Annotated in this window: 30 protein-coding genes (1 of these 30 running past the window's edge); 10 read left to right on the top strand and 20 right to left on the bottom strand. The window is 59.6% G+C overall.

Translation table 11 applies throughout. The features are described 5' to 3' along the window. Positions 1-1668, top strand: the 3' portion of a protein-coding gene (locus FYK55_RS25730; RefSeq protein WP_150079507.1) for a S8 family serine peptidase. It extends 4827 nt beyond the left edge of the window; 1668 of the gene's 6495 nt are visible here — the last part of the coding sequence; the start codon falls outside the window, past its left edge; the stop codon is at positions 1666-1668. Between the two features lie 111 nt (positions 1669-1779). On the opposite strand, the gene FYK55_RS25725 is transcribed toward FYK55_RS25730, so the two are convergent. From FYK55_RS25725 to FYK55_RS25675, 11 genes are all read right to left on the bottom strand, one after another. Then, positions 1780-5049: a DUF1583 domain-containing protein gene (locus FYK55_RS25725; protein WP_235908984.1), complete on the bottom strand. Its 3270-nt coding sequence runs from the start codon at positions 5047-5049 to the stop codon at positions 1780-1782. Positions 5050-5132: 83 nt separating this feature from the next. Beyond that, positions 5133-6326 (bottom strand): prenyltransferase/squalene oxidase repeat-containing protein, encoded by a 1194-nt coding sequence (locus FYK55_RS25720; RefSeq protein WP_235908983.1) that lies wholly within the window; start codon positions 6324-6326, stop codon positions 5133-5135. Beyond that, positions 6323-11275 (bottom strand): hypothetical protein, encoded by a 4953-nt coding sequence (locus FYK55_RS25715; protein ID WP_235908982.1) that lies wholly within the window; start codon positions 11273-11275, stop codon positions 6323-6325. The genes FYK55_RS25720 and FYK55_RS25715 overlap by 4 nt, the downstream gene beginning before the upstream one ends. A gap of 2 nt (positions 11276-11277) precedes the next feature. Continuing rightward, positions 11278-14151 carry a hypothetical protein gene (locus FYK55_RS25710; protein WP_150079505.1) on the bottom strand — a complete coding sequence of 958 codons (2874 nt, stop codon included), beginning with the start codon at positions 14149-14151 and terminating at the stop codon, positions 11278-11280. A gap of 3 nt (positions 14152-14154) precedes the next feature. Beyond that, on the bottom strand, positions 14155-16554 hold the full coding sequence (locus tag FYK55_RS25705; protein WP_150079504.1) for a BatA domain-containing protein: 2400 nt from the start codon (positions 16552-16554) through the stop codon (positions 14155-14157). Then, positions 16551-17522, bottom strand: coding sequence for a DUF58 domain-containing protein (locus FYK55_RS25700; protein ID WP_150079503.1), 972 nt, complete (start codon positions 17520-17522; stop codon positions 16551-16553). Before FYK55_RS25700 ends, FYK55_RS25705 begins: the two co-directional genes overlap by 4 nt. A 63-nt stretch (positions 17523-17585) precedes the next feature. After that, complete coding sequence (locus FYK55_RS25695; RefSeq protein ID WP_390621779.1) at positions 17586-18638, bottom strand: AAA family ATPase; 1053 nt, start codon at positions 18636-18638, stop codon at positions 17586-17588. A gap of 23 nt (positions 18639-18661) precedes the next feature. Continuing rightward, complete coding sequence (locus FYK55_RS25690; RefSeq protein ID WP_150079501.1) at positions 18662-20479, bottom strand: EF-hand domain-containing protein; 1818 nt, start codon at positions 20477-20479, stop codon at positions 18662-18664. Further along, positions 20476-21807 (bottom strand): DUF1501 domain-containing protein, encoded by a 1332-nt coding sequence (locus FYK55_RS25685; protein ID WP_150079500.1) that lies wholly within the window; start codon positions 21805-21807, stop codon positions 20476-20478. Before FYK55_RS25685 ends, FYK55_RS25690 begins: the two co-directional genes overlap by 4 nt. 109 nt (positions 21808-21916) lie before the next feature. Continuing rightward, positions 21917-24523 (bottom strand): DUF1549 and DUF1553 domain-containing protein, encoded by a 2607-nt coding sequence (locus tag FYK55_RS25680; protein ID WP_150079499.1) that lies wholly within the window; start codon positions 24521-24523, stop codon positions 21917-21919. A 24-nt stretch (positions 24524-24547) separates the two neighbouring features. After that, the gene (locus FYK55_RS25675) at positions 24548-25333 is read right to left on the bottom strand and encodes an RNA polymerase sigma factor (protein ID WP_235908981.1); all 786 of its coding nucleotides are present in this window, start codon (positions 25331-25333) and stop codon (positions 24548-24550) included. Positions 25334-25767: 434 nt separating this feature from the next. Here FYK55_RS25675 and FYK55_RS25670 point away from each other — a divergent pair, with 434 nt between their 5' ends. Genes FYK55_RS25670 through FYK55_RS25660 form a run of 3 tightly spaced genes read left to right on the top strand, consistent with a single transcriptional unit; the run spans position 25768 to position 34665 of the window. Next, on the top strand, positions 25768-29100 hold the full coding sequence (locus FYK55_RS25670) for a DUF1583 domain-containing protein (protein ID WP_161604750.1): 3333 nt from the start codon (positions 25768-25770) through the stop codon (positions 29098-29100). A 31-nt stretch (positions 29101-29131) separates the two neighbouring features. Continuing rightward, positions 29132-32575, top strand: coding sequence for a DUF1583 domain-containing protein (locus FYK55_RS25665; RefSeq protein ID WP_150079497.1), 3444 nt, complete (start codon positions 29132-29134; stop codon positions 32573-32575). A 14-nt stretch (positions 32576-32589) separates the two neighbouring features. Then, the gene (locus tag FYK55_RS25660; protein ID WP_235908980.1) at positions 32590-34665 is read left to right on the top strand and encodes a DUF1583 domain-containing protein; all 2076 of its coding nucleotides are present in this window, start codon (positions 32590-32592) and stop codon (positions 34663-34665) included. A gap of 67 nt (positions 34666-34732) precedes the next feature. On the opposite strand, the gene FYK55_RS25655 is transcribed toward FYK55_RS25660, so the two are convergent. Further along, positions 34733-35692: a hypothetical protein gene (locus FYK55_RS25655; RefSeq protein ID WP_150079495.1), complete on the bottom strand. Its 960-nt coding sequence runs from the start codon at positions 35690-35692 to the stop codon at positions 34733-34735. A 302-nt stretch (positions 35693-35994) separates the two neighbouring features. Between FYK55_RS25655 and FYK55_RS25650 the strand changes: the two genes are divergently transcribed. The 3 genes from FYK55_RS25650 (at position 35995) to FYK55_RS25640 (ending at position 41634) form a co-directional block, all read left to right on the top strand. Continuing rightward, positions 35995-37332, top strand: coding sequence for a hypothetical protein (locus FYK55_RS25650; RefSeq protein ID WP_235908979.1), 1338 nt, complete (start codon positions 35995-35997; stop codon positions 37330-37332). A 118-nt stretch (positions 37333-37450) separates the two neighbouring features. Then, positions 37451-40195 (top strand): PSD1 and planctomycete cytochrome C domain-containing protein, encoded by a 2745-nt coding sequence (locus FYK55_RS25645; protein ID WP_150079493.1) that lies wholly within the window; start codon positions 37451-37453, stop codon positions 40193-40195. Continuing rightward, positions 40192-41634 carry a DUF1501 domain-containing protein gene (locus FYK55_RS25640; RefSeq protein ID WP_150079492.1) on the top strand — a complete coding sequence of 481 codons (1443 nt, stop codon included), beginning with the start codon at positions 40192-40194 and terminating at the stop codon, positions 41632-41634. The genes FYK55_RS25645 and FYK55_RS25640 overlap by 4 nt, the downstream gene beginning before the upstream one ends. Before the next feature lie 124 nt (positions 41635-41758). On the opposite strand, the gene FYK55_RS25635 is transcribed toward FYK55_RS25640, so the two are convergent. The 3 genes from FYK55_RS25635 to FYK55_RS25625 form a co-directional block, all read right to left on the bottom strand. Next, positions 41759-42988 (bottom strand): pyrophosphate--fructose-6-phosphate 1-phosphotransferase, encoded by a 1230-nt coding sequence (locus FYK55_RS25635; protein WP_150079491.1) that lies wholly within the window; start codon positions 42986-42988, stop codon positions 41759-41761. A 280-nt stretch (positions 42989-43268) separates the two neighbouring features. Then, positions 43269-44126: a hypothetical protein gene (locus FYK55_RS25630; protein ID WP_150079490.1), complete on the bottom strand. Its 858-nt coding sequence runs from the start codon at positions 44124-44126 to the stop codon at positions 43269-43271. Positions 44127-44132: 6 nt separating this feature from the next. After that, on the bottom strand, positions 44133-44762 hold the full coding sequence (locus tag FYK55_RS25625) for a YceI family protein (protein WP_150079489.1): 630 nt from the start codon (positions 44760-44762) through the stop codon (positions 44133-44135). Positions 44763-45029: 267 nt separating this feature from the next. Between FYK55_RS25625 and FYK55_RS25620 the strand changes: the two genes are divergently transcribed. Beyond that, positions 45030-45665: a hypothetical protein gene (locus FYK55_RS25620; protein ID WP_150079488.1), complete on the top strand. Its 636-nt coding sequence runs from the start codon at positions 45030-45032 to the stop codon at positions 45663-45665. Between the two features lie 336 nt (positions 45666-46001). Here the strand turns inward: FYK55_RS25620 and FYK55_RS25615 are convergent, their stop codons facing one another. The 3 genes from FYK55_RS25615 to FYK55_RS25605 are packed head-to-tail and all read right to left on the bottom strand — an operon-like array spanning position 46002 to position 52482. After that, the gene (locus FYK55_RS25615) at positions 46002-47864 is read right to left on the bottom strand and encodes a TolC family protein (RefSeq protein WP_235908978.1); all 1863 of its coding nucleotides are present in this window, start codon (positions 47862-47864) and stop codon (positions 46002-46004) included. Next, entirely contained in the window at positions 47839-51276 is a 3438-nt protein-coding gene (locus FYK55_RS25610) for an efflux RND transporter permease subunit (protein WP_150079487.1), read from the bottom strand. Before FYK55_RS25610 ends, FYK55_RS25615 begins: the two co-directional genes overlap by 26 nt. A 12-nt stretch (positions 51277-51288) precedes the next feature. Next, entirely contained in the window at positions 51289-52482 is a 1194-nt protein-coding gene (locus FYK55_RS25605) for an efflux RND transporter periplasmic adaptor subunit (protein WP_150079486.1), read from the bottom strand. Between the two features lie 942 nt (positions 52483-53424). On the opposite strand from FYK55_RS25605, the gene FYK55_RS25600 reads away from it, so the two are divergent. Further along, positions 53425-54456: a hypothetical protein gene (locus FYK55_RS25600; RefSeq protein ID WP_150079485.1), complete on the top strand. Its 1032-nt coding sequence runs from the start codon at positions 53425-53427 to the stop codon at positions 54454-54456. Between the two features lie 112 nt (positions 54457-54568). Here FYK55_RS25600 and FYK55_RS25595 read toward each other — a convergent pair whose 3' ends face one another. Further along, positions 54569-55306: an NAD(P)-dependent oxidoreductase gene (locus tag FYK55_RS25595; protein WP_150079484.1), complete on the bottom strand. Its 738-nt coding sequence runs from the start codon at positions 55304-55306 to the stop codon at positions 54569-54571. Between the two features lie 328 nt (positions 55307-55634). On the opposite strand from FYK55_RS25595, the gene FYK55_RS29280 reads away from it, so the two are divergent. After that, positions 55635-56045: a nuclear transport factor 2 family protein gene (locus FYK55_RS29280; protein WP_161604749.1), complete on the top strand. Its 411-nt coding sequence runs from the start codon at positions 55635-55637 to the stop codon at positions 56043-56045. 237 nt (positions 56046-56282) lie between these two features. Here the strand turns inward: FYK55_RS29280 and FYK55_RS25585 are convergent, their stop codons facing one another. Then, positions 56283-57527, bottom strand: coding sequence for an ankyrin repeat domain-containing protein (locus tag FYK55_RS25585; RefSeq protein ID WP_150079482.1), 1245 nt, complete (start codon positions 57525-57527; stop codon positions 56283-56285). Positions 57528-57671 lie beyond the last annotated feature (144 nt).

Raw genomic sequence — 57671 nt, 5'->3', positions numbered from 1 at the left:
GTTTACGCCGCGCCGGGTGGAGAAACCGGTGTGGTGATTCGGTTCGGGAACGTTTCGTCATTCCGAACCGATGGTCTGTCCCTGGTGACCTCCCGCCCGAATCTTCGTGGACCTTCCAATTTGAATTCTGCGGTATTCAGCCCGGACGGCACGCGACTCTACGTTCGATCCGATGGTGCGAACAATTCAGGCTATGTGGACGTCTGGGGATTCAATCCGTCCACCGGCGGCATGTCGCAATCGCCCCTGTTGACGATCTCCGGAATTGACAACGATCCGGCGGGTCCGCTTCCGAACCGGCTGGGCGTATTCTTTGGGATCGATCAGATCGCACTCTCTGCCGATGGAACGGAGCTTTTCGTCACGCAGAACGACTCGGTCGATATTTTCGATGCAACCATGGGCGAGTTCTTGCGAGCGATCACCGATCCGAGCTTTGCCCTGGCAACCGGCATCAAACTCGCTGACGTGGAAGCCGCGCTGCAGACGCCCATTGACGAGTACACCGTTACCTTCGACCGCGTCGGCGAAACGATCGAGCTTTCCGCGTCGGTGCCGGCGGCGGAGACCGGAGAATTTGTGAACCGACTCAGTCCGGTGTTCACGTTACTCTCTCCCGAGGGGAACGTGGTCGCGACCTCCGACACCAACTTCGGCGGAGTCGGCGCAGCAGTCGCGTACACCGTTCCCGCCGCTGGCACCTACACGGTGGTGGTGAACGCGGCAGATGAGTTCCCGGGCGAGTACGTGTTGCATCTCAATCGTCAACCGCAGCTGACATCGGTGACCAGCAGCGCGACGCTGGAGCAGCTTGCCGGCGAAGGCGATCCCGTCTTGGTCGAGGCGCTCTTCACGGACCTGAATCTGGACGACACGCACACGGCCATCGTCGATTGGGGCGATGGGACGGCGGCCGAACCCGCGGAGGTGGTACAGCAGCGCGGCGGCGGAACCGTTCTCGCCCAGCACGCCTATCCGTTTGGTGGAATTTACTCGGTGACCGTGACGGTCTTCGACCAGGACGGTCTGGCCGACAGCATTCAAACCCAGGCGGTGGTGTCGGGGGCGGGGATCCAGGATGGCCAGTTGCAAGTGATCGGAACGGATCAACGTGACGTCGTCCAATTGAACTTGGTGGGAGGCCGGAACAATCAAAGTGTCCGGCTGAATTCTAAGTTCCTCTCAGGAGATCGGTTCCGCGAATTTGATGTTGCCGACATCGGTAGCATCCTGGTCATGCTGGGTGATGGCGACGATCATTTTGTGACGGCCGGCAACATCGCCATCGATACGGTCGTGATCGGCGGAGCCGGCAACGATCTGATTCGAACCGGCAAAGGCAACGATATTCTGCTGGGCGGTCTAGGCAACGATCAGCTGTTTGGCGGCGGCGGGTTGGATCTGTTGATCGGAGGAGCGGGCCAGGATGAGCTGGCGGGCAACCAGGACGATGATTTGCTCGCCGGAGACATCTTTGACGTCGATGCAGATGACGACGATGATTCGCTGGTCGATCTGCTCAGCGACCTCGAGGTGCTTCGGGACATCGGCGACGCTTGGAGTGCGGGCGATGCCGCCGGAGCGAGCGCTTTGCTGCAAACCAGCCTGCTGGACGATGGGGAAGAAGACACGCTGGACGGTGGTCCCGGCGACGACCTGCTGTTCTGATCAGCGGTCCGTCATCCGATTTGGAGGTCCCGGCGGGTTGCCCGCTGGGACCGTCCACAACGGGCTGTCAGCGTGATGCGAGTGATCAGACTGCTTGAGCTCGGCTGAGCCTTAGATCTCATCCGCGTGAATCGTCAGCTTCTTGATCACCACAATGACTTCGCGCCCTTCACCGCTGGCGTGCAGGATTGCTCGCAGTTTCCCAGCGGCAATCGGCGTCTCCGCGACTTCCAATTGACCGAGCAATCGCGGTGCAGCGTCGGCGGTTTCCTGAAACAGGAAATAAGCGGTGCCACCCCGGCGGGCAATGCGCAGCGTGTGCGCGCGTGGAGAGGGGATGCTGGCAAGTTCCTCGTATTTGCGGGGAACTCCTTCGGGGGTGTGGCCGATTTGAAGCTCTGCCGCCCGAATGCCCTGATCACTGATCGCATACTTCGTTTCGACCGCCGTGGCTTGCGGATCATCGAATTCGGCTTGCAGCAAGACAACGCACTCGCCGGACTGGGCCGGTGATGGAAGTTTCTGGACGTCAATCTCCATCGCGACATCAAAATCGCCCGCGAAGCCGAAATTTGCGATCAGCCCGTGACCTTGCCATTCTTTGAATCCCGGCGCGCGAACTCGCAGTCCCCCCGGCGTGCGTTGAAACTCCGCCTGGTTTCCCCACGTTTGAAAGGATTGCAGGGGTTCGGGATCGGAGAAATCCAATTCCAGTTTCTTGGCCAGCGTGTTTCGCATCCGGTCAAGATCCGTGACCGATACCTGTCGCTGGGCCGCCATGCCGGTCATCCCTTGAGCATGGATCTCCAACGATTTCCAAACCACCGATGCCGACCCCACCTTGATCGCTTCTGTCACCAGGCCTAATCCGAGCGGCTTGGTTGGGCCCGTGGGCACTTTTTCAGTGTGCAACAAACGGTAGTCATCCGAATCGTTAGCGGCAAACAGATAATGCATCTGGTCACCGCGACGGGACAGTCGCAGTTTGCCGGCGGAAACGGCTTCACTGACCATCTTGGGGAACGTGTACTTTCGCTCTCCCTCTCGGCTGTAGAAGTACGCGGCCTGGACAATGTCACGCCCCAGTTCCTTCGCTTCGAATCGACTGAACTTGCGATACAGTCGGCAGTCCGTCGCCTGCTCCTCGAACCCGACATAAAGCTGAACGTTGGCGTCGCCACCCGATTCTGTGGTGGCGTCGAATCCGCGGAACGAAGCAATGACGTCGAAATCTCCTTCCAGCTGCAGGTGTGGCCTGACGGTGTGATCCAAATAGCCTCCGGTTCCCTCACGAACCAATCGAACGCCATCGTCCAACTGCTGAAAGTTTTTCTGCCAGCCTTCGCCGGAAACCAGAAATCGAGTGACGGGAAGTCCGTCCGAGAAGTCATGGAAAAACATTTTTTCCATTCTGGATCCGGCCAACCGTTGTTCGACCGCATCGTCGGCAAGTTCCTGTTCACGCGCCGGCGGCAAGGTTTTCCGCCATTCGCCCTGCCACCGGAGCGTCTTAACGCGTGCCTCGGTTTGGTCAGCGTAGTGAAACAAACCAAATGTTCGGTCGGTGCCGTCGGGCAATTCCGTCTGGGTGACGGGATTCCCATTCAGTGAAATCGCCATTCGGTCACCGGCGATTATGATTTGCACGTCGTTCCAGGCGTCCGGTTTGAGAGCAAACGGACCGGCAAATCCGTCGACATTCTCAACTGGTTTTGCATTGGACGGACGCAAGTCCGTCCGGTCGTATTTTCCATCGGTCATCCGGTGAATGCTCACGCCGGATGGCTCAATCAGAAACGCTTGACGACCGATCACGGGGTGAACGCCGGCTTGTCCCGGCCGGTAAAAGAACTGGTAAGAAAGCGTGCCGTCCTCAAGCAGGGGACGGTGGTATCGCAACCAACGCTCTTGGAAGGTTCCGTCTTGGCCGAAGATTCGTTGTCCCCGCAATTCCCCCGGTACGGATTCGGGATCCGAATCCTTAGACGAAATCTGGGATGAAGCACCCTGTACCAGACGCCAACTCCCATCCTCCCCGCCCACCGATTCACCGAAGTAAGCATTCCAGCCGGCCAACTCTGGACTTGTCGCCAGATCGATGCGATTCGGGATGCTGGGATTCCCTTCGACCCGAAGATTGCGAACCCAGCCGTGGGTGTACCAGTAGCTGAAGATGGACAACCACGGGTCGCCGGCGGACACGCGATCTTCAAACACCTTTCGGCCGTTGATCAATGTGGTGCGCACACCGTCCTGGATGATGATGCGAACTCGCATCGATTCGCCGATCTCGTCAAGCGGTCGGTCAAGCACGATGTTTGGACGGTCCTGCCCGAAGGTGCCATTGAGAATTGAACGGTGATCGAATCCGGGCCCGGCCCAGATTCCCCCAAATCCCAGCCGGGTATCGCCGTATCCGAACGGGCTGACGTCCGCCTGGATGCTGAAATCACCTTCCAGCGGAACGTCAAAGTACAGGTAGTCACGATCGTGCCCCGTCAGGTTCCTGACGACACCCGAGTAGCAGTCCCACATGGCAACCGGCATTCCCTGTCCATTGGTTTCCGCCGTTTGACGGCTGACTGCGTGCCAGTGTGCCAACGAACCGAATTGCGGTGGCGCGTCGCTCGAATCGACTTCGACCAGGTATTGAAGCAGGTAAGTCATCGCGAACAGATGACGCCGCCACCGTTCGCTACGCAAACCATCGCCGTTTCGCACCTGTTCAAAGAAACGAAAGGCGAATTCGGCCGCTTGATCCCGCAATTCAATCTTTGACGCGGACGCCCAAAGCACAACGGTGACGCAGGCGATGTGGTCGTCGCGATCTGTCAGGACGCCTACCTGTTTGTCCAACCGGAGCATCCATTTGTGAGCCGAATCCAAGTCGCGTCGCGCCATTGCGATCAAGGCCCGCATCGCAAGGGTGATGGCTGGATCGGCGTTTTCGCGTGAATCCACCAACGAATCCAATTCATCCAGCCGCCCCAGGTCGTCGGCAGCCGAAACCAGGATCATTGCCGGGGCGACCAGATTCCCACCGCGAGGGACGCCGGAATCATATGTGGTGCGGAACGCGGCCCAGGGATCGGAGATGCCGAATTCCGCGGCCGTCTGATCGTCCACATAGGCTGGTGAGAAATCGAAGTCCAGGCGGATGTGTGCTTGTCCCGGCGGGAAGACCGCATCACGAAGAATGGTGTACCGGTCGGCGTCCTTGATTCCCTGCATTCGCCGCGACAGAGCCAGCGGATTGCTTAGGCAGTCGTCGCCGAACAAAACGCACAACGCGGCCTTGTCACTTGGTTGCGAAACGAGATTGTCGGCCAACGCCGCGGACTGAAATGCGAAACAGCCCAGCCAGAGTGCCAGCCCAACCATGCGGCGTCCAAGATGCCCGCTGGGTTGCGGCCTGCCGGCGCGCGGGCGCGTGACAAAGCGGAAACGCATTTCGAAGTCGACTTCTATCGCTGGTAGATTGGCAGGAGTCCGTAAGCCGGCGTCAAAGCCAGAACGGCAAGCGACGTGCTGTACGCCGATCCGAAACGCTTTTCATTGGCTCCACCCGGGGGCCAACCGCCGGTGTCGGACTGTTCCTCCAGCAAGCCCGCGGCAATCTGCGGAAAGATTTGTTCCCAAGCCTCTCCGCCAACCTGCGCCATCGCCTGGCTGCTGTAGTAGCTGGCCAAATAATAGTAATTGTTTTGCCAGGGGTTGGGGTAATTCCTGCTGCGGAACCAAGTCACCGACGTTGCCACCCCTTCATACCGATGTCGCCCACCGAGAATCAGGGTGAGTGTCGCCGAAGCGGTGTTGGCGAGCGTGATTTGCGGATTCTCCTGAGAAGCATGGGGACGGTATCGGAACACGCCCTTTTCGTGCTGGGACGGATCGGGTTCATAGCAGCGCTGAACAAAATCCAGCCCTTCGTCAAAGTACTGTTTCGGGACATTGAATTCGGCGTTGCGAGCCGATCGCAGGAACATCAACGCCCATCCGGTTACCGACATGTCCGATGCCGCATCGGGACTTTCCGGATACCCGTATCGCCAACCGCCAAAATCGGATTCAGCGGATTTGGTTCGTGATTGGACTTCGCGGTGATAGATCAACGCGCGATGGATCGCCTGTTCGACACGTTGGGATCGTTCGCCGGAACACATGCCGTAGACCTCGCCCAGCATCAGTCCGGCGATCGAATGGTTGTAGACAACCGTTTGTGAAGGCGTCAGGTGCTGTGACGGCGGGATCACGGGGCGCAGGGAAAAGTACCCCCGGCGGCGCTGCGTCGACAGGACGAAGTCGATCGCCCGGGAGATGTTTTCACCATAAGGCCCCTGGTCCGGGAGGTGCCCACGAGAAAGAAATGCCATCACGGCCAGTGACGTGACGGCGGGCTGGGCGATTTCGTCGCTCGGAAAACGGCCGTCCTCCGCCTGTTCGTTGGCCAGCCAGCGGAGACCCCGGTCCACCGCGCTTTCCACTCGACCCCATTCCCCGGCAGGCAACGCCGCGCTCAGATTGGTGTTCGTGGCGATGATCGATTCGGACGCTTCCTGGCCGCACGCAGGTTCGCCGGAGCAAGCCCCAAAGATCAGAAGGAAACTTGCGGCGGTGATCCATCGCATGGTCAAGACGGATTCAAATGCGTGCGTCATCCTTCATCAATCGTCTGCATGAGTTCTCGGATCTGGTCTTGGTACTGTTCGATGGCCTTGCGGTACGCTTCGGGCGGCTGGTTTCCACGAACTTGCCACAGCCCATCGTCCAACGTCGAAAGCAATTTATTCCACTGTTCGTCGGGGAGAGATTCCCCCGCGGCGAGCGCGCGGATCAATTCCTGGGCCTGATCGGATTGAACGACCTGGTCCCATGCCCGGCGGTCGGCATTGTTTCCGTCGGACTGTTCCATCATGCGTTCGATGTTCTTGGCCATTTTGTCCAAACGTTGGCGTTCCCCATCGGGCGTGGTCGGATCATCCCGACGTTGTTCAATCTCTCGCAGTGACTTCTCCAGCATCTCTTGTGCTCGCTTCGCCTGCGCGAACTGCTCGCGCTCCCCGTCGGTCAACTCCCGTTCTTTCGCCTTTTCCTTGTCGTCTTTCTGCTGGGCGGCCCGCTTCATTTTCATTGCTTCCTTGGCCCGATTCGCAGCAGCTTTGCCGGCCTCACCGAGTCCCCCGCCACCCTGTTGTTGCCACAGCATGGATTCGGCAATCACGCGGAGATTGGTTCGCCGAACGGGGATGCCAAGCTGGGCAACGATATTTGGTTCTCGTTCCAGCCGGGCCAGAAATTCATCCAGCGTCGGGTCGCGAAGATCGGCGATGTTGGGGTCTCGCACATCGTATTGGTCGAGTTCTCGCACAACTTCGCGTCGAATCTTGTCAAACAATTCTTCGGCTTCTTCCAGCCGCTGCAGGGCCAGTTCCTGCTGCCGGCTTGCCGATTCGATGGTGTCGCCGGAGGCACGAAACGATGCAGCGGCTTGATTGAAGGTGATCGTTTCCATCAAGCGATGCAGCGAGCGGATCATGTCGACGATTGGCCCTGGCACGCTGGATTCGGCCAACCGCTGGAATTGTCCTTCCAGCTCGCTTTCCATCTCCAGCATTTCCACGCGGAGCAGTTGCGTGGCAACGGCCAGACGGAGCTGCTCGGTGTGCACCACGCCCGCATAATTGCCAGCGACCAGGCTGTTGCAAAGTTCCGACCAGGCATCCGCCAGGTTGGCGACGGCACGGGTTTCCAACATTCGGCGATCCACATAGTCGGCGACGGCCGGTTCCGATTCGTTTTCAAATTGCAGCCGATCAAACAAGGCAAACAGTCGATCGCAACGAGTCACCAAAGTCCCGGCGTTGTGCACCAGCGAATCGGCGTCGGCAACCTGACCCGCCTGCCCGACCAACTTTTCGGCGTCGAACTGGATGCTCCTGGCGTCGCTGGCGAGTTGTTTGGCCATGGCCACGGTGGCAGCCGCGGTCCCAACGGACGAATCGATCTCCAGCGGCATTTGCTTCTCGACCCGTTCTGCCAGCTCGGCGGTGTCCTTTGCGATCTGGCTTGCGGACTGAACGCGCAGGTCGACAATGATCGACCACAGGTCGGGCTTTTGCGATTCGTCGATCTGTAACCAGCTGAGCAGTTCTTCGGTGGCGTCGTATTGACGTTGCGAAATTTCCGACAGTTGGTCGCGAAGTGAATCTCCGCGACGTTTCGTCAGCTCAAGGTAGCGTGACAGCAGGCGGGGATCATCACCGAGCATCTGCGCCAGCTCGTCCAACATCGCACGACGCAATTGCAAGACTTCCGCCAATCGATCCAGGTAAGCCTGGTCGACTTCGACGATTCCCATCTTGCGTTCCAACGGGTTGCGATTCTGCCTCGCTTCACGCATCAGCATTCGCCGCTTCTGCAGATAAACCTCGTACATCGTGGCAGTTTCTTCCATGTCGTCCTTGAGCTCACGCTCCTGCTTGACGCGGTCGTATCGCTTCAGCAGAGCCGCCAACAATTCTCGGGCGCGAACGACGTGTTGCAGCGAGACGGAGGCATCGACGTCGCTGGCGTTCGGCCGCGCGGTCGCGGCGAAAACACGATCCCGGGCCGGCGTCACGTGGGTCCTGGCGATGTCCACCATCTGCAGACCCACAAACGCAAACTGGTTCTCTTTGGTTTCCTCGCGCAGGTCCGCGATGAAGGATTCGATGTTGCCGAGTCCCAGATCCAGACGTTGAAATTGCTCGCCTCGGTCCGAATCCGCAATCGTCCGATCAACCAACTGCCGCAATCCCGTCTCGACTTCGGCCAGCATCTCGTCGATCTCGACGACGCTTTCACGAATCTGGCGGTCTTCTCCGGGACGAGTTTCTGCCGTTGCGATGGAAGCCAGCTTCTCCGTGATCTTCAACCGTCGACGGCCGGTTTGGGTGTCTTGTCCGCTGCGGCTCTGCTGCGTCTTCAAGGCAAACTGATTCGGCGGTCTTGTTTCTCCAGCCGAAGACTTGGCCACCTTGGAGCCGGATGGCTTGGGGGCTGGATCCGACGGCTGCGTGGGGTTTGATGCCGCAGGTTTCGGATCCGAATTCGGCTGTTTCGGATCGGGGCGAGCCGATTGAGTCCCGGCCGATTGAGTCATTGCGACCTGTTTGGAAGCCGACGATTTCGGGGAGGAGCCGCCAGCGTTGGAAGGTGAGTTTTTCGAGCTGGTGTCCGCCGGCTTCGGCGATGGGGAATTGGCCGCCTGCAGGGTCGGCGCCGACTGCTTCCTGGGGGACGGATCGGTGTCGGCGGGTGACGGCGGTGAGGTTGTCGCTTTGGCGATTTGGTCCAACGGGTTGCCGGCGGACGGTTCAGGCTTGGAACCGGGCGTCACTTCGTCCGATTCGGCAGCCGGATCGGAGGCGGGACGACCATTCCCGTCGTCCGGGGATTCGTCTGCGGGCGCGCCATCCGCTGAAGGGTTAGCGTCGGTGCCAGGTTCAGAAGACGAATCTTCGCCGCGCATCCCTTTCTTCGGATCGATGGAAGGCACCCCTTCGGACGTTTGCGGCCCTTGCGATTCGGAACCTCGCGGGTCCTGGTTCGCTTCCGAAGCATCTGCGGGCGAATCGTTCGAGGCATCCCCAGGTTCATCGTCCAAACCATCCCCCGCCGGTTCGGCATCCGGTGCAGACGTCGATGACGGTCGTTTGGGCGCTTCGTCAGCCGGAGGTAAGTCAGCTGAAGATCCGTCGGTCGGGATTTGCGGCGTGGGTTGCTTTGACACTCCTTCGCGATCCTGGGGTGACGCATCGCCGGGCGAATCGGACTCCGGGAAGCGGGGAGGAGCGAGTGCCAACATTTGGCTCAGATCATCCTTGGACGGTGTCGCCGATTCCGATTCTGGCGAAGCGTTCTGATTCGGCCCGCTGGGGTTTTCGGCGACGCCTTCGGCGTCCTTGCTGCGGAGTGCGGAGTCTTCGGCCAACCGGTCCCGGGCGTTCGCGTCGGAGTTCTTGTCGGGAGCCGTCGGGGCCTGGGCCGTTGACGACGGGTCGGAAGTCTGCTGACTCGCTAAGGCGACATCGCGGTTGTCGGTGACCCGGATGGCGTAACTGATCTCGCTGCCTTCGCGCAGATTCATGTCACGCAGATCCAATTCCGTCTTCCCCATCACGTGCTTGCTGTTCTTTTGGTCTGCCAGCGGGATCGGTTTGACCGCGACGACCACCGGGTTTCCCTGTTCATCCTTTCGAGACTCATCGAAGACGACCAGCTCAGCGGTCATGATGCCGTGGTCGTCGTGTGCTTCAAACTCGATTTCGATGGTTTCGTCGACGGCGACCGCCATCTCGTTGTTGGGGCTGACAACGCGGGCAACGGGAGCCTTGTCGGTGATGACGTCGATGCGAGAAAACAGCCGACGCTGGTTCGTCAGATCGTGCGGACTGGTCAACGACGGCGCCAGAATGACGTCGTCCATCAGTTGCATCTGGAAGTGATACCAGCCGGAATCGTCGGCAATCAATTCTTCCCGTTCGGATTCAGCCTGAGTTTCCTCTGAGCTGTTCTCACCCGTGGAACGATCGAGGTGGGTTACGGCGAGGGACAGTTGCTTCAGGGGTTCAAGCGGCTTCAGTGACAATCGCAACGTGCTACCTTGAGCGACTTTGACGCGGCGGGGAAGACGATCGCGTTGGACCGGATCTTGCCGCGTGTACTCGGGGAAGTCGATTGCAAATTTCACCTCCGCCAACTCGGGGAAATCGATCACGCGAAGGTGTTGCCACGCGGTTTGACTGTCGCCGGCGCGGACCCGGTAGGACACCGAATCGTCGACACGTAGCCGATGTCGAAAGAGGTCGGAAGCATTCTCGTCGGCCCCTATTTGGTACTCGCGGCTGGTCCCGTCCGCATCTCGCACCGTCAGCGTGGCCCGCGACCGTTGCACGCCGTCTTGCCGCGTGATCAGGTCGATGGATTCGCTTCGGGGAACGAACTGATCGCCGGTCAAACTTTGCAATTGTGTGGCCGTGATCGGGCTGGTGGGAAACCAGAAACGCTTCATCAATACCGACAATTGCGAGGGATTGATCGCGATCAATCCCGCCAGCAACAAAGCGCTGGCCGCGGCGGCGGCCACCGCCGGCTTGGGCGAAACCGGTGGCGCCACCCGAGACGGCTGGACGATTTGCTCCATCGCCACGGCTTCACTGATGACTTGCGCGGCCATGGCCCGCTGCGTCGGCGTCTGATCGCTCAGTTGACGCGATGACAAGCTGGCGACCGTCGACCATCGTTCCTCCAACTGCGGGATTTCGCCGTCGACGGCATTGGCCGCATCGTTCCATCGCAGAGCCGATCGGATCGGGCGGTAGCCGAAAGCGAAGACGCTTGCTGCCGTCGCCGCCAGAGTTCCCGCGGTCAATAGCGGCCGCATCAGGGCGGGCGCAAAGGGAAACAGCCAATCCAACGCCATCGAGCCGATCATGAGGGTCATCAGCACCGCGGCGCCGACGGCGACGGAGGCGGCCGCGGCCAGCCCGGCACGCCGCCAACGGACGGACCGAAGTTTGCGTTCGATCGCGGAAGGGAATCGATGGGTTGAGATTGAAGCCGACATGATCAAGAAAGCCCTCTCCACTTGCGAACGATCCACTCGACTTGCAGGCATCCAAACACAAGCCACAGATATCGCCAACGTAACCACAGCGGTTGGCGTCCAACGTGATGCGTCACCACCGGTTCCAGGTCGGTGAGCGCCAGCACCTCCTCGATGGCCGTCGGCGGCAACACCTGGCCTCCGGTCAGCTCCGCCAATTGTCCGGCCAGCACGCGATTGCATCGGGTGTCAACCAGTTCGGCGGGCAAATCCGCCTGGACGGTGAATGTCGCGATGGGGTCGTCCGGTTGGGCGGACGGCTCGGCAGATTCGGTCGCACGCAGCGTGTCGATCAGACTTCCTTTCGGTTCAGCCTGGTAGACGCCGGGAGGCAGCGAACGCAGTTCGGCGCGGTAGACCCCCGGTCGTTCCGGATCGGCCGATAGCGGGACCTCACGCTGGGTGTCGGCCGAAGCCACCTGCAAGGACAGTGCGTCATCGTCCAAGTCGTCGCGGACAACGGGTTCACCGTCCGCATCGTTCAGTTCCACTTCGACGTCGATCACGCTGTCCGTTTCATACAGCGATTTGCCGGTGCGGATGCGGACGGTGCGGTCTCCCGCGGATAGATCCGACGCGATCGCCCACCGCATCAATTGTCCCCAAAACCGATAGTGCAGGCGGTCACCGCGCAGGAAACGTAGCCGATAGGTATCCGGGCCGGAAAGGTACACGGCACGTCCCCTGCCAACCGGTTGCCAACACAGGAAGGCGGATTCTCTGATGGCATCCGCATCCTCAATCAAGGCACTTTCACGCGGCACGGCGGCAATCAAACTGCGAGCGGTCGGCAGCGGCGTTCGCCAACGTGACACCTTGTGCAGCGGCGAAAAGCGGTTGACGAAATCCCAGGCGTCCCGCGTCGCTTGTTCGGTTTCCCCGATCATCAATGCGGCGTGCGACCGCCCCGCCTCGGTCACGCGAAAGGCGTAATTGGTCGCGTCGGCGACGCCCGCATCGATCGGTCGGACGGGGACCACGTCCTTCAACGGATAGTCGACAAAATTCTGGGGCATGGATCGATCGCCGGCGATCATGATCAGCGTGCCGCCCCTGGAACGCAGGTACTTGATCAGCGATTCCTGGCTGGCGACGGGCAGGTGTTCGACGGGCAGGTCGCCCAGGATCACCACATCGTATTGATTCCATTGGTCGACCGTGACGGGAAATGTCCCGGATGGTTCGCGGCGGCCCGTGGCGATCTGTCGAGGATGAAACAGCAACTCGTCCAACTCAACCTTCGGGTCCCTCCGAAACAACTGCGCCAGGTAGCGGTATTCCCACCTCGGCATCTCGTCCGCCAACAGAACCTTGATGTCACTGCGAGTGACATTGATCTCAATCTCATCAAAATTGTTCTCGGTCGTCATTTCTCCGTCGACCGGTTGGACCGCGATTTGAAATGTCTCCCGGCCGATCTCCGAGACCCGCTGGTCGAATCGGATGCTTCGACTTTCTGAATCCGAATCCACCAGCACGTTGCGGAAATCAACGACCTCGCCGTCACGCAACAGCTGAATGGTGCAGGTTTCCCCCAGGCACTGATAAATGCCAAGGTGGGCTTCGATCACCACGTCATCGTTCCGCATGGCAACCGTCGGTGCGCTGACGGAGACCAGATCGACATCGCGCAATCGCGACGGATTGCCGATCGGGACCATGTAGACCGGTGTGTCCTTTAGCTGTGCGGCGATTTGGGTCGGACCGGCGGCCTCGGAGTGATTGTGCGCCACGTCCGACAAGACAAACGTGGCCGCGATCGGTTGACGTTGTGCCAACTGCTGCACATGTCGCAACGCAGAACTCAGATCGGTCTGCCGCGGCACGTCCTCGCGGTCTCGTAAACCCTTCAGAAAGCGGGTTGCATCGGAATCTCCCGAGAAATCCTGTGAGCCGGACGCGAACGCGCTCCACCGCAGGTCAGCCGATTGATCGATGGCCTCTCCGGCCGAACGCTGAAAGTGGTCCAGGTAGTTCGCCAGACGTTCACTTCGCGATCGGCCACGGAAGATTGCCAGATCACTTGCCGGAGCGCTGGAGGAAAGGTCGTCCGATGAAACCAGCTGCGTGGCGAGCTCTTGAAAGACACGCCGCGTGGTCACGACGCGCGCCGTCAAATCGGGAAGACCTTCTCGCCAGCCCATTTCCTTCGGGGCACCGCCGCGGTTCAAAGCATCGGCCAAATCCGCCAGCGAATCGAATTCGGGACTTTCCAGCAATCCGTTCAGCCGTCGCAACAGGGACGCGACATCGGTCTCGCGATCGACCGACGGTTCCAGTCCCGGCGACAGATCGGCGAGTTCGGCAAGGTGCCCTCTGGCACGCGTCACCGCTCGGCTGGAACGCGCCAAATGATCATTGACCTCTTGCTGTGTTCCGTGCTGCTGCAGTTCGGCAATCGAATCGGACAATTCTCGGTGTGCGATTCCCATTGCCGCGATTGCCCGGTCCGTCAAGGCAATCGCCCGACCAATCGCCGCATTCGATTGTTCCTCGTTTTCGACCGTGAACCAACGCCGATCATCGGCGGATCCCTGGGGATCGACGATGGTCATGCTGGCACTCGCGTCGGCCACCATCACCACCGCCTTGCGGGTGGTGGTGGATTCCTCCAACACATTGGTCGGTGCCAACAGCATCCAGAAGACGGTCGCCACGGCAACGATTCTCAACGCGGAAAACGCGAGTGTGGTGCGGCGTCCCAGCACGCGACGCTCCCGGTACAGCGTCCCCAGCATGATTGCCAAACATGCCAACCCGACCAGAATCAGTGACGGAAGACTGAAGGGATGACCGAACGCCAGGTATTCGTTTCGGATGGTTTCCGTCGCATTCATCGTTCAAACCACCTCCGCCGGACGGCTGTGGGCGCTCTGCGGCGTCGCTGCGCTGTGGAGGTTGGTGTCGCCCGGATCAGCGGCTGGCGGGACCATCGGCGAATCCATATCGGAGTATTCAGGAATGCCGGCCGAACCAAAACGTTCCCGGGACAGAATCCCCGCCAGCACCAATTCACAGGCGATCAAGCCGATCAATCCGAGCAGCAGGTAGGGCCACACGGGATCCGATTGGGACGAAGCTCTGGCCGACATGCTCTCCGGTGAAGGGTTGGCGGTCGTCGCGGCAGCGATCTGCTGCCAGGCGTCGGAATTCAACCGCTCCAGGTTGGATTCTTCGGCGGACCGTCGCACGTGAAACGGGATCGGGCGATCGGAAAGTCCGATTTCCAATTGGTACTCTCCGGGAAGCCGCGTGCGACTGGATTGAAACACAAACGCGTCGTCCCGACGTTGGGCCGCCAATTCGACCGCATCGCCTTGAGGCGTTCGCAACAGTGCCGTGGGAGCTTCGGTGCCCGTCCCCGCCTCGCTACCGTTTGCCGTTGCGTCGGCCAAACGCATCACAATCGGCTGCCCCGGATCCAGATTGAATTGAGTTGCCCGTGGCTGAGCCAGATAGTCGATCCAGTCCCGGACCATCACCACAAAAGATTGCGTGCGCGCCAGGTCACTCCATTGCAACCGAAGCGGAATCGCTTGGACGAGGACGCGCCCTCGTCCGATGAAGTTTTCCGCGACCAGCGGCTGTCCGTTGTTCAGACGCAACAAAACCGAAACAGCGCTCGGGTCTTCGCCCAGGACAAATTGAAAGTACCGATCGACCATGGCATCGGACAGGTCCAATTGCTGATCATCGGCCAGCTGTCGTGTGGCCGGATGTTCGCTTCGGAACGGATCGATCCGAAGTTGACGCCCGTCCGCCGGGGCTGTGTCCATCTCTTCGGCAAACCCTTGTTCGGCAAACCCTTGTCCGGTCAACTCCACCGGCGCCGAATCCACGATGCGATCGATTCTCAGTGGTGCCAAGCCGCTCGCCTCGGCGAACCATTGCTGATTGAAGCGATCAACGTCCGTTCGCGGTCCCAGGCCGACCCAAAGCCCGCCGCCCTCGGCAACGAACTCGGTCAACTTTTCGATTCCGTCGTCACTCATTCGAGTCAGGTTGGGGATCACCACGACGCGCTGCTCGGTCAAATCCGTGGTCGCCAATTCGTCCGGCGACACCAGCGTGGGCACGTAGATCGACGATTCATCCAGGGGGCGGCCATCGATCCATCCCAGGGCAGCCTGGATGAAATACGAATCCTGTTGCATCTCTGCCAATTCGAAGGCGCTCTCCACGATCACGATCGGAACGCTCTGCACCACCTGGACGACCAGTGTCGATTGATTGTCGGGGGGCAAATCGTCGTCATGCTCGATCTGGCAACGCAACTGATAGGTGCCGGGGGCATCAAAGGTGTGCGTCCAATTGGCCTGGGCGGTTTGCTCCCCTTCGATCGGGTCGATCGCTTGCTCGCGCTTCGATTCACCGTCCACCTGCCAGACAAGCTGCGAAGTCTGAGAGGCGGCGGCGTCGTAATTGTGCAGTGTTGCGATTGCCGTGACGGGCTGTCCGACCCCGACCATCAAACGATCGATTGAAATCTCGTCGACGCCGATGTTCCCCTTCGACGCTGCTTGACTCGCCTGGTCCAATCGCACGATCTCGATTTCGGTGCGAACCGGCGATTCGTTCAGAACGTCATGAAGCCGGTTCCAACCCGCACGGTCTTCCAGACGCCAATCCGCAGATTGGCCGTCGGTCAGCAGCACGATCCGCCGCGACGAAAGACTGGGCTTGTGCTCGGCCTGGACCGCCGTGAACAGCGCGGCCAGCAAGTCGCTGCGTCCCTCGGTGGCATTCAACTGGTCCAACTGCGACGCAATCCATTGACGGTTTCTGGAATCACTTCGCACGGTTCCGGCGCTGGCCCAGACGGGATAGGGGGCCGTCGTCAGAATCCGAACTTCTTCCGTTCGGGACAGATCGGAAAGCATCTCTTGTCCGCGTCGCACCGCCTGTTGGATCATCGTGCCCGAATCGGTTTCTCGCAGCATCGACATCGAATTGTCGACCACGAAAACGGTTTCGCCTTCGCCGCGCGAGCCGAGGTAGCCGGCCGGGATCAGCGGACGGGCCAAGGCAAAGATCAAGGCGGCAATGGCCAGGCAACGCAACAACAGCAGCAGCCATTGTTTCAACCGGCGGGCGCTCGTCTTGCGCGTCGATGCCTCGATCAAGAACTGCATGGCCCCCCAATGAATCACCGCATTGCGACGGCGATCGAAGAAATGCAGCAGCAGCGGTGCGGCGGCCAGGGGAAGGGCCATCAGAAAGGCGATGCTCAGGAAGCTCATCGGTGAACCGCCCCCCGACGCGCTGATCGATTGCGCAAAAACCAGCCCAGTGCGTCAGCCAGATCCGAAGCGGTCGACAGGCGGACATAGTCTCCTCCCAAGCCGACCACCAATTCCTCTAGGTCGGCCAGAAAGCGACCGATCCGTTGCAGGTACTGGGCGCGCACCGCCGGTGGATCCAGTTGGATCCGTTGTCCGGAGACCTCCAGCGATTCGAAAGCCGACCAGCGACGAAAATCGAACGACAATTCTTCGGGCGCCAGAACGTGCATCACGACCACGTCGTGGCCGCGGGCGCGAACGATCTTCAGGGCCGTGGCAAGTTCCTGCAGGTCCCCGAAGCAGTCGGAAAACAGGACGAATAGTCCACGACGCCGTTGACGAGCCGCGCAGTGCTGGATTTGGGCTCCCAAACCGCCGGCTCCGCTGGCACGGGCCGATTGCAGCGTCGCCAGGATCGCCCGCAAATGCGCCGCATGTTGTTTGGCCGGGATGAACATCCCGCGTTCTTCGTGCAGCACGGTCAAGCCCACGGCGTCGCGCTGGTGCAACAACAACCGGGCCAAACAGGCGGCCGCCTGCTTAGCGAACTCCAATTTGCTGGGCGTGGACAATCCGAATTGCATCGAACCGCTGGCGTCGACGGCCAACATCGCATGCAAATTGGTTTCTTCTTCGAACTGACGAATGAAGTACCGATCGTTCCTGGCGTAGACCTGCCAATCGATCTGCCGAATTTCATCGCCCGGTGCGTACTGGCGGTGTTGCGCGAACTCGCAGCAACCGCCCTTGGTGCTGGAACGATGTTTGCCCGCCAACAAACCGTCGACCACGCTCCGCGACAACAGTTCCAGGTGTCCGATCTGATCCATCACTTGCGGGTCGACAAGCTCGGCGTATCCCGGTGACACGGAACGTGTCTCCGGGATGGGCGTCTCGGCTTTGCGACGTTGAAAGAGACGGAACATCGGGATCGGGGGCAAGCGGAGGTGGGGATCTGGTTGGGAAGTTGATGACCGGCGGACGTCGTCTCAAACGGAACTCTTCTTCAGGGACGGGGTTTCGGCAATGATCCTTTCCAAGACGGAGTCGGCGTCGACGCCCGCCGCTTCCGCGTTGAACGTCAGGATGATTCGATGACGCAGCACCGGCGGGGCCACAGCGATCAAGTCTTCACTGGTGGTGTGACAGCGACGGTTGAGCAAGGCCCTCGCTTTGGCCGCCATCAGGAGTGAGATCGTCGCGCGAGGCCCGGCGCCCCACTGGACCATGTTCTTCAATTCGGCCGACATCGTCCCTTCTTCCGGTCGCGTTCCACGCACCAGATCCAGGGCGGCGTTGTAGACGTGATCGGAGACCACCACGCTGCGCACCAGCGATTGCATTTGTTGAATTTGTTGTTCGTCCAACACCTTCTTGGTTTCAAAGTGGTAGTCGGTCGTCTGCCGTCGCGCGATCTCCAGTTCTTCTTCGCGGCTGGGGTATCGCACGTGGATCTTCAGCAGGAAGCGGTCCAGTTGAGCCTCCGGCAGCGGATAGGTGCCTTCGGTTTCAACCGGGTTTTGCGTCGCCAGGACGAAGAACGGGTCGGGAAGTTGATAGGTCTGTCCGCACACCGTCAATTGACGCTCCTGCATCGCTTCCAGCAGAGCGCTCTGAGTCTTCGGCGGCGTGCGGTTGATTTCGTCGGCCAGAATCACATTGCCGAACAGGGGGCCTTCGACGAAGCGAAACACGCGTTTTCCCGTCGTGTGATCCTCTTCCAGAACTTCGGTTCCCGTGATGTCGCCGGGCATCAGATCCGGCGTGAATTGAACCCGCCGGAAGGTCAGGTCGGTCAACGATGCCAAGGTGGACACGAGCATCGTTTTGGCCAGTCCGGGCATCCCCTGAAGGATGCAGTGTCCGCGGCAGAGCAATCCGATCAACAGTTGTTCTGCCACGGCCTCCTGGCCGACGATGATGCCGCTCAATTGCGACCGCAGCGTGGTCATGTGTTCGTGCAGTTGATCAACCGCCTGGGACACGTCGATCGTTTGATCGTTTGTCTTCTTCAGCGGCCCGTTGGAACTGGGCTTGGTCATTTCATCAAGACGGTTGGCCATCGTTATTCTGCGTTTTTGGATTTGGCGTCGAATGTGTTCGCTTCGGCGGCGCTGACCAGAGAGTCACCGTCCGCGTCCAAAGAATCAAATTGCTCCGCGGTTCCGGGGAATTCGCGGCGTGTCAAGTCGTTGTCGTGATTGCGATCCATGCGAACGAACCATTCCGGCCCCGTCACGATCGGCGCGACTTCGCCGGGCGGGGTGGTTCGAATGCCGGCCAGTTCTCGATGGACCGTTCCGCCAAGCCCGAAGCAGACCCGCACCGGCGGTCGGGTCTCGGCTGCCGTCAGCTGGCCGTCCTGGTCGCTGTCGAAACGATTCAAGGATTGGTCCAATTGACGCAATTCGCGGATCGTCAGACGGCCGTCGCCGTTGGGGTCCAAGGCTGGCAACAGGGGATACCCATCGATCACCGCGCCGACGGAAATCTGGTCCGATGCGGCGCCCTGGACTGCCGCGAAATTCAGCGTGGCGCCGGGCCACCGGAGCTCGATTTCGCCAGCCTGCGTCGTCACCTGCAGTGCCGGGCGGAGCTCAGCCGCGACAGCGGTCAAACGCAATTTCGAATGCCCGTTTTCCTGGGTGTCGAAGCGGACCGCAAGTTCGATGTCCGGTCGGCGTGAAGCCAGCGTCTCCAGCTCGTCGGCATCGATGTTCTCGTTGCCGTCCGAATCGAAAGAACGCCAGGGTTCAAACTGCTCGATCTGTCCGTTGATGATGCTCTGCAGTTCGGAGACCAGGATCAGAACCGGTTGCGGGGGCGGCGGGACGTCTTGACCGCTTGTAGCCGCGGGTGAGCGAGAAATCTCCAACACGTCCACGACGTCGTCGCGGTTGGCGTCACATTGCTGAAGCGTTTCCTTGGCCGTTGCCAATTCCTCCTTCGAAACGGTACCGTCGCCGTCGCGATCGAGCACGCGGAATGCCGGGCGTTGGTCGGCGCGAAAACCTTGGAAGTACGGGTGCAATACCAACAGCGACGGGCCGTCGACCCAATGCGTCAGCATCCACTCCGCTTCCGCGGCGGTGACGTCTTCACCAACGGCGGCTCGATAACGCCGCATCGTTTCTTCGGCGGAACTCGCCAGCTGATACGGGGGCTGCGTCGGGGGCTCCGTTGTTGGCGATTCCTCAGGAGGATCGTCGGCGGAAGCATCGTCGGATCCCGCATCTTGCTCGGAAGCATCTTGCTCGGAAGGGGACGCTGCGGCATCGCTCTCGGGCTCCGTTTGCTCCGCCGGGTCGGGCGGTGACGACGCCTCCGGTGGGTCGGCCTCCGGTGTGTCGGAGAGCGGGTTGCTTTCGGGTGCATCAGAATTCTCGGGCGAGCCAGAACCCGAGTCCGTTGCCGGATCGCTGAGCGGGAGGGCAACCAGCGCTTTGCTTTTGTCTTGGAACCTCTCGGTGAACGGTTTTCCGTCAAGGAAGGCGGTCACGGTGATCAGCAAGGGGCGCCCGACCCGTTCGACCAGGGACGGATCGTTCAGCAGGAAGCGGATCTCGCCACTCCGATCGGTGGCGCTGGAGAACCCTTCCGCGCGATGGTAACCGGTTCGGTATTGCGGGAACCGTTCGGCCGGCAGCGTGGCCGGTGCCGCCGGTCTTTGCATCAAATCCGGCATGCCGGCATCTGGTGACGGCCTGGACGCCCGAGCGATCGACTTGACCGACGTCGTCACCGGCAGCGAAACCTCCTCGGGCGACGCGGCGGGCTCGTCGGCGGTCAACGCACGGGCGCACGCCAGATGGATTGCCACCAGTGTTGCCAGGCAAACTGCCAGACCAACGGAAACGGGAATTCGGGACCGAAAGGGAATCATGCCAGGACGTCCTCGATCACGTTGCCTTCGGAAATTGGGATCGGACGTCCGCTGGGCGACATGTTGCTCGGTGCACCACCCAGACCCAAAGCCTTGCACAGGGTGCTCAGCAGATCCTGCACGCCGATCTGCCCGGATTCCACGGCCTGGCCGTCAGCGCTGGTCGCTCCGTAGGCTTGACCGCCCGCGATGCCTCCGCCGGCCAACACGCTGGTCCACGCGTTGGGGAAATGGTCGCGTCCGCCGGTGGAATTGATCGACGGGGTGCGGCCGAATTCACCCATCCACAGGATCGTGGTCGATTCCAACAATCCGTGGTCTTCCAAGTCGCGCATCAGCGTTCCCCAACCGTCGTCCAGCACTTTTGACAGCCGCTCGACGGCGTTGAAGTTGTCGCTGTGCGTGTCCCAGCCGACACCGCCGCTGTTGGTGCCCAGTGAAACCTCAACGAAGGGGACCCCGCGCTGGATCAAACGACGGGCCATCAAACAACCCTGACCGAAAACGTTTGCCCCGTACGCTTCCCGCAGTTTCTTTGGTTCCCCGGACAGATCGAACGCTTTGGCGTCGTCACTGTTCATCAACTGGACGGCACCCTCGTAGACTTCGTTGTGGGTCCCGGCAGCGCCGGCCTGACGCGTCGAAACGAATTGGGATTGCAGGCGCCGCCAGATCTTCAGCCGTTGTTGCATGCGTTGGTCGGTGATTCCGCCGGCTCGCTGCAGTGACTGAACCTGCAGGTTGGGGAACCCTTCGTCGTCGTTGACCACCGCACCGGGAACGTCCGCCGCACCGACGAACAGGGGGCCGAACCGCGGCCCCAGAAAGCCGGGGCTGAACGCGTCCTGGTTGAAAGCCCGGTAGGTTCCAATGCTGACGTTGCTGGGCAGCGTCAGTTCGTCTTCGGCCAGCTGTTTGGCCAGTGAGGAACCGATGCAAGGGTACTGGATCGGTCCCATCGGTTTTTGCCCGGTTCGCATCAGATAGGTCCCGCGACCGTGGTCGCCCTCCTTGGTCGACAGGCCCCGCAGAACCGCCAGCTTGTCAGACATTTGTCCCAGCTTGGGCAGGTGTTCACTGAACCGCAAACCGGGGACGGCGGTCTGGACTTCCTGGAACTCGCCCCCGTTTTCATGGTTCGGCTTCATGTCGAACGTGTCCGTTTGCGTCGGACCGCCGCTCATCCACAGCAAGATGCAGTGTCGGCGTCGGTTCGGGTCCGCCGCGGCGGCCTGGGCGAATGCCGGAAACCAGCCGCTGGCGCTGACGGTGCCCAAGCCGGCAGCCATCGATTCAATCAAGGCTCGTCGGTTCAGAAGGTGCGACATGGATCAGATTCCCAAGGCGGTTGTGTGAGTCGAGGAGGTTGCGGGAGGCGTCCCGCCGGTGGCGTTGGCACAGGCCAAACGTTTTGAAGAGCAGGAGGATCGCTGGGGATTAGTGGTTGAAGGTGAACTCCGAGCTGTTGATCAATGCCCAAAGCAGATCCGACATCGCGGCGGTGCGTTGCTCCGGCGAAGCGTCCGCGGGGGCGAACTCCGCCAACAGGTCGGCTTCCTCCGGACTGGCCGGCCGGGACAGCGTTGCCATGAACAGCACATCGATGCGTTGGCGGTCGGTAAAGAAGGGTGCTTGCAGGGACCGTATCAAGCCGCTGCTCTGTTCCCCGGTCGCGCCGTTGGTCAGCGATCCGTTCATCAACATCAACGCCTGCGGGATGCCCGACAAGTATTCCGATCGGCTTGCCGCCGGCGTTGAAAACTGTTGCAAAAAGGCTTCCCGCTGGGTGTTGCCGAATCTCTGCAGCGTGTAGTCCTCCATCCCGCCGCCGTTGTTCTGGTCCAAAAGCGTTGCCACCGCGATGCAGTCATAAAGCTGTTCCGCCGTCAACGTCTTCACGTTCATCTGGGCAAACAACTCCAACCGCTGCTCGGCATCGTCTTCCGAGGTTGATTGTCCTTCCGAACCGCTGGACAACCGATAGGCCTTGGAGAGCGCGATCGTGCGGATCAGCGTTTTCAAATCGAATCCGCTGTCGATGAACTGGCTGGCCAAAACATCCAGCAGCTCCGGTGAGACCGGCGGGTTGTTTTCACCAAAGTCATCGACCGGATCGACGATGCCGCGGCCCAGCAATTGGCTCCAGACGCGGTTGACGGTTGCCCTAGCGAAATACGGGTTCTGCGGATCGGTCAGCCAACTTGCCAAACGGTCACGACGGGCCGATGCACCGCCATCGGGATCGGACTCAGCCGGCGTGTTTGGTTCTCCCAGGAATCGCGGCGCGACGACGATGTCCGTTTCCGGCAACATCACCTCGCCTCGATTGATGTCTTGGACACGCATGACCGTCGACACCGATTCCAGCTCGCCCTTGGGACGTGAGATGCGAGCGAAGAACGCCGCAAAGCTCCAAAAATCCTTTTGCGTCCAGGACTCGAACGGATGGTCGTGGCATTGGGCGCATTCCAACCGCATACCCAGAAAGACCCGAGACGTGCGGGCGGCCAGTTGGTGGGCGTCCAGCTTGAGCGCCGAGTAAAACAGCAGGGGACCGGATTGCGACAATCGGCCGTCAGCCAACAACAGTTTCTGAACGATCTGGTCGTACGGTTCACCGGCGGCAAAGCGACCCGCCAACCATTTCTCAAACGCTTGGCGACCGCCAAAGGCATCCAGGTCGACGCCTTCGGGAATCAAGAACGAACGCCACACCGCCGCGAGTTGTGAGGCGTGGTCCGGGCTGTCGAGCAGTTGATCCACCAATCGCTCATAGCGATCCTCTTCGGGTGCGTTCAAGAACGACCGAACTTCCGTCACGGTCGGGATTCTGCCGGCAAGATCCAGGTAGGCACGTCGCAACAGCTGCAAGTCGGTTGCCGTGCGGACCGGCTGGACGTCGTTGTCCGCCCACAACTTCTCCAGCGACGCGTCAACCGCAAAGGAGACGTCGGCGTCGCTGCGCGAAACCACCTGCACCGGCAGCCATTGTTTGGCCGCCCCGATCGGCAAGCTGGCGACATTCTGCGACACCTGGGCGGAGGGCTGCGAAGGTGCGACGGCATCGCCAGGCGTCAGGGCGGGATCCGCCTCCGAGCGGCCTTGGTCGTTGCCGTCGGCATCGGAACGCTCCCGGTCGGCCGTGTCGGTCCGATCGGTGGTCCGGCTTTCTGGTTCGGATTCCAGTCGAGCCACCCGGAACGCTTCGGTCGATTCGTTGGGGTACTCGATCGCGACGTTTGCCACGGGGATCTGTTCTTTGGACGTCGTGGATCCGACCGCGACCGGCAACCCGGACTTTGGATTCAGGTGCAAGGCCAACGAGTAACGTTTGTCCGCTTCTGTTTTCAACTGCACACGCAGGTCCACGAACTGCTCGTCGTGTTTCTCGCGACGATCCCAGTTCTGTTTCAGGACCCGAACGCCGCGAAAGCGTTCCACCGTGTCGACCGAAATCGATTCTCCACACAAAAAGGCCGCCAGCAATGATTCATCCTGGGATCCGGTCGCCGTCGCCGGGGGCAGCGACCGAGATTGGATCGAATGCCCCACACGCGTGACCACGGTCCGCTTCTTCAAATCGATCCAGCGAACGTGCTGGCGGTTCTGTTCGCCGGCCACTTGCTTGGAAAGGTCCAGCCACCGTGTGCTGTCGGATTGTTGAATCTGGATCAATCCTTGTTGTCGAATCGCGTCGACCACGGTCGCCCACGCGTAGTTCCCGGAGCCGCCGGTCAAGAAAACTGCGAACAGAATCACCGCGGCCAGCCCGGCGACCAGCGGCCAGACTCGCACGATTGATTGTCGCGTGCTGCCGGCAAGTGCGACCACGCCGCGACGTCGTGGAGCCAGCCCCGGTGAGGCTCCCCACTGTTCCGCGATTCCGTCGTCCAGCCGTTGGGCCAACGTGCTGGGAACCGGCGGCGCATCGTACGCCTCGGACAACATCGCAGCGACCAGCGCGTCGTCGTCGTTGCCGAGTTCGTCCCGATCGATTGCGTCGAAATCGTCAGGCGGCGGATTGGATGTCAATTCCTGAGTCATGGATCGCTCCTGTGCTACCTCAGTTCACGATTCACGTGCGAAACGGGGCGATAAGAACAGGGTCGGGCGTTCTTGCATCGACGTTCGGCGAGGGTCATCGGCGGATGGTTCTTGTTGGTCCGGGATTTTGCCGGGTGGATCCGGAATATTGCCGGGAGGACCCGGTGTATTGCCGGGGGCATTTGACGGTGCGCCGGACGGATTCGAGGCGACGTCCGTCGACGATTGGGAATTCGGTGAGCCAGCCGCTTGCGGTCCCGGCGGCGAGGGTGCTTCGGATTGCAATCGTTTTCGCAACGCGTTGCGGGCCCGAAACAGGATCGATTCGGCACCCTTGTGCGAGGTGTCCAGCCGTTGGGCAATCACTTGAACGGTGAGCTGTTCGATGTACTTCCATTCCAAAGCCATGCGGTAGGTGTCTGGCAATCCGTCCATCGCTTCCCGCACGCACTGTCGCTTCAATTTGGTGTCGTGCATCCGCGCGGGATCCTGATCGTCGGTACGCTCCGCCTGCTGGGCGGCCTGCTCGATCAAGTGCTGGACCCGCGCCGCGGCGCGATAATGGTCTTGGACGCGCCGCGCGGCAACGGTCCGCAACCACGCGCCCGGGTTCTCAATGGCGACTTCGGAAGCCGCCGCCGAAATCAATTGCAAGACCGTTTCGGCGACGATGTCTTCAGCCAGGTGCGCATTCCGGTCGACGCGAAAAAAGACGAATCGCCACACCGACGGAACGAAGCACTCGTTGAGGTGTTTCGCCGCAGCCGGATCCTGGTTCCGCAAACCGTCGATAAAGTCGGCATTGTTCAAAATTGGCCTCGCCAGTCCCCGTGTCCGCGGCTGCCACGTGGTTGTTGCATGCTTGTGCCCTGTCCGTCGGCGTTGTGCCCTGTCAGTCGGCCCCGCGGGTAGAATCACGCGGCGGATGCCCGGAAAAAGTAGAATTATCGCCGGTCGGCCGGGTGGCAGCGGAATTCGCCCAAAAAAAATCGCGTGAAAACCGGCTCTCGGTCCGACTTCGTCTTGTTGGCTGCTGCGATTCTAGGTTGTCGGGAGCCCGCGATCACCCTGCGCCCCTCACGTCCAGCCACCACCGTCGGACGATGCGACTTCTCCGCCCCCCGCGAATCTTCTCCTCCCGACCCACGCGGCAGCATTCGGCGCGGAGCCTAAATCCGACGTCGTTCTTCGTCGTTTGGCTCCTGATACCGTCCTCCCTGCCGGCTGCCGAATTTCCGACGGCGTTGATCGACGACGCGGTGATCGGCAACGTGCTGATCGGCGACGTGCTGATCGGCGACGGGGCGAGCGACACGGTGGCGAGCGACAGATTGACCACCCATGCGACGCATCGCAGTCCTCCGTCCGATTCGGCGGCGCTCGCCCAACTGATCGGCGAATCGGTGTTGGCGGGGAATGCCGCCGCGGTTTGCGACCGGTCGCGGACGATGCCTGCCGAGTCGAAGCTGAAGGCACTGAGTGAATGGGTGTTGCCGGGCAACGGTCACGGGTTTCGGCTCGGCGGAACGTTTCGCCGTGGGGAGGGACGGTCGATCGATCGTGCCGACCCAGCCGTGACGGATCTGCGTGACTTTCCGGAATCGGAGTGGATCGCTTCGCCCGCTCGTCAATTGATTCGCGTCGCCCAGCAACTGGGCCGATTGGATGATCTGCGGAAACGGCTTCAACGATTTCGACCGGTCGACCCGCGGCAGCAGAAGAATCAGGCGACGTTGTTGACCCTGATCGAGATCGTCTCCGGTGATGCATCCGCGGTCGCCAAGCGGTTGGACGATCGGTTTGCTGCTCAACGGAAGCCCGAAGATTCCGATGCGATCCGGCAAGGCTGGTGCGATCTGCTGGTGTTGTGGATGGCCACTGAAGAACCACGCACGTCGCATCTGGTTCGCCGCGATCTTTTCGGCGCGTTTGGCGAGCTTCAGTACTACCAACCCGATCCACAGCTGGATGTGCTCTACGACTACTTGCGTTTGTTGGCCGGCCGCGTTCCCACCGATCCTGGTGACTCCGGTACGGCCGATCGGACACCGCAATCGGAATTCGAAGTGTTCAGCCGGGTCGATGCGGCGACTCACGGACTTGCGCGTCCCTTGCCGCGATTCCGCATCGATTCCCAAGGGGCGACCAAGATTTCCGGTCATGAAGTCGACTACCTCGCTTACCGCGGCGCGGTACCCAGCGCTTTCGAGATCAATTGCGACGTGGCGACGCGACCGGGAGCGTTTTCCGAGTTGATGGTTCACGGCGTGTCCGCCAAACCCATTCGCGGGAATCAGAAAGTCAGCCTCGGCCGCGACGCCAAGGGCGATCGAGAAATCGAACTGTCACCTCCCGCGGCACCAACCGAAACAGAAAGCCACTTGCGGGTCACCGTTCACGATGCCATGACACGGCACGAGTTCAACGGCCGCGTGCTCTTTGAACATTCCGCCGAGGGGTCACCCGTCCCGTGGGCCGCCATTCGCAGCTGGCGTCGCACGGCTTCCGAAATCCGCAACGTGCACTTGATCGGATCGGGGGCGATCCCGGAATCGATTGCCCTGTTGGCCGACCAGTCGCTCAGCGGTTGGGCCAGCTACTATCAATCGGACATCCATGCGGGGCTGGGTAATTGGAATGCGGTCATCGGCAGCGATCAATCACTGGAATTGCTCAGCGAATCCACCGCCGCCGTCCCCGGAAGTTTTCAGGAAGAACTGTTGTATTACGTGCGCCCGATCAGCTGGGATGCACAGATCCGCTACGAGTTCCGATACGAGCCCGGCGTGGCCATGGTGCATCCCGCAGTCGGACAAATCGCCTTTTTGATTTCGCCCGATGGAGTTCGCTTGCATCGTTTGACCGATGGCAAGTACGAACGATCGACTTCGCGGCCTGACGCAACGGCACCCATGGCCAGTGATACCGACGCAGCGTATTCGCCACCGGATTTGCGTCGGGGCTGGAACCAGGCCGAATTGCGGCTGAGCGACGGAGCCGTCGGTCTATGGCTGAACGGTCGATTTGTCGGCAGACGAACGATTTCCGACGATCAGTCACGGACCTTCGGGTTGTTTCACTACCGCGACCAAACCCGCGCCGTCGTCCGCAACGTTGTGCTGTCCGGCGATTGGCCGCAAAGAATCCCCGCGATCGATCAGCAGCCGATGGCTTCTGAACGGGTCGCCCAGTTGGACGCTGCCGGGAAAGCCTTGCCCGAACGATTCTCGCACGATTTTAGAACGGGCGTGCCACCGGAGCTGTTTGATTTCGAGGGAGACGAAACCTCGGTCACTCCGAATGCCGACGGCGTTCGGGTTCTGCGGACCCCCGCCGAAGGCGTCCGATCGATGCGGCTGTGCGGGATGATCGACGGCGATTTCGATATCATCGCCGGATACAAGGACCTGCAGATTTCAGATGTCCCAGCAACCTGGCATTGCGGCATCGGTTTGGCTTTCAACCTTGAGAATAAAACGCTGGACCGCTGCGCGATCAATCGACGTCGCGGTCGGATGGAGGGACGCCACTACGTCGCATTTACTCAGAAAGAAACGGATCCCGGCGGGAAGTTGGAGTGGATTGGCAGCGCCAATGTTGTCGACGAGTCCACATCCGGACGGCTTCGCCTGGTGCGCAAGGGCGGCTTCGTCTATGGGCTGCACGCGGTCGGCGATTCGCCCACGTTCCGGCTGGTCAAAACCACGCAAGTGCCCCCGGGACGAATTGCCATTCACGGTTTGCGTTTGATCACCGAAGTCGGCAAGGGCATGCAGACATCAGCCACATGGACGCATTTGTCGGTTCGCGCGGAGCAGATTGATCTGCTGCAACCGAAAGATTCCGCGGCGACAATTGCGAAGCTGAACGCGGTGAACCGGTCCGATCCCAACGAGACAATTGATCTGACCGATCAAACCACCAGCGAAGCCGGCTTGATCGCCAACTCCGGCGAAAACCTCGCCGTGACATCCGGACCCGAAGGCGCCACGATCATGGCCCGTGGCGGTGACCGAAACGGGCGCTGCCAACTGTGGAAGCGGCTGGATTTGGGGGCCGAATTTGACATCGTGGTGGATTTTGAAGTCAATCAGTTGGAATCCGATCACGACGAACGAAGTTCCGGAGAAGTCTTTTTTCAGGTGTTCCTGGAGGATGCCGACGGCACGGTCGAGGATCCCGAAGCACCGCGGGTGCGCGAGGCGACGTTGATCTTGAGACAAAAATGGACCGGAGCGTTGGACCTGCGTCCGCGGGTCGTTGCTCGGGGGCGTGGTGGCAAAACCTTGTATCTGCCGATCCGCACCGTTCCGGTCGAAATGCCTCGGCAGTTTCGGATCGCGCAACGAAACCAAACGCTGTACTTTATGTATTGCCAGGAAGATTCGGAGGAAACGACCGTGATCGCCACCTATCCGCTGGACGATCGACTCCATGCCGCGGCGCTCGTCCTGGGAGTGATTGCTGCAGAAAACCAACACACGACCCGAGCCGTTCTAAAACGGATCCAGCTTTTCGGATCCCCCGCACCCCGAAAGGTGCCTGGTCCCGAGGGCGTCGTTCCCATCATCCCATGATTCCGACTCTTGCAGCCATTGGTCGCACCTGATGAAACTGGTTTTGCATCCACCGTTTCTGCAGACGAATCGCCGATTGATCGCCCGCGCCGCGTCCTGGCTCGTGCCGCGATTGTTCGTGCCGCTGGTGTTCGTGCCGCTGGCGCTGTGCGCCGGCGTCACGAACTCGTGGAGCCAGGAAGTATCGCCCACGCCGAATCACCCCATGCGAAAGTCGGACGGCATGGCATTGGGAACGATCTTTGATGAACAACCGATTCGCGAAGGCGGTTTATGGGCGGTCCAGCGGGCCGCGATGCTAGATCCGAGCGATCGCTATGAGTTTCTCGCCGACTGGGTGATCCCCGGAAAAACCCATCCAACGTTTCGTGTGACCACGGACTATGCATCGGCGACTCATGAGTTGTCAGGTGAAGCCAAAGAGCCCGCCGCTGCTGAGGACCCATCTGCCAGGATCATTTCGCCGGCGCTCGACTTGGTTCGGCTCGCCAAAAAGTTGGACAAGTCCGAAACGCTTCGGCAAGCCATTCTGGAAGCACCGGCGACAAACGTGCGACAGCGGTGCGACCAAACGTCTTTGTTGATCCTGCTGGCGATTGAGTTGGGCGACGACTCGGAAGCGACCCGTTTGTTTGATGAGTTGTTCAAACAGGTGCTGGGTGACCCGGTGCTGCTGGATCAGGTTCGCCAGGGGGTGCTGTTGTGCGTCGACCGGGCTTCGGAAGCTTCCGAACTGTGGCGGGTCGTCCGTGAACCGATCGGTGTGATCACACAGAATTACCGGACCGAGTATGACCGCAAGGCATGGCACCGCTACCTCGGGAACGCGTACGCCAAAGTGCTGAAGGAAATGCAACGGCACGACTCGGATGCGATCGCGGCGGAAAGTCGTTCGGAACAGTGGATCCAGGCAACTCGAGAAACGGCGTTCGAACACGGATCGGCGTTTCCAGAGGCTCACTGGCAGTTCGTGCCGGGATCGGTACGCAGTCTTTCCAGCTATGGTGACGACTTTCTCTTTTTCGTCTCGCCCCTGCGGGGTGACTACAGCGTTGAAGGGGAAGCGACCGGGTTTGGATACCGCGAGGCGCACTTGATGGATTCGGGGTATTGGATCGGATTGGCCTACACGCACGAACACATCATGATCGGAAACGTTCGCGGCGAATTGCGTCGTCCGCGATTGGACGCCCCGCTTACCGATACCCACAGTGACGGATTCATCCACACCCATGTCCGCAACCGGGATGGTGTGTCGGAAATCATTTTGAATGGGCGTCCCGTTTACCGCCGGACGTTGGAGAAAGACCCCGATCCGTGGGTGGCGATCCGCAGCAATTATCGAGTGCAGGGCGGATTCGACGGGCTGACGATCACGGGAACGCCGACGATCCCTGAAACGATCTCTTTGGTCGAGTCGTCCGAACTGCTCGGTTGGTACGACTACTACCAACGCCCCGGCGGCAATCCTGGAAAGCTTGCCGGATGGTCGGCGCAGGTTGCCGTCGATTCGGACGGCAACACGCTTGCCGAAGTCCGGGATCCACGGTCAGCGGCGTTGCCGGCAGGATGCGACCAAGAACGTCTGTTGGTGTATTCACGGCCGGTTCGAGAAGACGGGACGATCGAATACGAGTTTTGGTACGAACAGGGAAAGACCCTCGCCCATCCCGCACTCGGGAGGAGGTGTTTTTTATTGACTCCCGATGGCGTTCGGTTGCATCACATCACCGATGGGACGTACGACCGTTCTTCATTGCGTCCCGACAACGGCGATGCCCCTCAAACCGCAGCGGCTCAACCGTTGCCACTTAAGAATGGGGCGTGGAATCAATTGCAGCTCAGGCGTCAGGGCGATCAGGTCGCATTGACCCTCAATGGGCACGAAATCCTGGTGGCCGATTTGGAGCCGGCGTCAACGGATCCGCGGTTCGGGCTGTTTCATTTTGCCGACCGAAGCGAACTGCGCGTTCGTGGTCTTCGTTGGGCGGGTGACTGGCCCAAAAAACTTCCTCCCATCGAAGAACAAGTCTTGGCGGGTGAACTGCCCCGGTTGTTGGCGTGGAGCCCGGATAAGCCATCCGAAACTTTGGTCCATGATTTCGATGAACAATCCGTCGCGGACGGGTCCTTTGCGATGGTTCTCGGTGACCCCGCCGTGACGATGCGGGCGACCGACGAGGGATTGGTTGTCCGTCAGGAAAGTCAGACTGGTTACCGAGGCGCGTTGGTCGCGCCCACCGTCTCGATCGGTGGTGATTTTGATGTCACCGTGGACTATGACCGGTTTGAATGCGAATGCCTGGAGGACAAGATCGGAGCCGTTCGACTGCACCTTCAAGCCGACAATGACGCTCAAGACTTAGCGTTGATTCAACGCGTCGACGATCGGAGCGGCGACCAAAGGATTCAATGTCTGCGGATGGGAACCGTTGCGGGTCAGGAGCGGCGACACTACTTTGGTCGTCGCTCGTTGGACGCAGCCGCCGGACGATTGCGTCTCTCCCGACGCGGGACGACCGTCTACTATTTGACGGCGGATCAGCATTCCGACCAGTTTCGTTTGATCGGCAAAGAAGAATATGTGTCCGACGATTTGAAGCACCTGGGGATCCAGTTTGGAACGCAGATTCAGGGACCCTCGGGCCAAACGAGCGTTCGCTTCACCCACTTCGAATTACGTGCCGAACGGATCGCCGGAATGGCTGCGCTCGACCCGGAAACGGTGTTGGCGGAACTGAAAACACATCGCGACAACCTGCCGGATTCTTTCGAGCACGATTTCGCGACCGAGCCGCCTGGCGATGACCTTTTCTACCGCTGGGCGGACCGCAATGCCTGGGATGAAGCACGCCAAGGGTTGGAGCTAAAATCGGAAGGGACCGATAATTGGACCAGCGCCGGTCTTTCGCTCCGACGTCAGTTCGAAGGAGATTTTGAGGTCTCGTTTGAATTCGAACCGATCGAATTGGCGACGCCAAAAAAGGGAAAACACACCCAGGTTTATCTGCAAGTGGAACTGGCAAACCCTGACGCCACACAGCTTAGCAGTATCCTGACCAAATCAGATGCGGGGACATTGGTAAGCCAATCTCAGATCCGAAATCGCGCCGGCGGGGCTTTTCAGTATCAGGCCATTGGCAACCAGCCGCTCGCTGATCCAGGCCTCTTGCGAATTCAGCGGCGTGGCAGCGACATTTTTTTCATTGCCGGCAAAGAGTCGGATCAGAATCAGGTTCTGCTGGGGCACGCGAAGGCGACCAACGATCCCGTTGAATTCTTTGGTATTCGGATGATGTTGCACACCGGCGGTGCGGAAAGATCATCACGAATTCTTCTCAAGTCGATTCAGGTACGTGCAGAGCGGTCGGTCGCTCTTCCCGTCGTGAGAACCATCCGAACGCTTGAACAACCTGCTCCTCCCAAATCCCTTCCCACGCGACTGTTTGACTCGGTTCGCGGCCTTTTCGAATAGACAGGATGCACCCCATGATTCGCGACTTTGATTGGATTCGGGCGACGATGGCACTGATCTGTCTGGTTGTCGCCGATGGGCCGCGTCGATCGGCAGCGCAGGATGAGATTGCTGCTGCGACGGCACAGGACGAGACGCCCCTTCAGATCAGCCAGCAGGTTTTTCAAGACATCCGGAACCGGGATCTGGACGCGGCGTTGACGAGGCTTGGCGCCGCGACGGATCGCGTCGAATCCATCGGTGACTTGCTGTACAGCTCTCTTCCAGCCGCCGCTGCGGGCGTCCATCGGATGCTGGCCCAGCAAAGTTCCGATGAGCAGTACGAGTGGCTGCAGGGCTGGACGCTGCCCGATGACAAGCGGCAGTCGATCCGTTTGTTGACCGTCCCGGTCCCCACCGAGGCTCCGCCGAAAGTGTTTGCAAGGTCTCTGCGGGAGCGGCCGCGAGACACAACCTTTGCGGTAGCATCCGTTGGGCCGGTGAAAGGGCTTTTTTGCAGCGGTTGGGTGCTGGTGCAGGTGGCTGACGATCTGGGCCGGTTGGCGCGGCTGCGAACAACGCTTGAAGGGCTCGCGGAAAAGGGCGTCCGCGGCGCCGAGGAATTGCTGATGCTGGCCCACTTGGCGGGAAGTCGCGGAGACCTGGATCGCGTGGACCGCTACCTGCGGTCACGCGTGGAGTCCGGCGAAGCGGGGCAAGCCGAATTGGCGTTGGCCGAAGTGGTGGACCTGGCAATTGCATCGGCGGGAACCCTGCATGAACAAACGCAACCTGCCAGCGAGTCACTGTTGGCGTCGATGGTCGAGCGTAGCGGGAACGACAACGCAATTGACCTGCGGCCAATGCTGCGAATCGCGCACGCCGCGGCCGTTCAGAAATATCGTGGCGAATCGTCACCGGAAGAGATGTTTCGCAACCGGCTGGAAGACTGGGTTCCCGCGACCGTGCGTTCGGCAACCGATATCGTCCGAGGCCGCCGTGACGGCATCTGGTTGACTCACGAACAGCATCTCTTGCATCTGGCCGGTGGTGCGGCGGACGTGTTGTTTTTCCGGTATCCGCTGCAGGGTGATTTTGATTTCATCTGTGAAACCCAGGAAGGTGGATCCATCGGAACCGATGGCGGATTGGTCTACGGCGGGTTGCACTTTCAAACCGTCGGTCGGAAGGACCAATTGCTGGTCTGGGATGCCGACGTCAAACACCTGGTCACTCGGGTGTCCCCGTTCGCACGATCGGATTCGGACCCGGTGTTCAATCGTGTTTCGATTCGGTCGCGCGGCGACATTTGTCAGTTCGAATCAAATTTTCACCCGGTTTGGTTTGACGACCAAGCGGCGACGTCCAGCCCGTGGCTCGGGCTGCGGAGTTCCGGCACCAAACGTCCTGTCTTTCGCAATCTGCAGTTGACCGGAGATCCCGTGATTCCACGCGAGGTGGCTTTGATCTCCGGGGACCAACTTCGTGGCTGGCAGGCAAACTTCTTTGGCGAATCCTTGCCCCCGTTCCGAGATGCTCGCACGGATCCGGCAGCCGACGATGTGGCGGAGGACGCCGATTGGAGCATCCAGTCGGGTGAGCTGGTGGGACGGAAGCAGGCGACCGACGAAGCTGCGGAAAGCCCCGGCCTGTTGCGCTATCAGCGCCCGTTGTTGGATGGCGAATCGTTTCGATACGAATTCCTGGCCGAGGGCGACGCTTCATTGGTGCATCCCGCCGTGGGCCGTTTGGCCTTTCTGCTAGAACCGACCGGGATTCGGGTCCGTTGGATCACGACCGGTGACACGGAGTGGACAGGGCTGGAGCCGGAAAATGCTGCGTTGGAACCGCTCAACCGCCGTGGGCCACGCCCGCTGCCATTGCAGGATGGCCAGTGGAACACCGTTGATGTGCAACGCGGCGACGGGAAAGTGCGGATTCTGCTGAACGACGAACTGGTTTACGAACGTCCCTTGGACACCGAGGTCCCGACCCAGGCCGGGCTGTACCGGCCCGCACGCAACGGCACGACGCGGGTGCGGAACGCGACCTTGTCAGGGGACTGGCCGGAAACCGTTCCCACGGAGTTGCTCCGTCCGTTGACGCGGTGAATGAGATCGTGGCAATCCGCTCCCGCCACTTTTTATGTCGTTTCCAGCTCGGCCCGGCCGGTCAGGATCATTGCTGTAACGCGGAACGAAACTCTTCATTCGAGGTGACCCGCGAAGCCAGCTTCATGCGAGCTGTCAATTGCGCCATTGCGTCGGTAAGCATCCCGTTGTCGATCGTCGCATTGCCCAGCGCGTACCAACGAAGCTGGTTGGTGTCCAGATGCAGCTGCACCCAATTGGCGTCGGACTTCAGAACGTCGTCAGTCGTCGTGAAATGACTCAAATTTGTTTTTGGCAACGGAACACCCTCCATGGCCGCAAGCGTTCGGGTCTCTGCCGCGACTCCGCGTCGGACCTCGGCGTCAACAATCGCATTGATCTTTTCGTTGCGGACGGGCGCCCGGCGGTCAATGGTTCCATCCGGACGTTCGATAGATTCCGAAGCTGGATCATACGCTTCGACGTCGTAGAGCGATCCTCTGGAGTAGGGCAAGGAATCGGATAATGTTTCCGCGTCGCGTTGCGTCAACGTCCGGTCAGCAAACCCCGCCGATTGTTGCAGATTCTGTGCGTTGGCCGGTCCGCTGGGACCGTCCTCCACCCCGGCGTCGATCGCGCGGGCGATTTTTAGCGATTCCCGGTCCGCTCGCTCCTTGGCACTGATCGCAGCCGCGGTCTGGTCAGACTCGGTGGTGGATGCAATCGGCGGGCGTTCCAGCTGTCGCCAGCCGAACTGTTTCATCGACGCAAGGATCTTGTCCAGACGTTGGATCTTTGCGTTCAGATTGGCTCGTTGCTGTGAATCGCTGGTTTGCCTGGCCGCCGTGACCGCAAGCTTTCTCGCGTAGCTCGCGTCGGCCCAAACGACGCCCGCCAAGGCCCAATCGCTGATCGCGGAAACGTCGCCGTGGGGCCTGCCCTCCCTGGCGTCGCCGGCTTCATCGCCGATCGCGATCGAAGTTGAAAAGATCACCGCCAAAGCAAAAGCGACCGAAGTTGAATTGGCCCATCGGATGGAAAACATCATGGCTAGTCTCCCGGAATTCGATCGCTGAATGATGGCGACCGAAGAGTGGAATGAACGATCCCCAGACGCAACGCAATCGATAGATTGGCAACGGCCAATTCTACCCGTTTGTGCGATTCACAATTCCAAAAAGCAACGAATTGATCGCATTGGCCGGGACGGACGGTTGTGTCAGCAACTTCGGGCCTGCTCTTCGCGTGGTCGCGTCGGCGCCGGAGGCGAAATCGCGACACCGACGCACATCAGGCCACCTCGATCAATCGCGTCTGGATCAGGTAGGCTGTGAGTCTTCCGAAGCACACTTGGGACAGTTGCAGACCGCATCGCTCCAGGCGTCACAGGCCGGTGCGAAGGACGTTGCCGTCTGTCACGATCCGCTTGGAGTCGAAAGCCGGCACCTTGTCGCAGATTCATCCACGGAGAGTTGCTACATGTTGAATGCTGTGATCATTGTGTCGGCGCTCGGGTTAGCCGGATACCTGGCATTCTCGAAACGGTTGGCAGAATCCGGCAATTGGAAAGCAACGGTCACCCCGCTGGCGTCCATCATGGGCAGCGGGTTTCTGGTCAGTGCTCCGCTTCTGGCGGGCATCGTCGGCAACCTGGCCCTCGTTTGCATGGCGGTGTTGTTGATGTTGGCCTATGGCGTGGGCAGTGCGATTCGATTCAACATTCGACATTTTGAGCCGATCGAGAACAAAGGTCTCGGTGCGGCACAGTCCATCGCGTTCGTGTCACGAATTGTGCTGGCCGGCGCTTATTTCATTTCCGTGACGTACTATTTGCAGCTGTTGGCCGCCTTTCTGCTGAACGCAATTGGCATTCAGAGCGAAGTTGCGGCGCATTCCATCACGACGGCTTTGCTGATCACGATCGGAACGATTGGGGCCTGGCGCGGGCTGGGGATGTTAGAAGGCCTGGAGAAGTACGCGGTGGCTTTGAATCTGGGCATGATCGGCGCCCTGCTGCTGGGCTTGGCCGTCTACAACGCGCGTTTGCTGTGGGGCGGGAACTGGGCCTTGCCGGACGTTTCATCCGACATCGATTGGCACGACGTCCGCGTTCTGTTGGGACTGCTGATCGTCGTGCAGGGATTCGAGACGTCACGCTACCTGGGTGATGAGCATCCGGCACCACAACGCATTGCCACCATGCGCGCCGCTCAGCTCATCTCGGCGGCAATCTATTTGGTGTTCATCGCTCTGGCCACGACCCTGTTCCATTCCGGGTTGGGAGCCGACGTGACCGCCATCGTTCAGATGACTCAGCCGGTCGCATCCGTCCTGCCGATTCTGCTTTCGGTAGCCGCAATCGGCAGCCAATTCAGTGCCGCGGTTGCGGACGATGAAGGGGCGGGCGGTCTGATCGAGGACATCACGCATCGCAAGCTGCCGATCCGTTACGCTTACATCCTGATCCTGCTGGTCACTGTGGGGTTGACATGGGAAACCAATGTCAACGGCATCATCGCGTATGCGTCCCGCGCGTTCGCCCTGTATTACATGTTTCAATGCCTGGTAGCATGGATCGTCAGCTGGCAAGCCAAGGACTTGCCCGGCCGCACCAGGCGGCTGGTGGGATTCGCGCTGCTGAGTTTGATTTGTCTGTTGGTGTTCGTGCTCGGATTGCCTTCGGAATAGGGATCGCGACGCGACCGATCGATGTCGGACAACGCAGCCCGGCCCAGCATCGATTAGACTTAGATTCCCCCGCCAACCCGCCGCGTCACGGTTCGCATTGCGAACGTTGCAAAAACTGATGCACCGCCCCCTCGTTTTGTTGATTCTTGCCATTGCCACGATTTCCCGGGTAGGGAACGCGGCGGAGGTCGATTACGTTCGCGACATCCGGCCAATTCTCCAGCGGCACTGTTATCGCTGCCACGGTCCGGACCGTCAGAAAAGTGGCTTGCGTCTGGACATTCGTTCGGAAGCGTTCAAAGGTGGCGATGGTTGGGGGCCCAGCATCGTGGCCGGCCAGGCAAGTTCCAGTCCTCTGATCGAGCTGATCACCGCCGAAGATCCCGATACGCGGATGCCGCCCGATGGCGATCCGCTGCCGGCTCGCGATATCGAATCCTTGACAGCGTGGGTGGAACAGGGCGCGGTGTGGCCTGACGGAGTCGACACGGCGAAATTGGAAAACCGACGGGACCATTGGAGTTTCCAGCCGCTCGACCCGGCTGAGGGCGATCGCTGCATTGACGATTTCATCGATGGCAAACTTTCGCAGGTGGGTTTGCGTCGGAATCCTCCGGAACAGCCAAGGATTCTCGCTCGTCGAATTTGTTTCGACCTGACCGGATTGCCGCCGGACCCAGACGTCGTCGACGCGTTCATCCGCGATCCCGACGTCGGTCGCTTGGTTGACACGCTACTGGCTTCCGAGCGTTACGGGGAACGCTGGGCCCAGCATTGGCTGGATGTCATTCGGTGGGCGGAGACCGTGGGGTTTGAAACCAACGCCGAACGGAAGAACGCCTGGCCTTACCGCGATTGGGTGATCGATTCGCTCAACAACGACAAACCCTATGATCAATTTGTTTTTGAGCAGATTGCCGGTGACACCGTTGGCGAGGATGCGGCCCTCGGTTTTCTCGTGGCCGGCCCCGCCAATCTCCCCGGCCAGGTGGGACGCGACGAGGCGGCAATGCGAGGAGCCCGGCAGGACGAATTGGACGAAGTCATTCGTACCGTCAGCCAGGGCGTTTTGGGTCTGACGATCGGTTGCGCCCGTTGTCACGACCACAAATTTGACCCCATCACGCAACGCGACTATTACGCGATGCAAGCCGTGTTTGCCGGATTGCGGTATGGAACGCGACGTTGGCGTGGCCCGCAGAACGACGACTGGTCGTCTCAGGTGCCAGCCGCGCGCGAACGGGTCGAAGGGCTGCAGGCCGAATTGGAAACGCACCGCCGACGACACCATCTTCGCGAACCGCTGTCCGACGTCCACTCCGAGTCGTTCTTGCCGGTGACGGCCACAGCGATCCGAATGCGCATCGCAGCGACGACAAACGGGGCGCCGGCATCGCTGTACGAATTTGAAGTCTGGTCCAAGGCGAATGACGACGATGGTAAACGCGTCAACGTCGCGCTCGCTTCCAAAGGGGCGATCCCATCGGCTTCCAGCTTCGCCCTGGCCAACCAGTCGCGGCACTTCGACAATTTGGTGGACGGCTCGGTCGATCGCCGGCAAGCCTATCCCTGGGTAGCGGCGCAGGCGGGACCGGCATGGTTTCAGATCGACTTTGATGCACCGGCGACGATCGATCAGGTGACATTTCATCGCGGGGCCAGCATGCCGGCCGATTTTGTCATCGAAGCCCTGCCGGCCGGTGGCGATGCGTGGCGTGAACTGGTTCACAGCCGCGATCGATTCCCGCGGGTCGACGACGCTCGCAATCCAGATCGTGTTCAACTGGCATCGGTTTCTGCAGACCAAACCAAAAGCATCCTTTCGTTGTTGGCCGATTTGCGTCGCGCCCAGAGTCAATTGGCGCGTTTGTCGGCCGGGCCTCAGGTCTACGCCGCTGCCTTCGACGGCGAACCGGATACCACATACGTTCTGCACCGCGGCGACGCCATGCAGCGTCGCGATCCGGTCGACGCCGCTGTTCCCGAGTTTTTGGGGCAACTGAATTTGCCAGCTGAGGCGACCGATCCTCAACGGCGGATCGCACTCGCCCGACACCTGACCGATCGCGATCATCCGCTAACGGCTCGCGTGATCGTCAATCGTGTGTGGCAGCACCACTTTGGCACGGGCCTCGTCCAGACGCCGTCGGACTTTGGACGGATGGGCGCCGAGCCGTCGCATCCAGAGTTGCTCGATTGGCTTGCGGCCAAGTTCATTAATGACGGTTGGTCGTTAAAAAAACTTCATCGTCTGATTCTGACATCCCAGACCTGGCAGCAGTCCAGCGTCCCTCGCGACAAAGCACTCGCCATCGATGCCGGTTCTCGTTTGTTGTGGCGGTACCCTCCTCGACGCATGGAAGCGGAGGTGATACGCGATTCGATCCTTTTCATCAGCGGTAAGTTGAATCTGGAAATGGGCGGACCCGGGTTTGATTTCTTCAATCAACGGGGTGGCCTGTCGGACTATCGGCCCAAGCAGTTGTTCGACCAGCAGGGTTGGCGACGGATGATCTATGCCCACAAGGTGCGAATGGTCACCGTGGACGTCTTCGGTGCGTTTGACTGTCCCGACGCGGGGCAAATGAAACCACAAAGAACGCGTTCGATCACTCCCGTGCAATCACTGGGACTGCTCAACAGTCCGTTCGTCAATCGGCAAGCAGGCTTTTTCGCCGATCGGCTACGGAAACAAGCTGGCGACGATCTTTCCGAGCAGATCGATGTCGCGTTTTCGTTGGCATTTTCTCGCCAACCGACAGTGGACGAACGGGAGCGTCTGGTTCAGCTTGCATCCGACCATGGTCTGCAGCAGGTCTGCCGCATTCTGTTCAATACCAGTGAGTTTCTGTTTCTGCAATGAACCGCTCCAGCCAGATCACGGATCGTCGTCGGTTCCTGTCGCGGACCGTCGACGGATTGGCCAGCATCGCACTGGCCAGCTTGCTTGCCGATGAGAGCCCCGCGGCCGAATTGCCACCGTCCGATTCAGAAAAGGGAACGACTCGGCGGCCACATTTTCAGCCAAAGGCCAAGAACGTCGTCGTCATTTTTTGTTCCGGCGCGATCAGCCAGGTCGATACGTTCGATTACAAGCCGGAATTGGTTCGATGGGACGGGAAGCCGTTGCCGGGCAACGAAAAACTCGTTTCGTTTCAAGGCCCCAATGGAAATCTGACGCGGCCGCTTTGGAAGTTTCGACCGCGCGGCGAATGCGGCAAGATGGTTTCCGACTTGCTTCCGGCCATCGGTTCGCTGGCCGACGATCTTTGTTTCTTGCACTCCCTGACCAACACGTCCAACACGCACGGGCCGGCCGAGAATGTGATGAACACCGGCTTTGCGTTCGACGGGTTTCCCAGCATGGGAGCCTGGATCAATTTTGCGTTGGGAACTGAGAATTCCGACTTGCCCGCGTTCGTTGCCATCGAAGACCCCAGGGGAAACCCTCAATCGGGGCCCAACAACTGGGCCAGCGGTTTTTTGCCCGCGGCATTCCAAGGGACGCCGTTCTCCAGCACCAAACCCATCGGGTACTTGAATCGGCCCTCCGGCGTTTCCGCAACGGCCGACCGCGCGGCGCGGCAGACGCTGCAGTTTCTTGAACGACGCCACGCCGATCGGTTCCCCGGCGATCCGCAATTGGAAGCTCGGATCGCCAGCTATCAGTTGGCCGCCCGGATGCAGCTTTCCGTGCCGGAAGCCGTCGATCTGGCCAGCGAACCGGTGCACATTCAGCGGCTTTACGGGGCCGACAGTCCGAACGAACACAAAGCGTCCTTTGCCCGCAACTGCATCCTCGCCCGACGTTTGATCGAACGTGGGGTGCGGTTTGTCCAACTGTTCAACGGTGCGTACGCTTCGGGCGGCCGCTTGAACTGGGACGGCCATAGCGATCTGAAGCGGCAATACGATGTGCACGGCGAGATTCTGGACCAGCCCGTCGCAGGCTTGATTCGCGACCTCAAGCAGCGCGGATTGCTGGACCAGACGTTGGTCGTTTTCGCCACCGAGTTTGGCCGAATGCCGATGTTCCAACAGGGGACCTACGGTCGCGATCACAACCCGCAAGGCTTTACTTGCTGGCTGGCCGGAGCCGGGGTGCGGCGGGGAACTTCCTACGGCGCGACGGACCCTTTCGGTTTCCAGGCGACCGAGAACGTCGTGACGCCGCCGGATTTTCACGCCACGATCCTGCACTTGTTGGGGTTGGACCACGAGCGATTGACGTTCTACCACAACGGGATCGAACGACGGCTGACCAACGTCGAAGGCCACGTCATCGACGACGTGCTGGCGTAGGTCCGCCGTGACTTGGCAAGCCTGTTGGCGGCGACCGAAGACGCGACCAACATTGCATCGCAGTCCCAAGTTCTCTTGACGCGGTGGAGGCGTCGTCGATCAGGTACGCCGGATCAGGGCCGGATCAGGTGTGTTGGGCAGCGACGTTTTCGCCTTTGGGTTGCCCGATCCCGGCCAACAGGTCTTCGAACCAGGGTGCGTCGATGTCGAACGGTTTTCCGCCCTTGATGCGGTCAAATTCGATGGCGCGAAGTTCGTCGCCCCGTTCTTCGTCCTCGCCGATCACCCCGCTCTCTCCCGCCAGGCCGCATTCGACCGCTTTTCGAGCACAGCGAGCGATCAATGCCAGATCGGCCTCATTGGCACGGGCTGCCCGGCTGAAGTACCCGCTCTTCTGCACCAACGTTTTCTCGGCGTCAATCATTTCGGCAAACTGCTTTCCAAACCACTTGCCTGGATTGACGGCGTCCAGCTTGTAGTGGCCGAAGGCGTCCGTTGGTACTTCTTCGCCCCGCGATAGCATCTCGTTGACGATCGTGCTGACTCCGGCCCCTTCGGAGATGAACAAATTGACGCAATCCGATGCGTCCATGATCGCCCGCAGACGGTTGGCTTCGCTTTCCAGATCGAATCCCATTTCCGGAACGTACACGCCGTGAACTTCCTTGCGATCCCGGCTCAATCCCGTCTGCGGCAGGAAGTCCAATTCTTCCAATCGCTTGCGGTATTCATTCGCGGTGGCGGCCGTCAACCAGCCGCAGTTTCGCCCCATGACCTCGTGAACAATCAGCATGCGAGGGTTCGCGTTGTGCTCGGCCACCACGTTCTCGAAGAACCGGGCGCCCTGTTCGGCAGCCGTCCAAGCACCAAGACTTTGTTTGATCGGCACCACGTCGTTGTCGATGGTTTTCGGCAGCCCGACGACGGTGAGCGCATAATCGTTTTGGGACAAGAACGCTGCCAAGTCGGCTGCCGTTGTGTTGGTGTCATCTCCACCGATGGTGTGCAGCACGTCGACGCGGTCGGTCCGTAACTGTTCCGCGGCCACCTGCAAGGGATCGTCGCCTTCGCGCACCAGCCCGCGGCGCACGCAATCGTCGACATTCGTCAGTTTGACGCGGCTGTTCCCGATCGGGCTGCCACCGTGTTGGTGCAGCACCGCGGCCTGGTCGCGAACCTGCTGCGTCACCAGAAAGCTGTCCCCCTGCAGCAGTCCCATGTATCCCGATCGGTAGCAGATGATCTCGACTTCCGGAGCAACTTCGGTGTACGTCTCGATCAATGAACCGATTGCTGAGGAGAGGCAGGGGGCGAGGCCTCCCGCTGTCAAAATGCCAACACGTTTGACGGCCATAGTGATGATTCCTGTCGGATGTCGCTTGAAAGAGGATCGATCGTCGGCTTTGCGGAGCGGAACAACCCCGCGCAAGCCGATCGAGGCGGGCGCCGGGCGCGGCCTGATCGGTGAGACACCGATCTACCATATCGCGATGCCAGGCCGGCCAAAAGCAAACGGCGGCAATGCCGGATGACCCGACAATATTGCCGCTTAAGGGAAGGGAATCGCACGAGTCGCGGCTGATGGGGAAAGACCTCCCGCGCGTTTCCGGGATTTGACTTGAGGCCGACCGCGCTCAATAGCCTTCGTAGGAACTTTGCTCGCTGAGAAACGCCAGCACGCAAGCCGCGATCAAGATCACCGTTGGCAACAGGATGCGGCCAGCAACCCCCCGCAGTCCTGTGCCCGCGGAAAGCGGTCCCGCAAGGCTTGCGGCCAACCCCAGCGGGGCGATCGGAACCACGAGGTAGATGGCCGGCGAAATCTCACTGATCGAATTCACATACCCGACCAACAGGGTGCCCGCCGCGCACGTGGCAAAAGCCAATCCCCATCCTGGCAGCGGAGTCGAACGACGGGTCACGGTCGCATACAAGAACACGCCAAACGCGGACGATGCACCGGCAAGCGTCATTTGGCCGAACCTCAGATTGCCCGAAAGGATCAACACGATGGCCGCCGACATCAAGCTGAACGCCAGGACTGCTGAAAAGATTCGCCCGTCGAACTTGTTTGCCAAGGCTTCCAACGTCAGCGCGAGCAATGCGACGTACAGCGAATAACCGACCAGATAAGTTCCCCGAGAAGGTGACAGGTCGTCCCACGTCGGAACCAGAAACCAGGCGGAGAGGGTGGACACAACCAGGTACAACAGGAACCGCTCACCGGCCGACACGTCCGCCGCACGCCCCACCGGACCGACGATCGCTGCCGCAAGGCACAGGTGCGGAACCCACTGCCAATGCGACTCAGCGATCCAGGGGCCAAGTGCCAGGACGAAATAGCCGCACAAGAATCCGCTGATCAGGGACCACGACGAAGCGACGCGACCCGATGTCGGTTCGCGAAGCTTCGAGAAAACCCACATCAGCAACAGCGCCAGCACCGTCGGTGCGACGCAGCCCCACAGGATGTCTTGTGCGGTAAGTGGCATCGGAGATCAACTACCGGGCACTTCGGTGGGCTTGCCGATGATCACCGATAGCGCCACATCATCGCTGACCTTTCCCTGTCCGTAGCTCATCCCGAACTGCGTCCGGTCCAACTTGAAATCGCTTGTGAGCGTTAGACCTTCGGGCGAGATGCTCGTGGTGACGGGGATCTTGATTTCCTTTTTGACCTTCAGCAAGGTGAACTCACCGGTCACGACAGCCTTTCCGTCGCTACCAGACGCAACGGACGTCGATTTGAACGATGCCTTGGGATAGGTTCGCACATCGAAAAAGTCGGGGCTTTTCAAATGGGCGGTCAGTTTTGGAAACTCGGTCCACAGCGAAGTGGTGTCGATTTCAAAAGCAACCGATTGCAAAGTTCCGTCGGAATCGACTTCGGCGGTTCCGGTGAACTCCCCAAAGCCACCTTTTCTCGGATCCGGTTTGTCACCTTCGTGGGTCCCGACGAATTGAATGCTGGTGTTCTTGGGCGTCAGCTTCACGCTGTTGCCTTGGACGCTGACCGGCGTCACCCCAGTCGCGACCTCTTCGGCACTTAGCGTCAACGTGGAATTCTCCGTCCATCCGAACAGGCCGGCAAACAGGGATGCGACCAACAGCACTGGAATTCTCATCATAGGTCCTTGGGGTAATGGCAGGCGGCCAGGTTTTCGTCTGGAAATGTTAGCTGAAAGTCGTCAGACGGTGGGGAACCGGAGAAGGTCTGACGGGGACGGGATTCTAGCGGATTTCCTTGCGCCCGATCCGGTGGCGGATGATTTTCACCGCCCACGCTTTCCGAAATCCCTCGCCAATTCAATCGAATGGCGATCGACGTCTGGGGCTACAATCTGCACTTCACGGTGGACACTCCTTTGCAGGGTAAGCAAACAAGGTGCGCAAAAATGATGTTTTTACGAGTTTCCCTTTCGCTGGCCGTCACGGCCTGCGCGTCCCTCGTCGCTTTTGCCGACAAGGATGCGGCGATCCAACCGAGCATCGCAACGACCGGAACAGCTTCGATCAGCGAATCGTTTGACAGTCCGCTTTCCGAATTGATTCGAGTCGCGAAGGGCGATTGGAAGTCCTCTAACGGTGTCCTGACCGGGAAAGAGGTTGCCAGCGATCACCATGCGGCGGTCCTGATGCTGCAAAAGCCCAACCGGAATTCCGTGGTGCGGTTCTCGTTCAAACTGGACGGCATGACCAATGGGTTCCATTTCAGTCTGAATCACCGCCGAGGTCACCTGTTTCGCGTCGTGGTGTCGCCGTCAAAGTTGGCCATTCATTTGGACAAGGACAAAAAGGATCCGAAATCCAAGGTGTTGGTTTTGGACAGTGACGAAGCCAATTTTGCCCAGGACACCTGGTACACGATGCAGGTCGAGATGGTGGGAGATCGCGTCGCCGTGCAAACCGATAACGGTGCGAAGGTTGAAGCATCGAATCCGAAGCTTGATACCGACAAGCCCAACTATCGGTTCGTGACGCGGGGCGATTCGCTGTCGATCGACGATTTGAAGGTCTGGGAAGCGAACTGAATTGTCCGCATTTCCAACGTCCCCCATTCACCCAATCCGCTCGAGGAAGGGCTGGGGGACCAGAACTGGACCTTTTATCAGCGTGCTTTCGCCGATTCGCAGAAGTCGCGGGATGATGACTGACGCCAAGACGTTAGTGATATCACGCGCGACTCGCTGAGTGAGGTGGTGGTCCATCTGGCGATCAATCCCATGCGTTTTCTGCTTCACCCTCCCAGGTGTAGCACTGGGAGGGGCGAGCCGTGAGCGCGAGAAAGGGCTGTCGAAAATCTTCTCCGGCCGCTTCGACGGCCGGCTCTTCCGGAAGAAGAGTGAACACACCGCTCCGCAACGGACTTAATTGCAGCCACCACCGAGGGCCTGGTAGGCGGTGACGACCGCGCCGAGCTGCTGCTGCTTCGTATCGATCAAGACCATTTTGGCTTCTTGCAGGTCGCGTTGTGCCAGCAGCACCTCCATGTACTCGGCGCGGGCGTTTTGGAACAGCTTGGTCGCGTTGTCGACTGAGGACTCCAGCGATTGCAATTGCTGCTTCTTGATTTCGATGCTTTGTCCGTAATTCTCGACCTTCGCCATGCGGTTGATGACCTCGGTGAAAGCATTCAACACGGTTTGCTGGTAATTGTAGACCGCCTGCAACTGCATTGCGTTGGCCGTCAGGTAGTCGGCCCGGATCGCCTTCTTGTTGATCAACGGCGCGACCAGGTCTCCGGCAACGTTGTAGATCAGGGACTCGGGGCTGTTGAACAGATAACGCGTGTTGAAGGCTCTGTATCCGACTCCGGCGTTGAGTGCCAGCGAGGGATAGAATCGGGCGCGCGCAACTTTGACGTCCAGTCCCGCGGCGGCCAGTTCACGTTCTGCTTGCCGAATGTCGGCGCGATTTCGAAGTAGCTGCGAGGGGACGCCGGCGTACAGCGCCCGCAGATTCAGGTTGATGAAATCCTGCGACGCGCGTGCGACAGGTTGCGGGTAGCGACCGAGAATGAAGTTGATCCGGTTTTCGGCTTCGACGATCTCCTGCTGAATGATCAGCTTCTCACTTTGGTTCTTGCGAACTTCCGCCTGGAAACGCTGCACGGCCAGTTCGGTTCCGCGGCCGGCTTCTTTCTTCGCCTCGGCAATCTTCAGGCTTTGCTGCTGAATCTCGATCGTTTTGTCCAGCGTCGCGAGCTGGTTGTCCAAGGCCAACAGCTCGTAGTAGTTTTCGGCGACTTCCGCGATCAGGCGTGTCACGACGTAGTTCCGGCCCTCTCGGGTTCCCAGGTAACGCAAGGCCGCGGCATCCCTGGCATTTCGCAGTTTTCGCCAGATGTCCAATTCCCAGGTGACGTTGGCAGCCACCAGGAAGTCGGGCAACGGATCCGGAAACGATCGACCGGGCGCCACGTCCAACTGCTCCTCGACGGCACCTTCGCGAGTGAATTCGCTGGACTTCTCCAGCCCGGCGCCCGCTCCGGCGGTGACGAACGGAAAGTACTCCCCTTTGCGCGCCAGGATTTCGTTGTTGGCGATCCGGATTTCCTGGGCTAGGATTCGCAGCTCTTGGTTGCCGACCAGAGCCTGGTTGATCAAACCGATCAGCAGCGGGTCGTCGAAGAACTCGCACCACTGGATGTTGCCCGAATTCTGCCATTGGAAACTCCCGTCAAAGTTTTCCATTTCGTAAGCCGGGTCGACGGTCGCCAAGCTGGTGGCGCCGTCGATGTCATCCGATTCATTGCCATCGATGTCCTCCAGATCGGTTGCCCCATTGATGATTTCCAATCCGTTGGTTTCATCAAACTCGTCCAGGCTGACGGATTCTTCCAGGCCTTCGGCTTCGGCTTGATCGAATTCCTCCGAACCAGCCGCTTCGATGAAGTTTGCAAAGCTGGCGGCATCTTCGCCGCCGTCCGACTTTTTGGATCCATCGTAGCTGGCCAGCGTGGTCGCCTGGCCGGAAGGAGACGGATGGGCCGCCTGATCGTCACCGGACGTTTGGGGCGCACCGTAGGTTTGGGGCGCACTGTACGTCTCGGGCATGTTCGGCGGTTCATCAAAGTACTGCGCCGGCCCGTTGTAAGTTTCCGGAAGCGATGGTCCCCGCTTCGCCCGTTGGAGCTGGGGGATGCCGCATGCCGGCAAGACCAGCATGAAGCTGGTCGCGATCGCTGTCGATAGTGCGAGGTTTTTACGTCTCGCGTTCGAAGAGCTCACTGAGCGGATCATCATGTTCATCCTTGATTAAGCTACGTCCATCGGCGATCTTGCCGAACAAGTAATAGAGTCCGGGGATCACCAAAACCCCGACCAGAGTTCCCATCAGCATCCCGCCGACGGCGGTCGTCCCGATCGTACGATTGCCGATCGCCCCGGGACCGGTCGCACGTACCAACGGAATCAGACCGGCGATGAAGGCAAACGAAGTCATCAGAATGGGCCTGAATCGAAGTCTTCCTCCCTCGATCCCGGCATCCTTGATGCTCAAACCTTCGTGGCGGCGCTGGACGGCGAACTCGATGATCAAAATCGCGTTCTTACCCAGCAAACCGACCAGCATGACCAAACCGATCTGGCAATAAACGTCGTTCGCCAGACCCATGGCCTTCAGGAACAGAAACGATCCAAACAAGCCGACCGGCAGTGAGACGATCACCGCCAGAGGCAACAGAAAGCTTTCGTACTGTCCCACCAACACCAGGTACACGAAGACCACGACGATCAAGAAAATGTAGATCGCCGTGTTCCCCGCCTTTGCTTCGTCATAAGCCAAACCCCGCCAGTCGATGTCAAATCCATACGGCAGCGTCTCCGCAGCGACCTCTTTGATCGCCGCGATCGCCTCACCGCTGCTGTATCCCGCGGCCGGTGCCCCTTGAATGGGTGCGGTCGGATACAGGTTGTATCGACTGATTTCGTTCAGCCCTTGCTTCTTCTTGATTTGCATGAACGCGGAGTAGGGAACCATTTCCCCGGCATCGTTCTTGACAAACATGTTGTCCAAGTCTTCCGGATACCGGCGAAACTCCGGTGCCGCCTGGACGTACACTTTGTAGAACTGACCGAAACGGACGAAACCTTGCTCCCAGGTACTCCCGATGACGATGGACAGGTTGTCCATTGCGTCGCGGATCGAGACTCCTTTTTGCATGGCCACGTCGTTGTCGATCACGATCTCATATTGCGGATAGTTGGCGGCAAAGAAGGTGAACAGGCCTTTGAGTTCTTTGCGTTTGCCCAACGCCTCCATGAACTTGTCGGTCTCTTCTCCGAGCGCCTGGTAGTCGCCACTGTTGGTCTTGTCCAGCAGATTCACGGAGAACCCGCCGGCCGCACCAAACCCGGGCACCGCAGGCGGTTCAAAGAACTCCAGTTTGACGTTGGCGATATCGGCGCCGCGTTTCTCCAACTCCTCAATGATTTCTTTTGAAGTCAGTTTCCTTTCCGACCACGGCGTCAGGTTGATGATGCAGGTTCCCGCGTTGGATCCCCGGCCCTCGGTCAAAACCTCGTAGCCCGCGATGGAGGAAACCGAGGTGATTTCGTCCATCTGTTTGCAGATCGCCTGGAGCTCGTGGCACTTGGAATTGGTGTACTCCAACGTCGATCCGGGAGGCGTTTGCACGATCCCGTAGATCATGCCTTGGTCCTCCAGCGGAATGAAACCTGAGGGCAGGACCTTGTTGACGACCAGAATTCCGTATCCGAATGCCGCGATGATGACCACCGTCATCACCCGGCGTGTGATGATTCGACTGAGGATCGCGGCGTAGCCACCGGTCACCTTCTCCACGCCGCGATCAAACAGGTGCAAGAAGATGCCCAGCGGTCCGCGCTTCTTCTCGCTGCCATCGCTTCCGGAAAACGTTGCCCGAAACGACAGGATCGCCAACGCCGAGACGACGCCGACGATGATCCACGTGCGCCTTTCCGTCAGCGTCATCTGTTCGGAAATCAGTTCGTGCACAAATTCGTTGTGCAGCAGGAAATAAACCCCGGCACCAACCGCCAGCCCCAGCGACACGCACAGGATGCCTCGCAATACCGGTGCGGCACGACCGCCGGCCTTGTTCAGCCCGCGGTTGACCAATCCGACCACGCCACGCTGTTGCCCGTGGTCGGAAAGCGGCTTCAAGATCATGGCGCACAAGACCGGCGTCAGTGACAACGCCACCACCCCGGAAAGAATGATGGACATCGCCATCGTCAGCCCAAACTGGCGGTAGAAAACCCCGACCGGTCCGGTCATGAATGTCACCGGGATGAACACCGCGGTCATCACCAAAGTGATGGCAATGATCGCCCCGCTGATTTCGTGTACGACCTCGACCGTCGCTTGATAGGGGCCGAGATGTTTCGAGTGCATTTTCTCGTGCACCGCTTCGACCACCACGATGGCATCGTCCACCACCACGCCGATCGCCAACACCAACGCGAACAGCGTGATCAGGTTGATCGACATCCCGAACATCAGCATGAAAAAGAACGTGCCGATCAACGACACGGGAACAGCCAGCGTCGGAATCAACGTGCTGCGAAAATCGCCCAAGAACAGATAGACCACCAGGGACACCAGGATGAACGCTTCGAACAGCGTGTGCAGCACCTTCTCAATCGACGCATCCAGGAAGTGCGAGACGTCATACGTGACGGCGTAGTCCATCCCGGGAGGAAAGGATTGCTCCTTGATCTCCTGAACCTTTTCTTTGACCTTTTCAATCACCTCGGCGGCGTTGGAGCCGGGGGTTTGTTTCAGCACAATCGCGGCCGAAGGCAACCCGTCGATGTCCGAGTAGAGGTCGTAAAAAGACGAACCCAGGGAGACTTTGGCGACGTCTTCCAGTCGCAGGATTTCCCCTTCCGGATTGGACTTCAAGATGATTTTGTTGTATTGCTCGGGCGTCTTGTAACGCCCCACCCAAGTCAGCACGTACTCCAGGGTCTGTGACGTTTGCCCGGTTGCCTGGCCGAGCCGACCGGGCGATCCGATCATGCTCTGTTCGTCAAGTGCCTTCATCACGTCTTCGGCGTCGACCTTGTAAGCACGCATGCGGTCCAGGTCCAATTCGACCCGCATGGCGTACGACCGGTTCCCCAGAATTGTCGCGCGACCGACGCCCGGGATCCGCTTGATCTCGTTCAGGACGTTGACGGTGGCATAGTTGTAAAGAAAGTTCTGGTCGACATTGGGGTCGGTGCTGAAGACGTTCACGTACATCAACATACTCGTCATGTTCTGCATGACGATGATCCCTTCCCGCTCCACAATCGGTGGGAGCTGGTTCTTGACCATGTTGACGCGGTTGTTGACGTTCATGACCGCGACGTTGGGATCCGTGCCGGGCTCGAAAACGACCTGAATCGTTCCCTCACCGGCACTCGTGGCGTCGCCCATCATGTAACGCATGCCGGGAACGCCATTGATCGCTTGTTCCAAGATCACCATCGTGGAATCGATCAGGATCTTGGCGCTGGCACCCGGGTACGAAACCGAAACCCGAACGCTCGGTGGTGCGACCGAGGGGAATTGCGAAATCGGCAGCGTGTTGATCGCCAGCCCACCCATGAACAGGATCAGCAGCGAGATGACGATCGCTAACGCGGGCCGATGCAGAAATCTTGCAAACATTGACGAGGTTCCTTATTCAGCCTTGTATTTCAAGTTGCTAAGGACCTCTTCGGGAGCTTGAAACTCATACTCCACTTGGTCGCCGTCTCGCACCTGACGGATGCCCTCCAGGACGATTTTCTCTCCTTCCTCGATGCCGTCTTTGATCACAAAGATGTCGGGCAGTTCTGTTTCGATGTTGATTTCACGTTGGTGCACCACGTTGTCATCGCCGACGACATACACGTAACGCTTGGCAAGAATCTCGTAGGTCGCTCGCTGAGGGATGACGATGGCATCCTTCAAGACGCGGCTGATCAGCACGCTTCCGGTCTGGCCGTGACGGAGCAAACCGTCGGGATTGGGAAAGTCCGCCCGAAAGGCGATGTTGCCGGTCTCGTTGTTGAAATCAGCTTCGATCGCACTGATCTTGCCCGAGTGGGGGAAGATCGTGTGGTTGGCAAGCTTCAGGTCGATCTGCAGTTTGTCTTCGTCCTTCGCCAGACCGGCCTTGTATTCCAGATACCGAGCCTCGGGGACATTGAAGTACACCCACATCACGCTGTTGTCCGACAGCGTCGTCAGAATGTCACCCTCTTCAATCAGGCTTCCCTGTTGATGATGCAGGCGGTCGATGATGCCCGTGAACGGCGCCGTGACATTCGTGAAGTTCAACTCGGCTAACGCCAAGTTCACTTTCGCCTTCGCCTTGGATAATTTCGCCTGCGCGAGCGCCACTTCCTGCTGCGAAACCACGTTCTGCTTGAACAGCTTTTCCGTGTTGTTGTATTCAATCTGCGCGAGTTGGGCTTCCGCTTCCTCCGACTCCAGCTTGGCCTTGTAAAGCGGCGGATAGATCTTGAACATCAAGTCGCCTTCGTTGACCAGTTGCCCCTCCTGAACCGGAATCGCTTCGAGATACCCGGTCTCCAACGCGCAGACTTCGATATGTCGGCACGAGTGAATCTGGCAGACATACTGCTGCGTGCTGGTGACGTCCTTCGACTGGGGGCTGGTGACAATGATCTTGTGCTGGTGATGCTCGCCGCTGTGCTCCCCGCCGTGCTCGCCGTGTCCTCCTTCTGCGTGCTCTCCACCGTGCTGTGATGCTTCGAGATGCTCTTCGCTATGAGTCACATCGTTCAGATGCGCCTCCAACTTGGTACAGGCGGGCAGGATCAGGCAAACGGATGCCATCAGGATCGCTGGGATTGGTGAGACTTTCATAGTGGTTGTCGTTGGATGGTTGCCTTCCGGGGCCAGGCCCCGGCGGTTCGGCAGAAATCGTGGATCGGTTCAGGAAGCTTCTTTCACTCCAGACGCGGGCTGCTGTCGTGTCGTCCGCACGGTGAAAATCCGGGCCGGATTTTTGTTCCGATTGCGGCCGCAGCCACGCTCGCCATGGGGTCGGCTGCAATAATCTGCGTGCCTGCGTTTCGGCCGTCGGCGAATCCGTTTTTCGATTCGCTTAAGACCGACGCGAAACGCGTCATGGCGGTGGCTGCAAGAAATTGCGTGGCGGCGTAACCGTTGTCCGTGAATCGGGTCTCCGATTCGCGTCTCATTGCGGCGAAACGCTTGATGGCGACGTCGGCAATTCATTGCATGCCAGCTTCAGAGTCCTTTGGTTCGGCAAACCCCCGTTCGGGACGCGACGGGCTTTAAAGGCATGTTTGCCCCCGTTTTCAGCGTCTCAATGGTGTTGCCAGCACTTGAACTCTGTCGCTGATTAGCAAGACGCAAATCAGGGACCAATCGCTCGCTTCCCTCATCCTCCTCCAAGTTTGTTCAATCCGAAAACTCGACCTGTCTTCACTTCTGCCGGTGTCACCGCTCGCGTTGGCTCCGCTGCTTTCGCGAGCTCCACCCAACAATCCGTTTCATTGGTGTTTTCGGCAAACGTCGAAGACGATAATTGCAAAATTTGGTCACTTTGCTGCGGTCGCTGGCCGAGATCGAGCGGCTGAAGCGTGATGCGTCGCGCCCGCAGATAGCCGATGAGATGGAACCGTTGCCGGCACTCGCCATTGATGGAGCGAGTTTGCCGGGGTGCCATTGAGTCAAGTGTTGCGGCGCAAGTGATTTCCCCTTGATCGTTGCAACGGTACGGTTTGCAATGGCTTAGGCTGGTGACCGACCCGGCGCGGATCCACGCGTCGCTTGCCGCAGATGAGATCAGCCGATCGATCGCTATCCACGATTCAATGTGAGGGCACCATGGAGGCGTTGGAACGCTACGAGTTTGATGCGCAATGGTTAGTGTCTCATTTTCCGCCGGAAGTCCACGACGCGAACAAACGAATTGTTTTCGACATGGCCTGTTCCGCGGGTTCCGAACACAGCGGCACCGTGAGTTTTTCACGTTGGCGAGAACAGGACTTGCCTGAAACGATGACTCGCGTCGCGGAGCGTCCGGCATTGGAACTGGACGATGCGTTCTCTTCGTATCCTGCCTCGCCGCCTGATCAAGTGGAATGGCACCTGAACTTCGCTCACCATCACCTATTCATTGCCTACGGTGGTCCCCTGTTCGCCCAAGATGAAATGCAGGTCGCCGAACATCCTGCGTTGGCTTCGTTGCGTCACGCCGTGATCGATGCCGGCGGAACGCCGATGACGGTGAAAGACGGAGCAGCCACCCCCGTGTGCATCATGGGTGTCCACCGTCGCTGCGCGGTGGCCACTGAACCTAATGCGTCGGCGGGTCGGCCTTACGGCTTGTACGGAAATGCCTTTGCGCGGGCGAGTCCCGATACGATTCGTCGGGCGGTTAGCGTCCTGGACCCGCCAACGATCAGTAACGTGTTGGCAATGGAGGCCCCCGTTTGCGGCCACGGCCAGTACACGTTGCAGCAGATCCGATCGATCCTGGCTGCGACGTTGACCGGGTTCCGGGCCGCCGTCCTTGAGTCCACTCGGTCCGTTTCACCCACGGTCAAGACAGTCATTCACACCGGTTACTGGGGCTGCGGGGCCTACGGCGGAAACCGGCGACTGATGCCCCTGCTGCAGTTGATTTCCGCCTGCGCAGCGGGAGTCGACCGATTCGTGTTCCATAGCGGCGGAGATGCGAGCGGATATCAATACGCGCTGGAAGTCTTGGATTCGATTTTACCCGCCGGGCAATCCGTTTCGACGAATTCGTTGTGTGACCAGATCGAAGACTTCGGATTTCAATGGGGCGTCAGCGACGGAAATTGACCTCGAAGTGGTCCTGCGGACCAGCGAAGCGGCGATGTCGATCTGCGTGCATGACGATTGAGGGAAGTACAAAGTGTCGCGGCCTCTGCGAACTTCGGTCCCGAACCGGTGCTCACGATGGCGTGTTGTAGATCACCGGCATTCGGCCCCTCCAAGCGTTCCACAGTTCGTCGTCAGTGATCAATTCGGTCATGAAGTGGGCGACATTGACGCGGCTGGTTTTGCCTGGATTGAAGATTGCGCTGCGAGTCGGTGAAGAATGAAGTTGGTAGGGATTCACCGAGTCTTCATCGACCAGGCTGTCTGGACGAATGACTACCCACTCGATGGCGGTGTCGTTTTGACCGACATTTGTCCGAAGAAAATCGGCGGCTTCTTCGTTGTCTCGATGCGGTGGGACCAATCGTCGCAGCAGTCCGATCACGCAGCTTTGCGCTATCGAGACCGGTTCTTGGAGGTCACGATTGCTGTTGCCCGCGGTGTTCATCAGCAGCAATTTGATCGGCTTGCCGGAGTGATGTTCGCCAACCGCTTGGCAGGTTCGCCGGATTGCGTCCGTCACCAACCGGCGCGGATGTCCAAAGATCCCCTTCAGACTCAGGTTGTGTCCCAGGCAGGAAGCGACGGCGTCGCAACCGTCGACCAGGTCCGCAAAGGCTTTTTCGCTGAGATCCAAGACGCTGTCCTGAATCATTGTCAGCCGGTCCTGCTGCTGGAGGGCCTCCGGCAGCTTGTCTCGCGAACGCACCAGCGCCTTGACAGCGAGTCCTCGGTCGAGCAGCTGTCGTACCAGCAGCATCCCCGTCGCGCCGGTTGCCCCCAGGACCAGCACCGTTGTTCTGTCGTTCATCGCGTCTCGGATTTCAATGCTTGTGGTTTGGCTGCTAAATCAGTCGATTTGGAAGTCGAGGATTCGATCGGTGCACTGGCAGCGACGCAAGTACCGCTGCACGAGAATCAGGCGATGGAACGTGGTACCAAGTCTTGTGGGGGCGTCCGCGTGGAGATCGGGATCGTGCCTGTCGGGTGCGTCGTCGGTTCGTCTGGGGCTTCCTGCAGTCGCTTCCGGTCGGAGGGAGATCCACCAGTTGCACATCGGGGACAGTTTTGAATCGGGTACAATGGCGGCCGGTGGCAATCAGGTCCGGCCTATCTCATTCACCGTGACAGAGTCTGCGATGGACAGAGCAAGTTTTGAGAATCGTTTGAAAAGAATTTATGACGTCCGGTGCGAGGGAGACGTGGACGCGGCGCTGGAGTGTTTTCGCGAAGACGCCGTTTTTCGCATTTCGACGGCTAACGAAACATTGCTTCCTCGCACCGCCGCGGCACCCGCCCTGCTGCGTGACGTGATGACGCAGTTGTTTGAGGTCTGGGACTGGCAGGAGATTCTCGAATGGAAGGCCGTGATCGATGGCAACGAAGCAGCCATCCGCTATCGACTGAAGGCGACGTTCGTTCCCAACGGCCAACAGATCACGACGGAGATCTTTGACCAGATCACGCTCGATGACGACGGATTGGTCACGGAGTTTGTCCAATTCCTGGACACCGCGGAGGTGTTGAAAGTCGTGACGACCGAGCCTTAGGCGTTATCTAAAAACGAATGGCGACGCTCGCCAGAGTGTGGCTTTCAGGTACGGGTTGGTGGCTGGCACCAACTTTCGCTTACTCCAGATTAATTGGTGGGTGGCACCAACTTGCGTACTCGCGACGCAATCAACTGGTCAACCAAATTGGTGGCTGGCACCAACTTTCCCAACTTGCGTGCTCGCGACGCAATCAACTGGTGGCTGGCACCAATTTTCCAACTTCCCCAGGTTGCTTCAGCCTAGGTCTGCTTTTTTGTTCAGTCCTCGGTCCTTGAGCCACGCTGCGACCGCGGCGCGGTCTGACTTGAGTGCCTCGATCGGGTCGTTGGGGTCGATTTCCTGGGACTTGAAACGGATGGCTCCGACGCCAGGCATCGCTATTGTCCGCCTTGCATACCCGTATCGAGAAGATTGAAGCGTCCGTGTCGCGTAGTCGAGTGCATTCATTCCGGCGAGTCCGCCATGCAGGTCGTTTAGAACGCCTGCAACAACCTGACCTCGCGGCGTCTGAAACACTGGGCCGCGACGACCGATGCTCAAACCACCCCGATTGCTGACGGAAGTCGATTGATTCCATCGCACGTCCACGACCGTCTGGCTTCCGCCTTTGGCAAGTTCAGATTTTCCGCAACCGAGTTCGGAAACCGCTTGCAGATCAGCGCCTTTTTGAACCAGCAGTTTGACGAGGGAAAGGTCGCCTGTTGCGGCGGCAAAATGCAGCAGAGTTTTTCCACCACATCGGGCGTCGACACTCAGGTTTCCGTTTTCAATTGCGGTGATCACCGGTTGAGAATCGCCCAGGATCAGAGATTCAATCTCTTTCGGGTATTTCAATGTGGTGCTGACATAAGTGGGTTGAATCAGCGCTAATTCGTCGAGACTCAAGCCGGAGTCACGTTGCCATTCCGCCAGTCCGAGAGTTTTGATGTCATTAAGGAGGTCCAGCTGATGTTCTGAGTTGATAGCGTTTGCCAAGCCTGCGTGTCCGGAAGTGGCGATCAGATGACCGACGGCGCAGTGAGTTCCCCACGGATCGATGAAGACCGGGCAGCGTCCGGCTGTGAAAACGTTACGTGGGAAGTTGCCATTCGCCGCATAGGCCCGCAAGCTATGGATGTGGGCCAAACGGTTCGTCAATTGCGATTCGCTGAGATGGTGAATGTCTGCCGTTTGCAGTTCGCTGATGACCAGCATCAGGTGAGTTTGAATCAACGACACCTCGTCGTCGATGGACCCAGCGTCAACAACAATGTCGAAGTTCGGGTCACGATCGGCCCAGTTCTCATTCAATTCACACAACGCTCGATACAGCCGAGCGGTAGCCTCAACTTCAACCTCACCATTTTCGTCCGGATGGGATACCTGGTCTGCCGAAGAGACGGATTTGGGGGTCCCGCCGCGGAGCATGCCGGCTGACGTAAACAGCGTCAGAAACGCGAGGCAGGCGAATATTTGGAAAAGCGGGTTTTTGCGAGTCATCGTATTGTTTCCTCAAGAGCCGGTGGATGGTTGAGCCAAAGCTTCTCAAAAACCTCCTGCGAATTCGGTCATCAGCTAGCTCAAACGAATCCGGCAGTTTTTTTAGATTGGTGCCAGGCACCAATTATTTGACAAGTTCTGGCA

Source organism: Roseiconus nitratireducens (assembly GCF_008629675.1).
GTDB classification, from domain to species: domain Bacteria; phylum Planctomycetota; class Planctomycetia; order Pirellulales; family Pirellulaceae; genus Stieleria; species Stieleria nitratireducens.
The sequence above is the reverse complement of the archived record's forward strand: the minus strand, read 5'-3'. Positions and strand labels throughout refer to the sequence as shown.

Excerpts from the sequence above, each read along its gene's own strand:
- FYK55_RS25725 (WP_235908984.1), bottom strand. The coding sequence starts at position 5,049 with ATGGTTGGGCTGGCACTCTGGCTGGGCTGTTTCGCATTTCAGTCCGCG.
- FYK55_RS25720 (WP_235908983.1), bottom strand. The coding sequence starts at position 6,326 with ATGACGCACGCATTTGAATCCGTCTTGACCATGCGATGGATCACCGCC.
- FYK55_RS25715 (WP_235908982.1), bottom strand. The coding sequence starts at position 11,275 with ATGTCGGCTTCAATCTCAACCCATCGATTCCCTTCCGCGATCGAACGC.
- FYK55_RS25710 (WP_150079505.1), bottom strand. The coding sequence starts at position 14,151 with ATGAATGCGACGGAAACCATCCGAAACGAATACCTGGCGTTCGGTCAT.
- FYK55_RS25705 (WP_150079504.1), bottom strand. The coding sequence starts at position 16,554 with ATGAGCTTCCTGAGCATCGCCTTTCTGATGGCCCTTCCCCTGGCCGCC.
- FYK55_RS25700 (WP_150079503.1), bottom strand. The coding sequence starts at position 17,522 with ATGTTCCGTCTCTTTCAACGTCGCAAAGCCGAGACGCCCATCCCGGAG.
- FYK55_RS25695 (WP_390621779.1), bottom strand. The coding sequence starts at position 18,638 with ATGACCAAGCCCAGTTCCAACGGGCCGCTGAAGAAGACAAACGATCAA.
- FYK55_RS25690 (WP_150079501.1), bottom strand. The coding sequence starts at position 20,479 with ATGATTCCCTTTCGGTCCCGAATTCCCGTTTCCGTTGGTCTGGCAGTT.
- FYK55_RS25685 (WP_150079500.1), bottom strand. The coding sequence starts at position 21,807 with ATGTCGCACCTTCTGAACCGACGAGCCTTGATTGAATCGATGGCTGCC.
- FYK55_RS25680 (WP_150079499.1), bottom strand. The coding sequence starts at position 24,523 with ATGACTCAGGAATTGACATCCAATCCGCCGCCTGACGATTTCGACGCA.
- FYK55_RS25665 (WP_150079497.1), top strand. The coding sequence starts at position 29,132 with ATGAAACTGGTTTTGCATCCACCGTTTCTGCAGACGAATCGCCGATTG.
- FYK55_RS25660 (WP_235908980.1), top strand. The coding sequence starts at position 32,590 with ATGATTCGCGACTTTGATTGGATTCGGGCGACGATGGCACTGATCTGT.
- FYK55_RS25655 (WP_150079495.1), bottom strand. The coding sequence starts at position 35,692 with ATGATGTTTTCCATCCGATGGGCCAATTCAACTTCGGTCGCTTTTGCT.
- FYK55_RS25645 (WP_150079493.1), top strand. The coding sequence starts at position 37,451 with ATGCACCGCCCCCTCGTTTTGTTGATTCTTGCCATTGCCACGATTTCC.
- FYK55_RS25640 (WP_150079492.1), top strand. The coding sequence starts at position 40,192 with ATGAACCGCTCCAGCCAGATCACGGATCGTCGTCGGTTCCTGTCGCGG.
- FYK55_RS25635 (WP_150079491.1), bottom strand. The coding sequence starts at position 42,988 with ATGGCCGTCAAACGTGTTGGCATTTTGACAGCGGGAGGCCTCGCCCCC.
- FYK55_RS25630 (WP_150079490.1), bottom strand. The coding sequence starts at position 44,126 with ATGCCACTTACCGCACAAGACATCCTGTGGGGCTGCGTCGCACCGACG.
- FYK55_RS25625 (WP_150079489.1), bottom strand. The coding sequence starts at position 44,762 with ATGATGAGAATTCCAGTGCTGTTGGTCGCATCCCTGTTTGCCGGCCTG.
- FYK55_RS25620 (WP_150079488.1), top strand. The coding sequence starts at position 45,030 with ATGATGTTTTTACGAGTTTCCCTTTCGCTGGCCGTCACGGCCTGCGCG.
- FYK55_RS25610 (WP_150079487.1), bottom strand. The coding sequence starts at position 51,276 with ATGTTTGCAAGATTTCTGCATCGGCCCGCGTTAGCGATCGTCATCTCG.
- FYK55_RS25605 (WP_150079486.1), bottom strand. The coding sequence starts at position 52,482 with ATGAAAGTCTCACCAATCCCAGCGATCCTGATGGCATCCGTTTGCCTG.
- FYK55_RS25600 (WP_150079485.1), top strand. The coding sequence starts at position 53,425 with ATGAGATCAGCCGATCGATCGCTATCCACGATTCAATGTGAGGGCACC.
- FYK55_RS25595 (WP_150079484.1), bottom strand. The coding sequence starts at position 55,306 with ATGAACGACAGAACAACGGTGCTGGTCCTGGGGGCAACCGGCGCGACG.
- FYK55_RS29280 (WP_161604749.1), top strand. The coding sequence starts at position 55,635 with ATGGACAGAGCAAGTTTTGAGAATCGTTTGAAAAGAATTTATGACGTC.
- FYK55_RS25585 (WP_150079482.1), bottom strand. The coding sequence starts at position 57,527 with ATGACTCGCAAAAACCCGCTTTTCCAAATATTCGCCTGCCTCGCGTTT.